This is a genomic window from Streptomyces sp. NPDC127098 (genome assembly GCF_042722465.1).
Lineage (GTDB): Bacteria > Actinomycetota > Actinomycetes > Streptomycetales > Streptomycetaceae > Streptomyces > Streptomyces millisiae.
Map to the genome: position 1 here is coordinate 101,381 of NZ_JBHXFJ010000001.1, position 57,201 is coordinate 158,581.

Genomic DNA, 57,201 nt, shown 5'->3' on the forward strand with positions numbered 1-57,201 from the left:
AACAGCGGCCTGGAACGCCGGCTCCCGGGTCGCACCCCCCACCCCGTGGTGTTTGGGCTCCGTCGGCGGGGGGCGCCCCCCCCCGGGGGGGGGCGGGCCCCCCGACAGGACCGACGGTCAGCCGTCCTCGCCGGGCGGGGTGCCGCAGCTCAGGCCGCCCGGGCCGCCGATCCCCACCGAGCTGAAGAAGTCCCGGTAGGTGGGGAAGAAGTTGCCCTTCCCGGTCGGGCCGGCGGAGGTGACGGCCGTGCAGCCGGTGTAGTTCGCGTCCGACCACAGGTAGATGGTCGAACCGGTCCGGTTCCAGTCCGACTTGGCCCGGTCGTCCATGCCGAGCGCCGCGAGGTCGGGCGTGCTCGCCGTCAGCGCGATCATGTCGCCGGTGCCGTCGAGGCCCGAGAACATGCAGTAGTGGCCGTCAGGACATCGGTCGTACCCCTCGGCCGCCTGCGCCGCGGAGGCCGGCAGCACGACGGCGGCGAGCGCCGCCGCCACCATGAGCAGGGCACGCATCGTGTTCCTCATCCGCATCACTCCTTGACCCGAGTACCTGCGCCCGAACGTTAGCGGGAGTCGGGCGGGCCGGGGAGACCCCGCGCTGCCGTCCTCAGGGCGCCTCTTCGAGCCGCCTTCCCCTGGTCTCGTCGACCACCGTGGCGACGAAGAGCGCGGACAGCAGTGCGAAGCCGGCGTAGAGCGCGTAGGTGGCCGAGAGGTTCCAGTCGGCGAGGCGCGGAAAGCTCTCCGTGACGGCCCAGTTGGCGATCCAGTTGGAGGCCGTCGCGACGGACATGGCGGCCGCGCGGATGCGGAAGGGGAACATCTCGCCGACCATGACCCACAGGATCACGCCCCACGAGACGGCGAAGAAGAAGACGAAGGTGTGGGCGGCCACCAGGGCCACGGCGCCCTGCGTGTCGGGGATCGAGATGTCGTCTCCGGTACCGCGCTTGTAGGAGAAGGCCCACGAGGCCAGTGCCAGGGACACGGCCATGCCGAACGAGCCGACCAGGGCCAGCGGCCTGCGGCCCACCCGGTCGATGAAGAGCATCGCCACGACCGTGCCGACGATGTTGACGATGGAGGTGGAGAGGCTGATCAGCAGCGAGTTGGCCTGGTCGATGCCGACGGACTGCCACAGGATCGACGAGTAGTAGAAGATCACGTTGATGCCGACGAGTTGCTGGAACACGGCCAGCCCGATGCCCGCCCAGACGATCGGCAGCAGGCCCAGGGAGCCGCCGAACAGGTCGCGCAGGCGCGGCCGGTGGGCGTGGCGCAGCCCGTGCTCGATCTCGGCGAGCCGGCCGTCGACGTCGACCTCGGGGCCGTGGGCCCGGATCACCGCCCGGCGCGCGTCCGCGGTCCGCCCCTTGGCCACCAGGTAGTGCGGGGACTCGGGGATGCGCGCGGTGAGGACCAGGTAGAGCAGCGCTGGGACGAGCGCGGCCGCCAGCATCCACTGCCAGACGTCCAGCGGGCCGAGCGGGCTCTCGCTGCGACCGCCGGCGCCCTTGGCGATGACCCAGTTGACGAGCTGTGAGGCGGTGATGCCGAGGACGATCGCGCCCTGCTGGAACGAGGCGAGCCGGCCCCGGTAGGCCGCGGGGGCGATCTCCGCGATGTAGGTGGGTCCGATGACCGAGGCCAGGCCGATCGCGACACCGCCCAGGGCGCGCCAGGCTCCCAGGTCCCAGACGGACAGCGCCAGCGCGGAGCCGACGGCGCTGACGGCGAAGAAGGCCGCGGCCGTGTGCATCACCCGCAACCGCCCCAACCGGTCGGCCAGTCGCCCGGCGACGGCGGCCCCCGCGGCCGAGCCGAGCAGGGCGACGGCGACGACCGTTCCGGTCTGCGCGGAGGAGACGTCGAAGTGGTGCTGGATGCCGATGACCGCGCCGTTGATGACGGCGCTGTCGTATCCGAAGAGGAAACCGCCGATCGCCGCGACGCCCGCGATGAGGACGCCGCGTCGCAGTTCCCCGGGCGCGGGGGCGGCGGCTCCGTCCGTCGGGTTCCGACCCGCGGTCGTGCTCATGCGGAACTCCTCGCCTCGGTTGGGTGTCCCGGTCGGCCGCCGACGTCGCGGGGTGCACCACCGGCTGTCCGGTTCATTGAGTTTCGCGGGGGAAATCCCCCTTCCGCCCACCCTAGATCGCCTGGCGCCGTGGGGGGCGGCCCCGGCGCGGCCCGCCGGGCGCCGCCGGCCCCCGCCCCCCGCCGACCCCCCCCCCACGGCGGGGACGGCGGCCTACCCCGCGTACCTGATGTTCGGCCTCGGCGGCTGGGCCATGCCGCTGCCGAGGTAGTAGTCGGGGTGGTGCGACTGCATGTAGCCCTTGAAGGTCATGGCGTTGCGGTAGGCGGGGTTGTGCGCCAGCGTGTACAGCCTGGTGGTCGACGGCTGGTTCGTCGTGAAGATGATCAGCTCGTCGTAGGCCGCGTTGGTGTACACGGCCTCCTCCCGCCAGTCCCCGAGCAGGTCGCCGACGAGGGTGGGGCCGCCCTGGGCGGCGGTGACCGCGCCGAAGTTCCAGGTGGAGACCAGCCGGGGCAGGCTGCCGGTCGGCGTCGGGTTCGCCGGGTCCCACTGCTCGATCTTGCCGTCGTTGAGCAGCTCCATCGAGAGGTCGCCGTCCCACCACAGGCCGAGCTGCGGCCAGGGCCGCAGCGAGGTGTTCGGCTCGGTGAGCCGGTTGCTGGGGGCGTTGTAGAGGCCGGAGAAGGACCAGACCTCCATGCCGGGGAAGCGCGGGTCGACGTCACCCGCCATGCCGCGGCCCACGTCGGCCGGGCTCCCGAAGTGTTCCCAGATCATGGAGCCGTTCGAGGCGTCGTAGTAGTACTCGAGCAGGCCGCTCGGGTTGCTCTGCTGCACGCCGTAGCCCTCCAGGCCCGGCCGGCTCGGGTCCAGGTCGGCGATGTGGAAGCGGTCGCCGTGGACGACGCCCTCGCCCGCCATCGAGTACTCCAACGTGCCGTCGCCGTCGAGCACGAACCCGATCTCGGCGATCTCGTCCGCCCCGTCGCCGTCGACGTCGAGGGCGCGGGTGTTGTGCCCGTCGGGGGCGTTCTGGTTGCCGCGCAGCCACTTCCACTGCAGGCTCAGGTTCTGGCCGCTCCACCGCCAGGCGGTCATCATCAGGTTGAAGCCCCCGTCGTCCCGGCGGTTCTTCATGTAGGCGACGAGGCTGGGCGTGGCGCCGTCGAGGTACGCCACCCCGAGGCGCGCCGCCATCGGGCCGTCGGCGAGGTAGTCGGTCGGCACCGCCGCCCAGTTGAGCAGCGCCCCGGTCCGCCCGTCGAGGATGGCCATGAACTGGCGGTTGTCGTCGGCGTGGGTCCAGGTCGTGCCGTCGCCGAAGGTGACGCCGTCGGCGATCCGCAACGCGACCTCGGCACGGCCGTCGCTGTTGAAGTCGTAGACGGTGACGCCGTCGTTGTGGCCGACGTCGATGGTGGAGGACCCCGGCTCGATGTTGTCCTGGTTCGTACTGTTCGGCCCCAGGTCGACCTCCCAGAGGAACCGCCCGTCGGAGGTGTAGGCCTCCAGCGTCTGGGGTGAGGTCTGGCGGTCCAGCACGTAGTCGTACTCGCCGTCCCCGTCGAGGTCGCCGGCCCAGACGAACTTCACCGGACCGCCGTCGCGCAACGGCACCCGGACCACCGGCTCCTGGGCGTGGTTGGCCGTCAGGGTGAAGGCGTCGCTCGGCGCCTGCTCCACCCCGTCGACGACCGGGCGCACGTGGTAGCTGTTGGACCGCGTCAGGTCGGCGGTGGTGTCGACGTAGTTGGTGCCGCCGGCCAGGACGGCGGAGTTGACCCTGGTGTAGGCGCCCCCCGCGGTCGACCGGTACACGTTGAAACCGATGCCCTGCGGGTCGAGGCCGAGCAGTCGCCAGGAGACCAGGACCTGGCTGGCGCCGCTGCGCACGGCCACGACCCCGCGGCCGAGGTCCTCCATCGGCCGGGCGGCCAGCGCCGCCTCCGCCCCGTTCGGGAGCGCCGTCGGCGGCGGGCCGGACGACGCGGGGCTCGGGGTGCCGGTGAGCAGCGTCGCGCAGAGCGCGAGGAACACCGTGGCGATGGTGGCCGCCCCGCGACGGGGTACCCACCGTTGTTTGCCGTTCACGCAGACCTCCTCGGCTGCCGGAACGAATGAGTTAAACCGTTTACACAACCCGAGAGAAAAGCAAAGGGTCACGTACACGTCAAGATTCCGCGCACGGCCGGATCCCCCGACTTCAGCGGCTTGACGCACCGCACCGCCTGCTCCACGATCAAGGTTCAACCGGTTACACGCGGAGGGACACAGGGAGGACGGATGCCTCGCCGAGCCACGCCCGAGGACGGTCGCCCCCGCCCCCCGACGATCCGGGACGTGGCCGCCCGCGCCGGCGTCTCGGTCGCCACCGTCTCGCGCATCCTGTCCGGCTCGTACCCCAACGCTCCCGCCACCCGCGGCAGGGTGATGCGCGCCGTGCGCGATCTCGACTACGTGGCCAACCCGCATGCCCGAGGGCTCGCGGGGGCGCGGCCCAGGAGCGTGGCCATCGTGGTCAACTCCGTCACCTCGCCGCACTACGCCCATGTCGCGCAGGGGGTGCAGGAGCAGGCCGCGCGCGCGGGCCGGCTGTGCATCGTCGGCACCACCGGCGGGGATCCCGAGCGGGAGTTGGACATGGTCCACCTGATGCGCGAGGAGCACGTCGAGGCCCTGGTCCTGGTGGGCAACGTGGTCGCGGACGACGCCTACCGGGCACGCATGACGGACTACGCCCGCGCGCTGGCCCTGGTGGGCTCGCGGCTGGTGCTCTGCGGCCGGCCGCCGATGGGCCCCGGGATCCCGGCCATCGTGGTCGAGTACGACAACACCGCCGGCGCCCACGCCGCCACCAGCCACCTGCTCTCGGCCGGCCACCGCCGGGTCCTCTTCCTGGGCCGCCGGCCGGGGCACACCACCCAGGACAGCCGGCTCGCCGGCTACCGCGCGGCGCTCGCGGCGCACCGCCTGCCGCACGATCCGGCGCTCGAGGTCGACGGCACCATGGAGCGGCACGAGGGCCACCGCATGATGCGCGAGCGACTCGACCGGGGGCCCAGGGACTTCACCGCGGTCTTCGCCGTCAACGACCTGATCGCCGCCGGCGCGCGCGAGGCCCTGCGGGCCCGGGGGCTGCGCGTCCCGGAGGACGTCTCCCTGGTCGGGTTCGACGACCTGCCGCCGGCCGCCGACATCGACCTCACCACCGTGCACGTCCCGCACCGCGAACTGGGGCACACCGCGGTACGGCTGGCCCTGGACGACGAGACGCCCGACGCCACCCGGCACGTCGTGCTCGGCACCCACGTCGTCGTCCGCGACTCGGTGCGCCCGGTGCCGCCCGGCTGACCACGAACCGCCTGGTGGGGGCGAGGTACCCAGTGCGAAGGGGACCTCCGTGAGACGCAGAACGCTGTTGGCCGCCACCGGCGCCACCGTGCTCGGCGGCCAACTCGCCACCAGCACCGCCCGGGCGGACGCCACCGTGGTGATCGACCCGGCCGCCGACCAGGGCGCCTGGGAGGGCTGGGGAACGTCCCTGGCCTGGTGGGCGAACGTCTTCGGCGAGCGCGACGACTTCGCCGACGCCTTCACCCTGGGCTCAGCCCTGGAACCAGCACCAGTTCGCCACCTACCTGGCGACCACGGCACGCCGGGCCAGGGACTCCTGGGGCGTGTCCTTCGTCTCCATCGAGCCCTTCAACGAGCCGTCCTCGAACTGGTGGCGCGCGGACGGCACCCGGGAGGGCTGCTTCATCGACGCCGGCGTCCAGGCCCCGTGCTGGGGCACCTGCGCACCGAACTGGACAGGCTCGGCCTCGGCTCCACCACGATCGCCGCCTCGGACGAGACCGGCTACGACCTGGCGCGCACCACGTGGAACTCCTTCTCCTCGACCACCCGCGCCCTCGTCGGCCGGGTCAACGTGCACGGCTACCAGAACGCCGCGGGCCGCCGGGACCTGCTGCAGCGGGACGTGGCCGCTGCCGGCAAGGCGCTGTGGAACTCCGAGACCGGCGACGGCGACGGCGACGCCTCGGGCCTCTCGCTGGCCACCAACCTCCTCCTCGACTTCCGCTGGCTGCGCCCCTCCGCCTGGGTCTACTGGCAGGTGATGGACCGTTGCGTGATTCTCAGCGGTTCTCTCGCTGGGTCTCTTCCTGTTTCATCGACCGCGGCCAACTCCGGAGAGTGAGGTCTTACGTGGTCTCCACGAGGCGTTTTGACTCTCCGGGGAACTTCCCGGCGAGCTGGTTCTCAGAGTTCTTCGAGCATCTTGGCCAGGAGGTTCCCGGCGGCGTTGTCGTCCCGGTCGTGGCAGGTACCGCATCCGGTGCACACCCACACGCGGTCGGCCAGGGCCAGGGCGCGGTTGATCCGGCCGCAGTCTCCGCACGTCCTGGAGGAGGGGAACCAGCGGTCGGCCTTCCATACGGTCGCCCCGTACCAGTTGGCCTTGTACTCCAACTGCCGTACGAACTCGCCGAGCCCGGCGTCGCTGAGCGCCTGTGCGAGTCTGCGGTTTCGCACCATTCCCTTGACGTGCAGGGTTTCCACAGCGATGGCCGACTTGGTTCTCGTCAGCCTGGTGGTGGTCTGGTGCAGGAACTCCCGGCGCCGGTCGGCGACGCGAAGGTAGAGCCGGCTCAGACGCTTACGCGCCTTGGCCCGGTTCTTGGAGTCCTCGGCCGCTCGGGCCAGCTTCTTGTTCGCCCAGCGCAGGGCACGCTGTGCGGCATTGAGCGACTTGGGAGCGTGGATCTCCTCCCGGCTGCCATCACTGTTGCGGATGACGGCGAAGGTCTTCAAGCCGAGGTCGATGCCGCACTTCGGAGCGTCGTCATCGACCTGGTGATGCTTGTTGATGTCGTCGCGGTCCACCTCGATCTGGAAGGAGATCCACCAGCGTCCGGCCTGCTCCTTGATGGTGGCGCCGAGTACGCGCGCCTTGCCGGCGGCCATCCGGTCGGTGAGCCACGACATGTCCTCACGGGTGGCCACGTCGCCGATGGACGGAAGGCGCACCGTGTGCGTGTTGATGGGCTTGGCGCGGTCGGCGTCGTAGCGGAATCGGGAGCCATGCTTGCGCTTGCGCCACTTCGGCCAGCCCATGCGGGCACCGCCACGCTTCCCGGCGCGGGAGTCGAAGTAGTTCTTGATGCCGGCCGCCCGCACCCGGCAGGCTTCCTTCGGGATACGGGAGGACAGCTCGCTCTCGGCGAACCACGGGTAGCGCTCGGGATGAGCAGCGCGCCATTCCTTCTCCAAGGCCGGTGCGGACCAGGGGACCTTGGTCAGCTCGTCTTCGGGGATGCCGTAGGTCTTCTCCGCCTCCTGCTGGGCCTTCTTCTTCCGCACGGTCTCCAGGCAGAAGTTCTCCACCACCCGCGACAGGCCACAGTGACGGCCCATGCGGGCGGCCTGCTCCTCGTCGGGGGCGAGTTCGAACCGAAGCCCATGCTTGTGGCTCACGCGCCCTCCGCCGCGGCCTCAAGGGCCTTCTTCGCCCGGTTACGGGCGGCGCGCTTGCCGTACAGGCGCGCACACATCGACGTCAGTACCTCGGTCATGTCCCGCACCAGGTCATCTGTGGTCTCCTCCGGATCGAGGACGACCAGGCGGCGCCCGGACGCCGACAACACGGCTTCCAGATACTCGACACCGAACCGGGCCAGCCGGTCGCGGTGCTCGACCACAATCACAGCCGCCTGCGGGTCGGACAGCAGGCGATGCAGCTTGCGACGCCGCCCGTTCAGCCCCGAGCCGACCTCGGTCACGACCTCCGCGACCGGCAGGCCCAGACCAGTGGCCCCCTGGACCACCCGCGCCACCTGCCGGTCAAGGTCCGGCTTCTGGTCCGCCGACGAAACCCGGCAGTACGCCACGACACGGCCGGACGCCTCCGAGACGGGCTCGTCGACCAGCCACGTACCGGACGGCGTCTGGCGCACCGGGACCGGCATACGGCCCTCTTTCGCCCACGCCCACGCGGTCTGATAGTGCACGCCTTTACGCGCCGCCCACTCGGAAAGCTTCACACGATCAAGATAAAGGATGAGAAAGACTGAGATTCACTGATGAATCACGCAACGGCTGAAGCCCCACCCCCGGCGCGGGCGCTCGTCGCGTACGACCCGGCGGCGCTGGCGGCCGGCACCGTGGCCGTCCCCTTCACCACCGGGCAGGTGCAGACGCTCCAGATCGACGGGGTGACGGACTGACGGAGTGACGCGACGGCGGCTTCGGCGGCGCCGGGCACCCCACCCGGTGCCGCCGAAGCCGATCGGGCGGTGCGCGGATTGACATGCAGCCGTTTGGCTGCCTATCGTTTTCAGGCAGCCAAACGGCTGCCTGTCGGAGGGCGAAGATGGACGAGGTCTTCAAGGCGCTGGCCGACGCCGGCCGCCGGCGGCTGCTTGACAGCCTGAACACCCGCAACGGGCAGAGCCTGCGCGAGCTGTGCTCCGAGCTGGACATGGCCCGGCAGTCGGTCAGCAAGCACCTGGCCCTCCTGGAGTCGGCCAACCTGATCACCACCGTCCGCCAGGGCCGGGAGAAGCTCCACTACCTCAACGCCGAGCCGATCAACGCCATCGCCGAACGCTGGATCAGCCGCTACGACCGCGAGCGGCTGCGCGCGCTCGCCGACCTCAAGCACGCACTGGAGAACACCGCCATGGACAGCACCGCGTTCGTCTACACCACCTACATCAGGACCACGCCGGAGAAGCTCTGGCAGGCCCTGATCGACCCGGCCTTCACCCGCCGCTACTGGGGCCCGGAGTTCGTCAGCGACTGGCGGACCGGATCGACCATGACCTGGCAGGAGCACGGCGCACGGACCGTCGACCCCGAACAGGTCGTCCTGGAGTCCGCCCCCTACCGGCGGCTCTCCTACACCTGGCACACCTTCACGCCCGCGTGGGCCAGGGCCGCGGGCGTGGACGACGAGACCCTCGCCAGGATCGCCGCCGAGCGGCGCTCCAAGGTCACCTTCGAGATCGAACCCGTCGGCGAGACGGTCAGGCTGACCGTCGTCCACGACGGCTTCGAGCCCGGCAGCACGGTCCGCGAGATGATCCAGCACGGCTGGCCCGCCCTGCTCTCCAGCCTCAAGACCCTGCTGGAGACCGGCGACGCCCTCCCGGAGCCCGAGCCCACCGACGGGAACGGCCGGCACCCCGGGTAAATCGATTGCCCTCGGCCTGCCGCGCGGACACGATCGCGGCATGGCTTCCCCCTCCCCCGCCGACGGCCGCGCGGGCATCGACGCGGCCCTGGTACGGCGCCTGATCGCCGCGCAGTTCCCGCGGTGGAGCGACCTGGCGGTGACGCCGGTGGCGGTCGACGGCTGGGACAACCGCACCTACCGGCTCGGCACGGAACTGACCGTGCGCCTCCCGACGGCCGCCGGCTACGTCCCCGCCGTCGCCAAGGAGGACCGCTGGCTGCCCGAGCTCGCGCCGCTGCTGCCCCTGCCCGTGCCCCCGATCGTGGCCCGGGGGGCGCCGGGCGAGGGCTACCCGTTCGACTGGTCGATCCGCCGCTGGCTCGACGGCGAGGTCGCCCGTCCCGAACGCATCGACGACATGCGGGAGTTCGCCACCTCGCTGGCCGAGTTCCTCCGCGCGCTGCAACGGGTCGACGCCACGGCGGGACCGGCGGCGGGCGCCCACAGCTTCTACCGCGGCGCGCCGCTGACCCACTACGACGACGAGACCCGCCGCACCCTGGCGCTGCTGGCGGGCCGCGTCGACACCGACCGGGCCGCCGCCGTGTGGGCCGCGGCGCTGAAGGCGGACTGGCACGGACGCCCCGTGTGGTTCCACGGCGACATCGCGGCCAACAACCTCCTGGTCAGGGACGGCCGACTGGCCGCCGTCATCGACTTCGGCACCTCGGGCGTCGGCGACCCCGCCTGCGATCTGGTGATCTCCTGGACGATGCTGTCCGGCGCCGGCCGGGAGGCCTTCCACCGCACCATGGACCAGGACGAGCCCATGTGGGCGCGGGCCCGCGGCTGGGCCCTGTGGAAGGCCCTCATCAGCCTGGCCCAGCACATCGACACCGACCCGGAGCAGGCCGCCGAACACCGCCGCGTCCTCGACGAGGTCCTGGCCGACCACGACCGGCTCGGCTGACCCGCCGGGGCGTACCGAACGGCACCGCCCACCGGGCCCCGTCGGGGCCCGGTGGGCGGTTGGAGTCCCACCGGCCGGGGTTCACCGGCCGGTCGGCTCAGGTGAAGTTGACGTCGCTGCAGATGAAGTACGTCTGGTCCAGGTGCGACGCCTGCCAGACGGTGTAGACGATGTGGTGGCCGGTGCGGCCCGGGGCGCTGACGTCGAAGGTGATGTCCTGCGCCGGCGGGTAGCTGCCGGTCTCCGCCACGAGTTCCAGGTCGTCCCAGCCCAGGGCCTCGGTGGTGGGGTCGAAGCCCTGCCTGGTGACGTACACCTCGAAGAAGTCGGCGCCGTGCCTGGCCGTGTCGTACAGGTGGACGCTGAAGTCGTTGTCGACGTCCGTCGTGGTCCACCGGCCCGGCCGGTCGAGCGAGGTGGCCAGACCGCCCTGGGCGTCACCGGCGCTGCACAGCTTCCCGTCGGGGATCGCGCTCCAGTCGCCCGCCAGGTTCTCCCGGAACAGGCTCATCCAGTTCCACATGGTGTTCGGGTTGGCCTGGAACGCCTGCCAGCACATGGGGTCTTCCTGCGCCATGTCCGGGTTGAGGTGGTCGCTGCCCCAACGCTCCCAGCAGCCGTAGCTGCGGGAGGCCGGGTCCACGATCGAGCCGTGGGCGCTGGCCGAGTCGCTCCACGGGCTCATGAACAGGGCCAGCAGGCCGACGACGCCGGCCAGCGTCGATGCCATCAGCCGCGTCGTCCAGCGGCGTGTGGGGGTGTCTGCGTTCATCGTGCGGTCTCCGTCTTCCGGAAGGATGTGGGGGTTCAGCTGCTTTCCGGTCATGGGAGCGCTCCCAAATTCACGGTGACTCCCTACCCGACGACACACCGCCGAAACAGTCCCCCGGAAGGCGCGGGCCCCGGACAGGGCCTAAGCCCGGAAGCGTTCCCGGTACCGGGCCGGGCTGAGGCCGAAGTGCCGGCGGAAGCGGCGGCTCGCGTAGTTGGGGTCCGGCCAGCCCACCCGGCGCCCGACCGCCGCGACCGGCAGGTCCGTCTCGATCAGCAGCGCCGCCGCGCGTTCCGCCCGCAGCCGCCCCAGGTACGCCATGGGCGGCACCCCCATCCGCCGAGTGAACAGCCGGGCCAGTCGTCCCGGGGACAACCCGGCCTCGCCGGCGAGGCGTTCGACCGTCCACCCCGCCGCCACGTCCCGCTCCAGCAGTCGCGCCGCGGCCATGACCGCCGGGTGCGCCCGCGCGGGCGACTCCCCGCCCGGCGGCAGCGCCCCACCCAGCACGCACAGCAGGAGACCCACCCGCACCGCCCGTGGCGCCCCACCCGCGGCCAGCGCCGCCAGGCTCGACTCCGCGAGCGCCAGCCCGGCGCCGGTCAGCGGCGGGAGCACGGCCGAGCCGTGCAGGGCCTCGGCGAACCGGGGATCCGCGCGCAGCCAGGCGAGTTCGTGGTCGAGCACCTCGGACCCGACGTAGACGTTGTGGACCGCGAGACCGGCGCAGGCGTCGTAGCCGTGCCAGTCGCCGGGACGCAGCAGCACCACCGAGCCCCGCTCCAGCCGCCGTTCGCCCGCCATCGACACGTGCGTCGCGCTGCCGCCCGTCACCACGGCGAGTTCGAGGAAGTCGTGGCTGTGCGCGGCGGTGGCCTCGGTCAGCTCGTGGCGCTCGGCCACCACGTGGTGCTCGCCCGGCGGGAAGACGTCCGCTCTGCGCACCCGGTGCATGACGGGATTGTGCTACACGACGAGCGGTTCCGTGCTGTCGAGGTGGGCGGGCGCCCTGCGAGCGTGAGGCGCATGACATCGAGCACCGAGCACCCCCGCACCTCCCCCGGCACGCTCACCGAGGAGCAGGTCGCCCGCTATCGCCACGACGGTTTCGTCCACCTGCCGGGGGTCGTCTCCCGACCGGACGCCGCGCGGTGGGCGAAGGCCGCGCTGGCCGCCCGCGAGCGGCTGGCCGACCACCACTCCGGCGCCACCTTCACCCAGCTGCTCCAGCTGTGGCGGCACGACGAGGAGCTGCGCGAGCTGACGCTCGACCCGGGTCTCGCGGCCATCGCCACCCGGCTGGCCGGCGTCCCGCTGCGGCTCTGGCACGACCAGCTGCTCATCAAGGAGCCGCACAACGGCGCCGCCACCGAGTTCCACCAGGACCAGCCGTACTGGCCGCACGTCGGCTCCCGGCACGCGCTGTCCGCCTGGGTGGCGCTGGTCGACGTGCCGGCGGAACGGGGCTGCATGACGTTCATCCCCGGCAGTCAGCGGCTGACGGGGCTGCGCGCCCAGGACCTGACCGACCAGGACGACCTGCTGAACCTGGCGCCGGAGCTGCGCTTCCGGCCGCGCGTCACCGTGCCGTTGCGGGCCGGCGACTGCACGTTCCACGACTCCCGGCTGGCGCACACCGCGACGCCGAACCACACCGATGACCCGCGCGTCGCGCATGTCGTGATCTACGTGGACGCCGACACCCGCCTCGCCCCCGAGCCGGCCCACCCGGTGACCGAGCCACTCGGCCTGGCGCCGGGCGACCGGCTGCCGGACGCGCACTTCCCGCGGTTCGAGGCGACCCGGCGGTGAACAGGCCCGGGGACGCCGGCCAGGCGAGGGCCGGGCCGGCGTCGACGTGGAAGAGGCGCACGGCGGACCCGATGTGGGTATACGAGGAGCCGTACGCGGCCGTGCGCGCGCTCGCCGGCCGGGTCGTCCGCAACCCGAGCACCTGAAGATCACCGAAGCCTACGTCGACGTACGACCCCACGCGTGGTCGGAGCGGTTCACGCTCGTCGCTCCGTTCCGCTCCGACCGCGCCGCGTCGTCCGACGGGAGAGACGGGAGCAGAGTCGATGCGCGAAGAACTCAGAGAGCAGGAGGCGGAAGCGTATGTGCGTGGCGTGTGCTTCAAGACCGGACCGCCCGAGCGGGTCGGCGTGGAGACCGAGTGGCTGGTCCAGGACCGCAGGGACCCTCGGCTCCCCGTCTCCGACGACCGGCTGATCGCGGCCCTCGCGCCGGTCGCCGCCGCGGACGCGCTCCCCGGGGGAAGCAGGCTCACCCGAGAGCCGGGTGGCCAGGTGGAGCTGAGTTCGCCGCCGGCCCGCTCGCTCGCGGCGTGTGTCGAGGCGACGGCCGCGGATCTCGCCGCGCTGCGCGACGCCGTCGACCGCGCCGGTCTGGCGCTCGTCGGCCAGGGCCTGGACCCGTACCGCGAGCCGCCCCGGGTGCTCGACCATCCTCGCTACCGTGCCATGGAGGGTTTCTTCGACCGCGAGGGCCCCTGGGGCCGCGTGATGATGCGGCGCACCGCCTCCGTGCAGGTCAATCTGGACTCCGGGGACGACTCCGACGGCTTCTCCGGCTACCGCCGCCGCTGGGAACTCGCCCACCGGATCGGTCCCGTCCTCGTCGCCGCCTTCGCCAACTCCCCCCTGCGGGACGGCCGCCCGACCGGATGGCTCTCCACCCGCCAGGCCCTCTGGACCCGGATGGACGCCGGTCGCACCCGGCACCCCCGCCACCACCGGGACCCGCGCGTCGCCTGGAGCCGTTACGCGCTCGACGCGCGGGTGATGTGCGTCCGCGGCGCGGACGACCGTGACTGGTCAGCGCCGCCGGGGCTGACCTTCCGCGCCTGGCTGCGCGGCGTCCCGGGGCTCCGGACCGCCACGCGGGCCGACCTCGACTACCACCTCGGCACGCTCTTCCCACCGGTCAGACCGCGTGGCTGGCTGGAGTTGCGGATGGTCGACGCCCAGCACGGCGACGGTTGGATCGTGCCGACCGTCCTGGCGGCGACCCTCCTCGACGACCCCGCCGCCTGCGACGCCGCCCTGGCGGCGACCGAGCCGCTGTGCCGGGACCGCGAGCCCTTCCCCGTCGACGAGGTCTGGCGACGGGCGGCCCGCGTCGGTCTCGCCGATCCGGACCTCGCGAAGGCGGCTCGTGTCTGCTTCGCCGCGGCCGACGGCGCCCTGGCGCGCCACGGGGCCCCCGCGGCGCTGCGGCGGGCGCTGGCCGTCTTCGCCGAGCGCTATCCGGAACGTGGCCGATGTCCCGCCCATGACCAGTTGGACGCGCTCAGCCGCGCGTGACCCGCCGAAAGGGCAAGCCATGACGTACCAGCACCACGGCACCACCATGTCCGTCGCCGCCCGGGCCGCGTTGGAGACCGCCCGCCGCCGGACCCTGCGCCTCACCGACCCGGTCACCGACGCCGATCTCGTCGCCCAGCACTCGCGGCTGATGTCGCCCCTGGTGTGGGACCTGGCCCACATCGCCAACCAGGAGGACCTGTGGCTGGTGCGCACGGCCGGTCGGCGCGCCGGGCTGCGTCCCGACCTCGACCCGCTCTACGACGCCTTCCGGCACCCACGCGCCGACCGGCCGGCCCTGCCGTTGCTGGGGCCGGCCGCCGCCCGCGACTACCTGACCGCCGTCCGCGCCGCGGCCCTCGAGGTGCTGGACGGCGCCGACACCTCGCCCGACAACCCGGATCCGCTGCTGGCGGACGGTTTCGTCTTCGGCATGCTCGCCCAGCACGAGCAGCAGCACGACGAGACGATGCTCGCCACCCTGCAACTGCGCGAGGGCGCCCCGGTCCTGCACGCGCCGGCGCCGCCGCCCGCGCCCGCCGACGCGGCCACGCTGCCCCGGGAGGTGCTGGTCCCCGGCGGCCCGTTCACGATGGGCACCAGCACCGACCCGTGGGCGCTGGACAACGAACGCCCGCACCACGTGGTGGACGTCCCCGCGTTCTGGCTGGACACGGTGCCCGTCAGCAACGCCGCCTACCAGGAGTTCATCGCGGCCGGCGGCTATCGCGAGCCCCGCTGGTGGACCCCGGAGGGCTGGCGGCACGTGCGGACGGCGGGTCTCGAGGCGCCGCTGTTCTGGCGTCGGGAGGGCGACCGGTGGCTGCGCCGCCGGTTCGGCGTCACCGAGGAGGTCCCGCCCGACGAGCCGGTGCTGCACGTGTGCTGGTACGAGGCCGACGCGTACGCCAGGTGGACGGGACGGCGGCTGCCGACCGAGGCGGAGTGGGAGAAGGCGGCGCGCCACGACCCGGCCACCGGCCGCTCCCGCCGCTACCCCTGGGGTGACGCGGAGCCGGGGCCCGAGCACGCCAACCTCGGCCAGCGCCACCTCCAGCCCGCGCCGGTCGGCGGCTATCCGGCCGGCGCCGCGCCGAGCGGCGCCCGGCAACTGGTCGGCGACGTCTGGGAGTGGACGGCCTCGGACTTCGCCCCCTACCTCGGATTCACCGCCTTCCCCTACAAGGAGTACTCCGAGGTCTTCTTCGGCCCCGACTACAAGGTGCTGCGCGGCGGCGCCTTCTCCGTCGACCCGGTGGCCTGCCGCGGCACCTTCCGCAACTGGGACTTCCCCGTCCGGCGGCAGATCTTCGCCGGCTTCCGCACCGCCAGGGACGCCTCGGGGGAGGGCCGCGCCTGATGTGCCGTCATCTCGCCTACCTGGGGCCGCCGGTGACGCTCGCGCGGTTGCTCACCGAGCCGGCGCGCGGCCTGTACGAGCAGTCCTGGCGGCCCGCGCGGCAGCGGCACGGCACGGTGAACGCCGACGGGTTCGGCATCGGCTGGTACCCGGCCGTGCCGGACGCCGCCGAGGGCGACGCCGGCCTTCCCCGGCCCGCCCGCTACCGCCGCGCGGTGCCGGTCTGGGCCGACGCCAACTTCCCCGAGCTGGCCGGGACGATCAGCAGCCACGCCGTGCTCGCCGCGGTCCGCTCGGCCACCGCAGGCACCACCCAGGACGAGTCGGCGGCGGCGCCCTTCCGGGACGGGCACTGGCTGTTCAGCCACAACGGCGCCGTCCCCGACTGGACCCGGCTGCCCACCGACCTGACCGCCGCGGAGGCGCTCGCGCTCGAGGCGCACAGCGACTCGGCCCTGCTGTGGGCCCTGCTCACCCGCCGGCTGCGGCGGGGCGAACCGCCGGCCGGCGCGCTGGCCGCGGTGGTCCGCCGGGTCGGCGCGGCCCGGCCCACCGCCCGGTTGAACCTCCTCCTCACCGACGGCCGCGTGATCGCCGCGACCGCCTGGGGGGACACCCTCTGGTACCGGGCCGGACCGGCCACGGTCCTGGTCGCCTCGGAACCCGACGACGCGCCGGGCGACTGGCGTGAGGTCCCCGACCACTCGCTGCTGCTGGCCACGACGGCCGGCGTGCGGATCACCCCCCTGCGCCCTCCGCTCCCCCATCCCAAGGAACGACGCCCCATGGCCGACCACGGCTTCACGCTCGACGACCGGCTGCCCGCCGACCACTTCACCACCACCCTCCACGCGGACGTGCGCGAAGGGCTCGGCCGCGCGCCGCGCGGCCTCTCCCCCAAGTGGTTCTACGACGAGCGCGGCAGTGACCTGTTCGAGCGGATCACCCGCCTTCCCGAGTACTACCTGACGCGCGCCGAGCAGGAGATCCTGGTCCGCCGCGCCCCGGAGATCGCCGCGCTGACCCGCGCCACGACCCTGATCGAGCTGGGTTCGGGCTCCTCCCGCAAGACCCGGCTGCTGCTCGATGCGCTGACCGCCGCCGGCACGCTGCGCCGCTACGCACCCCTGGACGTCAGCGCCCCCGCGCTGGAAGCGGCCGGGATCGCGATCCACCGCGACTACCCGGGGCTCGCGGTCTCCGCCACCGTCGCCGACTTCGAGTCCGAGCTCGTGCTGCCCGGGGATCCTGGCCCACGGCTGCTGGCCTTCCTCGGCAGCACCGTCGGCAACTTCGACGAGCCGCAGCGGCACGCCTTCTTCCGGTCCCTGTCGCGCGCGCTCAGCGGCGACGACGTGCTGCTGCTCGGGGCCGACCTGGTCAAGGAGCCCGAGATCCTGGTCCGCGCCTACGACGACGCGGCCGGCGTCACCGCCGAGTTCAACCGGAACGTGCTGCGCGTCCTCAACCGCGAACTGGGCGCCGACTTCGACCCCGACCGCTTCGACCACGTCGCCCTGTGGAACCCGGAGTTCGAACGCGTCGAGATGCGGCTGCGGGCCCGCGCCACCCAGACCGTCAAGATCCCCGACCTGGATCTCACGCTCGAACTCGCCGCGGGCGAGGACCTGCGCACGGAGCTGTCGTGCAAGTTCCGCCGTGCCGCCCTCACCGCCGAGCTCGAACGAGGCGGCCTGACCGTCCGCCGCTGGTGGACCGACCCGGCCGGTCGCTTCGCGCTCCTCATGGCGGTCCCGACGTAGTCTCGGCGCGGAAGGTGGCCGGACGGACCTCGTCCGCCCGGCCACCGGTCAGCGCGGGTACGGTCCTTCGGCGCCGAGCTCAATGTGCCGCCGGGTTGCCCTGGTGGGTGAAGGCGGCCCACAGGTGGATCCGGTCGAGGTCGGCGCGGGCGGCCTCGCGGCGCAGGGGGTCGCCGAGGCCGGGCGGCGGTCGGCGGTCCGGGTCGAGCATCCACAGTTGGGCGGCGCGCAGCGCGTCGGCGGGGGCGAGGCCCCGGCCGGTGAGGAAGTCGTGGAACACGGACATCATCAGCGCGGTCGCGCTGTCCCTGACGGCCCAGCGGGAGCCGACCACGTCGGCCGCGCCCCGGGCGACCAGGGCCGTGGAGAGGGTCAGCGCCTCGTCGTGGTCGCCCGTGCTCAGGTCGGTCTCGCAGGCGCTGAGCACGACCAGCGGGCCGTCCGCACCGGGTGCCGCGGCCTCGGCGTGGTCCAGGATCCGGGCGACGGTCAACTCCCCGTCGGCCAGCGAGAGCGCGGACCGGGTGGGGCTCGGGCCCGCCACGCCGTGGCAGGACACGTGCAGGACCGCTGCCGGCCGGCCGCCGCCCGGCAGCACGGCCAGCAGGTCCTCGCAGCTTCCCGGCGCGTCCGGCACGCCCTCGGCGGCCACGAACTCGCCGTACCGGTGGGCGTCCGGGTAGCAGGCCGCGCGCAGTGCCTCCGTCTCGATCTCCGCCCAGGCCAGGCTGAGTCGCGGGTCGGTGACCAACACCCGGTGCCCGGCGGTGGGCAGCCGGTCGCGGGCGGCGGCCTTCAGGAACTGCGCCCGGAGGGCGCGTAGCTGATCACCGCGTCCTGGCAGGCGTACCGGTCTCCCCCGAGCAGAACGCGCTGGCGCGCCGCGTGCCAGGGGACGACGCCGAGCGGGCCGCAGGGCACGAGCACGAGCCGCGGCGGCCGGCCGAGGGGTTCGAGGGAGTCGAGGACCGGCCCGACGGCGGCGGCCCAGGCCCAGTCGCACAGGTCGCCGAGCGCCGCCTGCCACTCCGCCTCGGCGGCGTCGCGCGCCGCGGGCGACGCGTCCTGGGCAGCGGCCTGGCGGGTGCGCTCGGCGGTGGCGGTGAGGTAGCGCTCCAGCTGGTGGCTGCCGGGGGAGAGCAGCAACGGGAGGGCGAGCACGGTGGGTTCGACGGCCCCGGGGAGCAGCACCAGGGCACGTCCCGGGATGTGCGGGCGGAAGCCCTCGCCGGGGACCAGGTAGACCAGGGCGTCGGCCCCCGAGGCGGCCAGCGCGGCGCTCAGGGTGGCGATGTCGGGGGTGCCGAGCAACTCCCGGGCGCCGGCGCCTTTCCCCACGCCCAGCGCGGCGAGCGCCCTGCGGCGCAGACTGCCGGGCAGGCCGGGTCCCGGGTCCTGCGCCGTCTCCTCCGTGGTGCTCGCCGACCGGAGCGGAGGCCGCGGTGACTGCGCCCGCCATCCCTCGGCCAGGTCGGCGTGCCCCCGATCGGCCAGCAGCCGCGGCACACCGGGGGCGGCGGCGGCCGTCCTGAGCACCAGGGCCCGGCCCAGCTCAAGCGCCTCCACCGCCTCGGCCGGGCGGCGGTCCTCGGCGCACCGCAGGGCCAGCCACAGGGCCTCGCCGGTCGCGGCCCTGGCCACCGAAAGGGCGTGCTCGGCGCCGAGTTGCCGCAGCACGTCGATGGTCATCACCTCGAGCGCCTCGCGGCGGAGGGCACGGCTGGCCTTCCGGTCCTCGCTCGCGTGCCCGCCACCGGTCATCGCGCTCGTCCAGTGAGCCTTGGACAGCTCGATCAGCACCTCGACGTGTAACGGCGGGCCGTGACCCTCGGCGACCAGGGCGCGGGCCTGGCTCAGCTCCGCGATACACGGGTCGAGCAGGCTGAGGTCACTACGGTGAGTGATCGCGCGGAGCATGGCCCGGCCGAGCTCCAACCGCAGCCGGCCCTCCTCGCGGCGGAACATCCTCGCCCCCTCGATCACCGCGTGGACCTCGGCGACGGCGCGGTCCACGACCTCCCGGCGGGGGTCCACCTCAGCCAGCGCGATCATCAACTGGGCCCGGAAGACGGGGTAGTACGGGGCGTACAGGGGCGGGATCGTGGCGGGGTCGATCTCCACCGCCTCCCGCAGGTAGCGGGCGGCGGCGGAACGGTCGGCCGGGTCTCCGGTGCGGCTGGCACGATCCCGGTAGGCATGGCCGAGCCCGCCGGCGATGGTGACGCGGACGCCGGCGTCCGGCGAGGGGGTGGCGTACCAGTCGGTCAGCCGCTCGATCTGTTCCTCCGTCAGGCGGGCCATCGCCGCCTGGTCAAGGCCGCGGCGCGCCACCTGGTCCCCGGCGATGAGGCTCAGTACGGCCACGATGTGGTCGCGTTCGTCGGCGGCGGACAGCCCCTCGGCCATGGTCAGGGCGGCCACGCCGTCCTGGAGGCTGCCTTCGAGCCGGCCGGCGGTGACGAGGCGCTGGGCGAGGAGGTAGGACAGGAACCGTCGGGTGGTCGCGGCCCTTCTCCCCTTCGTGGGAAGGGCGTCGATCGCGTCCCGGAGCCAGGCCACGCTCCGTTCCAGGTGATCGATCTCGCCGTTCGCCCCCCACAGGTTGTCGATCATGATGTTGAGGTACCACTCCGCGCTGACCTCGCCGGGCCAGGCCGCACGTGCCTCGGGGTCCGGTTCCGGCCGGCTCGCCGCCGCGTCCACCTCGGAGAAGTCCAGCGTCTCGGGCATCAGGAGGTTGCCCTGCACGAGCAGGGCCGCGTGCAGCTTGGCGAGGCGGATCCGCTCCGGGGCGTCGACGGGCAGGGCGAGCAGCGTCTCCCTGACGGCCCGCGCGACGCCGCCGACGCGCGCGGCGAGCGCCCGGGGGTCCCGCCCGTCCGACCTGAGCGCTGCGAACAGCTGGCGCAGCGGGGTGAAGACGGGCTGGTCGAGCCCCAGTTCGGCGAGCTCCCGCTCGGCTTCCGGCGCGGTGACCCGGGTGCCGTTCGCCGTGTGGCACAGCCAGACCAGCAGGCGCATGCACCACACCCCGTCCCGGCCCGCCAGGTCCGCCACCTCCCGCACGGCGGCGGCCAGCGCCTCCCCCGAGACCTCGTCGCGGGGCGTCGCGGGGGCCGTGGTCTCCGCCGCCGCCTCGGCTTCGCCGGGCGGCGGCGCCGGCGGGCTGTTCTCCGGCGGGCCCGGGAGGGAGGACAGCTGCGCGGCGACGCGCTCCATGGCCGGCAGCACCGTCTCCCGCATCGCCAGGTCGCCGGCGACGATACGCGCGAGCACGTTCAGGGCCTCCGTCAGCCGCGCCCGCAGGGACTCGACCAGCTCCGGCGGCCCGGAGCCGTCGCGCGCCTCCGAGGGGATCTCGGCCGGGACGAGCAGTCCGGTCAGCTCGGTCCTGGCCCGCATGGCGAGCCGGTCGTTCAACGGCCTGGCGCGGTCGGTCCACCGCAGATGGTCGAGGGCGGCCGCCAGCTCCCCGGGATCGGCCTGCGGCTGGCCCTCGACCCACGCCTTCATCAGCAGCCCGAGCCAGGGCACGACGGTCGCCCGGACCGGGTCCTCCGCCGGTAACAGCCGTTCGACGGTGGCCAGATGCTCGATCCCGAACCGCACCACGGCCATCCGCGGGTTCTTCCGCGCGTGCGGCCACAGCTGTTGCGCCTGACGGACGGCGACGGCCGCCCAGGCGCGGAGCGCCGCGACCTCACCATCGTGCTGCGGGCTCGTCATCGGCCGGAGATCCGCGGGGTGGTGGGGAGGTCGAGATCCAGCCGCATCCGCTCCCGCAGTTCGGGCAGGCCGGCGCTCCACAGGTCGGTGATCCTGGCCTGGGCCGCGTCCGTCGAGTCGGTCGGGCCCGGCGTTCCGTTGGTGAGGCGCATCAGTATCCCGTAGGTGTGGTTGAGCCCGTGGTTCACGGTTCGGGCCGCCGCCAACACAGGGTCGAGCGCGACGAGTTGGCATTCGGCATAGCAGTCGGCGTGGGCGGCGCGGGCCCGGTGGAGCTCGGCGGTGGCCGCCTCGATCCCCGTCCCGAGGCCGAGCGCGTGCAACTGGTCGGTCAGCGCGGCCAGATAGCGCCGGGCGGCGGTGTTCAGTGCGGTGTAGACGGCGCGGTGCACCAGCACGGTGTCGCGCTTCTCCTGCTCCTCCCGGTCGTCGGTGCGCCACCGGTCGAGTCGGTTGAGCTCCTGGCTGAGCGAACGGTTGGCCTGTCGCTGGGTCAACACGGCGGAGATCAGCGTGCCGAGCACCGCGATCCCCGTGACCAGCAGGGATTCCACCGTCCCGTCCACGTCCCCTCCTCCGACGTCCTCCCTGTCCATTCAAACCGCGTTCGGCACGCCGCTCATAGCGCCGGGCTGGGCATAGACAGGTCATTTTCTGTCCGAACGCCCGTTGCCGCCTTCCGCCGTGACCCAGGACCCCCAAGATGAACGGGAGGGCACTGTCCGGAGGAGGGGCCATGGCGGGGGTCGAGGAAGCGCTGCGGAGAGCCGACGGCTTGCTGCCCAGGCTCCCGACGAGGTCGAACGTCGCGGCCGCGTCGGGGGTGCCTCCGGCACCCGGTGCCACCGATCCCGGGATCCTGGATTCGACCATCCGGGAGCTGGCGGAGGCCGAAGCGCGACGGGCGCCGGACGATCCCGAGGCGGCGACGCTCCGGGCTCGGCTCGGCTGCCTGTACGGCAAGCGCTACCTGCGGGGGGCGGACTCGGCCGGGGACCGGGAGGAGGGGATCCGGCTGCTCCGCGCGGTGCGCGGAGCAGCCGGACTCGGGCCCGAGGACCGGTTCCGGGTCCGGCTGACGCTGGCGCTGCTGCTGAGCCCGATGCCCCAGTGGGGACCGAACGGCGAGCGGCCCGGCTTCGACCAGATCATCGACTGGTCGATGCGGAATCCCATGAACGACGCGCGGCTGCTGGCCGAGATGGCCGAGGCGAGGGAAGTACTGGCCGAGCTGCGGGCGACGCTGCCGCCGAGCCCGCTGGATCCCGAACTGTCCCGACTGGAGTCCGTGCTGGCCACGTTCCACCGGCTGGCGACCGGCGGCGACTACCAGGAGATGCTGGGGTTCTTCGAGCAGACCCTGACCGAGCAGCGCGATCGGGTGCCCGACGCCGAGCAGACGCTGGCGCTGCTGCGGACCATGCGCACGATGCTGCCGACACGGGGCACCGGGCCCACGGAACCTCCGCCGGCGCCCGCCGACGAACTGCCCGCGCGGTCCGACCCGGCGAGCGAGGAGAAGGCGAAACGGGAGACGGCGGCCATGTTGCTGGGGGTCGAGACCCAGACGCCGGGACTCATCGGGACGGACCAGCTGGGCCACCTCGTCGAACTCCTCGGCGCCGCGCCCGCGTCACCCACCCAGGGCGCCGACGCCTCGGCGGACGTACTGCTCGGCGGCCTGGGCAAGGCGCTCCTCGCGGTGCGGACGGGACAGGCCGAGCACGCCGTCGACAGCATGGCACAGCTGCGCCGGGGGGCCGAGACCCTGCCGCCCGACCACGAACTCGTGGAGCTGGCCCGGGCGGGAATCGCCGCGTTGCCGATGCTCACCAAGCTCACCAGGGGCGGCAACCTCCAGGACACCGAGGCGGCGCTGCGGAGGTTGGCCGAACTCGCTCCCGGGCCGTCGGACGATGTGGCCGCGCTCCTCGACGCCCCGGCGGGGGAGCTTCTCCTGTCCGCCCGGTTGTCGCACCTCTTCCTCCAGCTGGCCGGGCTGTCCGGCGCCCGGGCGGACGTGGAGAAGATCGACGAGGTGATCCACGAGCTGCTTCCCGTCGTGGAGGAGACGGGGCTGCCGCCTGTGTTGTCCTTCCAGGCCGGCTACCTGCTCGCGCTGGCCCATCTCACCCGGGCCAGTGTGCTCGGCCAGGTCACCGATGTGCGACGCGCCGTCTTCCACCTCGAACGGTTGCTGGAGGGGAACGACGCGTTGCCGCCGACGCTGCGCGCGTTGCCGACGATGATGCTTCTCCCCCTGTTGGCGTTCACGGCGCAGTTGGAGCGTGACCCGAAGCGGCTCGTCGGGGTGATCGAGCGCTTCCGCCCGGGGCTGGACGGCGCGTCGTTGGCGGCGAACCAGCGTGCGGTCGCCCGTGCGCTCCTCGCGCTCGCCCTGTCGTCCGCGTACGAGCTGACCGGTGACCGGGCCCATCTCGACGACATGATCAGTGAGTTGGAAATGGGCAGAGCGGCGCTCGCCGAGGACGGCGACCTGTGGAGCACCGGCCAGGTGCTGTGGCAGTTGGCGGAGGCGTACGGCACCCGCGGCGACCCGACGCTCGACGACCGTCGGAACGCGATCGCCACCGGCCTCGACGCGCTGCGCGTCGTGGGCGAGGACGTGCTGATGCAGCTGGGGGCCGAGCACGGGCTCCAGGTGGCCAGGGACGCCGCCAGCCGGGCGCTGCGCATCGCCGCCTGGGCGGTGGACGAGGGGGACGTCGAGGCGGCGGTCGCGGCGCTGGAGGCCGGCCGCGCGCTGGTGCTGCGGGCCGCGGCCGCCTCGTCGGGGGTCCCGGAGCAGCTGGCCGCCCTCGGCCACCGCGAACTGGCCGAGCAGTGGCGGCGGGCCGTGCCCGAGGGTGGCCCGTGGCCCGGCGGCCCGGCGGGAGCCGAGGGCCCGCAGCACACGGTCAACGCGCTGCTGGCCGATGTCGACGGCAACTCGGCCATCCCCAGCACCCTCCGCCGGCGGGCCCTGGACGCGCTGCGTCAGGGCGGGGACGGCCGGCGTCCGCTGCTGTCCATGCCCGGCGTTCCCGAACTCCTCGCCGGCCTCGCCGACTGCGGCGCCGACGCGCTGGTCTACCTGATCCCCGGCGACGGCGACGCGGACGGCGCCGCGCTGGTGCTGGACCGGACCGGCGGCGACCCGGTGCTTCGGCTGCCCGGGCTGAGCCGGATCGCCCGCGGCCCGCTGGAGGACTACCTGCGCGCCGGTGAGCGCCGCTCCACCCGGCCGGGACCCGACGCCGAGGAGCGGTGGGAGGCCGCCCTCGACGAGCTGTGCTCCTGGGCGGGGCGCGCCGTCGTCGGGCCGCTGCTCGACCGGCTCGGGCCGCGGGACGCGCCGCCCCGCGTCGTGCTCGTGCCCTGCGGCAACCTCGGCGTGGTCCCCTGGCACGGGGCCCGGCTGCCGTCCGGCTTCGCGGTCGGGCGTGCCGTCTTCTCCTACGCGTCCTCGGGCGGCCAGTTCCTCGACGCGGCGCGCCGCGGGCGGCTGCCCCTGCGGGACCGCGTGGTGCTGGTCGCCGACCCGCGACTCGACCTGCTCTGGGCGGCCGAGGAGATCAGCACGTTGCGCCGGACCTGCTACGAAGAGGCGCTGCTGTACGGGGAGTTCCTTGACGAGACGGTGCGGGTGCGGGGCCCCGGCACCCCGGACGAGCTGCTCGGCGTGCTGCCCGGCGCGGCGGGGGACGAAGCGGCCTCCCTGCTGCACATCGCCTCGCACGGCGCGGCGGGCCCCCGGCCGACCGTCTCGGCGCTCGACCTGGCGGAGTCACCGGACGGTCCCGGCACGCTGAGTGTCACCCGCATCCTGGACCGGCCGGGCGGTCCGGGCCCCGGCGAGCGGGGTCCGCTGGTGGTGCTCAGCGCCTGCGAGACCGATCTGAGTCAGCGGGACCACGACGAGGCGCTCACCCTGACCACCGCGTTCGTGGCACGCGGCGCGGCGGACGTGGTCGGTACCCGGTGGAGGACCCGGGATGGGGTGTCGGCGCTGCTGATGGCGGTGTTCCACCACCACCTGACGGCCGGCTCACTGGCACCCGCCGACGCGCTGCGCGCCGCCCAGCTGTGGATGCTGGACCCGGCGCGACAGGCCCCGCCCGGGCTGAGTCCGGAGCTGCGGCGCGAGGTGCGACGGCCGTCGCTCGGCCGGATTCCGGCCTGGGCGGCCTTCATCCACCAGGGCAGCCCACGCCCGTTCGGCCCGACGGAGGGCACGGGGAAGGCACGGGACGGGAGGGCAGAGGGATGAACGCCGACGCGCTGCTCGATCTCATCGACCGGCACGTGCACCGGATCCGTGGCGAGCTGACGGAAGGCCAGTTCGACCAACTCCTCGCGGCGGTGCGGGCGCTGTCCGAGTCCGGCGGGGACGGGACCGCCGCGCGCCGCGCTTTGCTCCTGGTCAGGCGGGCGCTGATGCCGCTGCCCGACGGTGACCCGGTGCGGGAGGCCGCGGTCGACCAGCTCCGGCTGAGCCCGGCCGGGCCCGGCTCCGCGCCGGAGCGGGCCGGGACTCTGTTGCCGCGCCTGCTGGCCTCGCTCGGACACGGGGAGCAGGAAGGCGCCGACCCGGGGGAGGTCATCGCCGCGGTGCGGCGGCGGCTGCTCGCCGCGCCCTCCCGGTCCGCCGCCGAGCTCGATCCCCGCGTCGCCGTGGATCCGCTGGCGGCGGGGTTGATCCGGCTGAACGACCCCGAGCGCGGCCCCCGTTACCCCGACTTCCAGTTCGATCCGGACGACGGCGGCCCGTTCGCCGTCGTCGCCCGGATCAACCGGCTGCTGCTGGCCGACCAGGACCCGTGGGGTGCGGCCGACTGGTGGCTCGCCGGCAACCGCTGGCTCGCGGGCCCGCCGGCCAGCCTCATCGGGCGGGTTCCGGACGAGTTGCTCACGGCCGCGGCCCGGGCGCTGGTGGAGGGGGACTGATGCCTGCCTTCCCGCCCCCGCCCGGACTGATCCCGCACCGGCTGACCCTCGACGCCGACACCGCGCTGTGGCGCTGCCACCGCACCGAGCACCCCGTCACCGGCTTCAACCCGGTGGCCGCTCACCCGCACTTCGGGGGCAGCCGCTTCGACGGGACGGCCGACGACCCGTTCCCCTACCTCTACGTCGCGGAGGAGCCGGCCACCGCGCTGGCCGAGGTCTTCCTGCGCTCCGTGGAGTTCGACCCACTCGCCAACGCCCGGCTGATCCCCCGGGCGCAGGCGGCCCGCTACTCGCTGTCCCGGCTGACCACCTCGGCGCCGCTCGAACTCGTCGCGCTGGTCACCGAGGAGGACCTGGCCGCGGTCTTCCAGGACTCCTGGCTGCTGGAGACGGAGGGCGCCGGCTACGCGCAGACCAGGCACTGGGCGCAGGCGCTGCGCCGGGACGCCGACTGGGCGCAGGGGATGGTCTGGCAGTCACGCCGTCACCGGCCACGCCTGGCGTACGTGTTGTTCGGCGACCGCCGCAGCGAGGCGGCGCTGAAGGCCGATCCCGAGTACTCCTTCGACCTGGGCACCGAGGCCGGCCGGCGGGAGGCCAACCGGCTGCTGGCGGGCCTGCGGGCCGCGATCGCGCCACCCGAGGCGCCGCTCTGAGCCGGCCGGGGCCGGCACGGGGCCGGCCCTGTGCCGCGGCTACTGCGGCGGCCGGTGGAGCCACACGGTGCCGCGCACCCGCCGGCCCAGCGCGAGTTCGTCTCCGCCGCGCAGCGGGTGGCGCCCGGCCGGCTCGACGCGGCGGCCGTTCACCCAGGTGCCGTTGAGGCTGCCGGCGGCCTCCTCGGTCACCCAGGCGGTGCCGTCCCGCTCCACCGTGATCGTGGCGTGCCGGCGGGAGACGCCCGGTGATCCGCCGAGCGGGGCGGCGGTGGCCGGCGCCCACTCCGGGTCGCGCCCGAGCCGCAGCGGCCGCCCCGGCCCGGCCGTCACCCGCAGGCAGGGGGTGTCGAGTCGCAGTTCGAGGTGGGTGCGGGGGCTCAGGCAGGAGGGGCAGTCCGGGGCCCGGCCGGCGACGGGCTCGCCGCAGTTCCAGCAGCGGGCCCCGGCCTCCTCGGCCCGCTCCGGCGGCGGTTCCGACGCCGTCTCGGGCACCGCCGCGGGCTCCGCCCCGGATTCGCCGGCGAACGCGTCGTCGGCGAACGCGTCGTCGCGGCCGCGGTCCAGGTCCGGATCGTCCCAGTCGGCCCAGTCATCGGCGTCGACGGGGTGTTCTTCGGTCACGATCCGGCGCTCCGCTCGGGCTGTCGGGCGATGTCGAGGCCGAGCCGCACGGTGCCGTCCGGCTGCTGCCCCACCGTGTCGACGGTGACCACGGTGTCCTCGGGCAGCGTCCCCTCCTCGAACAGGGCCCGTGCCAGCGGGTTGATCAGCATCGTCTCCAGGGCGTTGCCGATGCCCCGGCCGCCGTTGTCCAGGTCGGCGGTGCAGCGCTCGGCCAGCCACTCGGTGGCTGCCTCGGTCAGCCGCAGGTGCAGCCGCTGGTCCCGCCGCATCAGCGAGCTGATGTTGTCCACCTGGAGGTCGAAGATGGACCGCGCCACCTCGGCGCCGATGAAGTCGAACACCACGATGTTCCCGCCCAGCCGGTTCATCAGCTCGGGCCGGCCCACCACCTCGACGAAGTGCCGCTCCACCTGGGCGCGCACCGTGGCCTCCAGCTCCTGGTAGTCCGTGCCCGGCTCGACCACCCGCCGCTTCAGGCCCGTCGCCGGGTCCTCGGTCATCACCCCGAGGTTGGAGGTGAAGATCAGCACGCACTCGCTGAAGTAGGTGGTGATGCCCTGGCCGTCGGTGAGCCGGCCGTCCTCCAGTACTTGGAGGAACTTGTCGAGCACCCCCTTGTCCGCCTTCTCGATCTCGTCGAAGAGCACCACCCGGAAGGGGTCGGTGCGCACCGCGCTGGTCAGCTCGCCGCCCGCCTCGTAGCCCACGTAGCCGGGCGGCGCGCCCACCAGGCGGTCGGCGGAGTGCGGGGCGGAGAACTCGCTCATGTCGAAGCGGAGATACGCGTCCTCGCGCCCGAAGAGGACGGTGGCCACCGACTTGGCCAACTCGGTCTTGCCGGTGCCGGTGGGCCCGGCGAAGAACAACACGCCGCGTGGCCGGTGTCCGGGGTGCGCGGCCTGGGCACCGGAGAGGCCGAGCGCGGCGCGCTTGAGGATGTCCATGGTCTTGCCGATCGCCGGCGCCTGGCCCCTGACCCGGGCGCGGATGTACGCCTCGCCCTCCCGGATCTGGTGCCTGATGTGGCCCCGGCGCCACGGGTTGTCCTCGACGCCGAGCCGGTAGATGCGGACGGCGTCGGGCATCCTGGCGAACGGCAGTCGACGGTCGGCGGCCAGCCGGACGGCGTCCCGCATGGCGCGCAGTGTGAGCCCGGCGGCGGCCCTGGCGAACTCCCGGGTCTCCCGGTCGGCCTGGTGGGCGGCCGGCGGCGGCTCGCCGTTCTTCAGCAGCGAGAGACCGGTCCCGAGCGGTACCGTCGCCGCGCTCTGGGCGTGTTCGGCGGCCTGCAGGCGGGCCATGCGCCGGCGGTCCTCCATGTCGGGCAGCGGCACGCCTATGGTGCGGATCCGATCGCTGCCGGAGACCAGCCAGGTGGGCAGGTCGCGCTCACCGTCCGCCAGCCAGATGATGGGGTTGAACAGGGTGCGCCCGGTGCGGTGGTGGAGGATCGGCTCCACGTCGTCAGCCAGCTTGAGGCAGCCGAGGAAGAAGTCGCGCTCCCGCTCGCTGAGCCGGTTGACCTCGGTGGGGATGCGCGCCGCGTAGTCGATCAGCAGGGCCAGCCGCTGTGGGCTCTCCTGCTCGACGGGTCCCGCGCCGAACTCCCCCCGGTCCGCGCCCGGTCTGGGCCGCCGCGGAGGTTCGAGCCCGGTGGCGACGGCGCGCAGCAACGGTTCGAGGTCCAGCAGCGCGGGCTGGTCGGCTCGCAGCAGCCGACCGCGGAAGCGACGGCCGACCATGCCCCGGCCGAGCAGTCGTTCGACGTTCGGCAGTGCGTCGGCGGGGTGCACGGTGAAGCCGTCCACGACGTCGTAGCGCACCAGGGCGTCGAAGCCGCGGAGCCGCAGGGTGTGCCAGACCAGGCCGGCCAGGCTGAAGTAGCGGTCCTGGCCATGCCGGCTGACGAGGTAGTCGTCCCTGACGTTGCCGTGCAGTACGTACTGCGCGTGCACGCTCAGGGTGCCGACCAACTCCTGGGCGAAGGCCGGGATCTCCAGGCCCGCGGTCTCCTCGGGGCCCGGCAGGTGCGGGCTCATGGGCGCTGCTCCCCCGGGTGGTGTCGGCGGGCCCGGGGCTCGTGGTCGTCCGGGCGCCGGTCGGCGGCGGGGGCGTGGTCCCGGCCGGTGTCGGCGGTGACCTGGCCCCCGTCGAACACGAGGTCGAGCGAGAGCCCGGCCTCGGCGGCGGCCTCGGCCAGCCGGGCGACGTGCTGACCCGCCTCGTGACAACGCCGCCGGTCCAGCTCCCTGGCCTCCCTGGTGTCCTCGTGCGCGGCCCGGGCCCGGTGCACGGTCTGGACCCGCAGGGTGCTCCCGGTGTCCAGGGCGAAGCGCAGCCAGTGCTCGGTTCCCCAGCCGGGTGGCACCCACTCGATGTGCTCGACGCCGGGCGCGGCCTGCCGCGTCCTCGGCCGCGACCCGGTGGCCAGTGCCGCCAGCTCCCTGCGCAGCAGTTGGGAGACGTAGGCGCGTTGGAGCGCGGCCTCGCGGGCGGCGACCCGGGCGCTGATCTCCGCCCGCTGCCGCGGGTCCGGGGCCTCGCCGGTCGCCAGGATCCGTTCCAGTGCGGCGAGTTCCGGCCCCGGCTCGGGCCGCGGGTCGATGCCCTCGGGCAACGGCTGCCGCAGGAACCGGAGTTGCTGGGCGGCCCACTCGGCGGTCTCCCGCCGGTCGGCCGCCCGCCAGTTGGCGGCGAAGGCCAGCTCGCGGGCCTCGGAGAGATGGCGGGCCGCGGCGGCCGGCCGGGCTCCGGCCAACTCCACGGCGTGCCCGACGGCCCGCTGGATCGCGACGCACTCGGCCACCGGAACCGCCGGGTCGAGGCCGGCGAGCAGCTCGGCGCCCAGCTCCATGGCCCGCTCCTCGCCGAGCGCGCCGGCGTCCGGCAGCGGGGTGGTGTACGCGGGCAGCGCCGCGCCGGCCGCCGTCTCGGTATCGGCCCCGGCGTAGCCGGCCAGGGCGCGCTCGCGGCGCGCCCTGAGCCGGGCCGCCCGGCGGGCGGCCGCCTCGTCCCCGGCGCGCGCGCCCATCGCGGCGGCGGCCGCGGCCATGGTGCGCCGGGCGAGCTCGGCCTCCACCAGCCGGACGGCCCGGTCGGTGTCGCCGAGCCAGCGGTGCACGTCGTCGAGGCGCAGCCCCACCGGGTCGAGGGCGGGCGGCAGTTCCGGCAGCGGTGCCGGGCCCCGGCCGTCGGGCCCCGGGCCGCCGGCCGGCCCGTCGCGGTCGATCCGGGCGCGCAGCGCGTCGATCCTGGCGTTGGCCCGGCAGACCGCGAAGGCGGCGTCCCGCCAGAGGTCCCGGGACGCCCGGGCGCGGCGCAGCTCCTCGCCCCGCAGGCACTGGGCGTCGGCGGCCCGGACCGCCGCGTTGGCCAGCAGCCGGGTGCCGGCCATGGCCGCCCGGGCCGCCAGCAGCGCCCCGCTGAGCGCCCCGAGGCCGAGTACGGCCGTCCCCAGCACGTCCAGCACCTGATCGGTGATCACGTCGGCGGACGGCAGGTCGACGAGGTCGAGGGAGGGCGCCTGGACGGCGGGGAACTGGACGTCGGGGGCGACGAACGTCACGTCGGGAACCGCGTATCCGCTGCTCATGGGATCTCTCCTGTCGGGCTGGCCGGGCGGTTGCCGAGCGTGGGGCCGGCCGGCGCGCCGGGGCGCCTGAGGGGCCACGCCCGGTGTCGCCGCCAGGTCCACCAGGCCACCGCGAGCACGGTCCCCGCCGGCCAGGCCCAGGCGACGAGGACGAGGGTGGCCAGCAGCAGGCCGACCACGGCCGCGACGGCCAGGGTGCCGAGCACCCGGTGCCGGAGCACGGGCCTCGCGGCCCGTCCGGCCTGGCGGATCACCAGCCCGGCCAGCGAGTTCTCCGGGTGGTAGAACAGGTAGCCGACGCGGTAGGCGGCCCAGAGCTCCAGGGCGAACGTCGCCGCCGCGGCGGGCACCGCGTAGCCCCAGGCGGTGACCACCGTGGCCTGGGGGGCCAGGTTCGCGACGTCGGCAAGACCGACCAGGAGGATCCAGGGGAGCGTCACGGCGCCCGCGCCGCCGACCGCCCAGCCCAGCGTGGCGGGCAGCTCCTGGACGCCGAGCCAGGCCGCCGCCGCGTCCATCCGGCGCGCCTCGTGCTCCCTGAGCCGGTCGGCACGGGACCGGTGGGACTCCTCCTCCGCCAGGCCGGCGAGCCGGTCGGCGAGCAGCAGCCGCAGCGGATCCCGCCGGTCGCCGGTCAGCCAGCGGTACCAGTCGACGGGCTCGGGCAGCGACCGCAGACGTCGGGAGACGTGGTCGTCGAGCACGTCCCGGCAGCGCTCGGGGGCCGCGGCGATGTGCAGCAGCTGGGCCGTCAGGCGCCCGTCGCGGGCGGTGAGCTCGGGGTGGTCGCGGATGCGCCGGCGCAGCGCGGGGAACTCCGCGCACAGGGCCTCGACGCCCGGCTGCCAGCGGCGCCGCGCCGCCTGCCAGTCCCGGTGGATCCCGGCCAGCCCCTCGCCGCCGGGGCGGGCGTCGAGCAGCGGCAGGATCTCGTGCCCGGCCAGGTCCTCGACGATGGCGAGCGCCCGCTGGTCGTGCTCGGCGCGGGCGGCCAGGTCGGCGAGGCCGTGGGCCGGGTCGACCGGCTCGCCGCGGAAGGCCGGTTCGAGCGGCGGCGCGAGCCAGGACAGCAGCCGCACCAGGGTGGCCGGTCCCGGCCGGCGCTGGAGCAGCTCGATGAGCGCGGCGAGTTCGTCCCTGGCGGCCTGGTCGTAGCGGGGCGCGGCGAGGAACTGCCGTAGCCAGTCGGTGAACGCGCCACGGCCGCGGCCATGGGCCAGGGCGCGCTCCATCTGCCGCCAGTAGCCGTCGAAGGCCATGCCGAGCGGCACCGGGTCGGTGAACTCCTGTCCCATGAAGGGGAACGCCCGGAGGTCCCGGCCGTCGGGCGCGGCCGGGGACGGCCAGTCGGCCGGGGCGACCGGGGGCGAACCGCCGGCCAGCCACTCCGCGACCTGCGCCGAGCCCCAGCGCCGGTCCGGGTCCCGGGTGAGCAGCCCACGGCAGAGCGACAGCAGCCGGGGGTCGGCGACCAGGGACAGGTCGGGCGGTCCGGAGGACAGTTCGAGGCCCACGTAGCCCGAGTGGCTGTGCCGGATGGGGTGCCGGCCGCCGGCCAGCTCGGCGACGATCATCCCGAGGGCCCACCAGTCGGCCTGTGGGTGGATCACCTGCCGGCGCGCCACGGCCTGCGGGGAGAGGTAGAGCGGCGTGCCCGCCCAGGCGTCCCGGTCGGCGAGCCGCTCCTCGGGGGCGTACTCGGCGATGGAGAAGTCGACGAGGGTCAGTTCGGGGTCCGCCGGGTCGAGGGAGCCGAGCACGATGTTGGCGGGGCTGACGTCGCGGTGCACGATGCCGAGCCGGTGCACGGCGGTCAGGGCGGCGTGCAGCTGGGTGACGACGGCGCGCACCAGCCGCGGGTCGGCGGGCCCCGGATGGTCCCGCAGGTACTGGGCGAGGTCGGTGTCGCCGTAGGACGGGGCCACCTCGTAGGGGTGGCCGCCGATCCGGCCGGTCTCGGTCAGCCGGACGACGTTCGGGAGTCGTCGGCTGCTGAGGATCTCGCGGACCCGGGGGTTGCCCGCCCGGCCGCGGTCGTACCACTTGACGACGTGGCCGCCGGTGTCGTCCAGGACCCGGTAGACGGCGGCCTGGTCGGGTCGTTCCGGGCGGCGCAGCAGTTCCCTGAGCCGGAATCGGGCCCGCAGCGGCGGCGGGAGTCGGGACGTGTCGCCGCGGCCGGCGGCTGCCGGGCCCCCGGTCCCGCTCTCGGTCTCCGCCTCGGTGGCCGGTATGCCCCCGGCTTCCGGCCACGGCTCGTACTCGGTGGGCGGCGGCGGTTCCTGCGGCCGTCCCGGCCCGCGCGATCCGCCGTCCGCCGCCGACCCTTCGGGATCGGTCATGGCGATCACCGTAATTCCCCTCGGAAACAGGCGAGTTGAATTCTAGCGAAACGCGCCGTGCCGCGAATGGGCGAACACGGTCGGCCTCGGGTTCTTTTCCGGGCGGAATCCGTCGGATTTCCGGGTGGGCCCGGATGGAATTCGCGTTGGCCGGGCACCGATTCCGCGATTCGGCAGGGAGGGATCCCGATGGTTGACGAAACGCCCGACCCACCGGGCGAGGTCGGTGCGGCGGCGCGGATCAGCGGCACCCACTTCCCGGTGACGACGCTCGGCCCCGGCCGGCGGCTCGGCATCTGGTTCCAGGGCTGCCCGTTGGCCTGCCCCGGCTGCATGTCCCGGCACACCTGGGACCCGGCGGGCGGGCGGGCGGTCGGCCTGCCGCAACTGCTCGACGAGTGGCGGGCGGCGCTGGCGGCCGGCGCCGACGGTCTCACCGTCAGCGGCGGCGAGCCGCTGGCCCAGCCGGTGGCTCTCGCCCGGCTGCTGGCAGGCGCAGCCGAGCTGCGGCGGGAGGCGGGCGCCGGGGGGCGCCGTGTCGACATCCTCGTCTACACCGGTCTGACCGAGGCCGAGCTGGCGCCCGAGCCGGGGCTGCGGGAGGCCCTGCGGCACGCGGACGCGCTCATCAGCGGCCGCTACGTGGCCGCGGAGCCGACGGACCTGGTGTGGCGCGGCTCGGCCAACCAGCGGCTGCGCCCCCTGACCGAGCTCGGCCGGCAGCGGTACGGGCCGCACCTCGCGCGCACCGCCGCCGGGCCCAGGCTGCAGGTGGCCTGGCCCCCGGCCGGCGGGGTCCTGCTGTACGGGGTGCCGGGGCGCGGCGAGCTCTCCGCGCTGGAGCGGCGGTTGCGCGAGGCCGGTATCCGGCTGAGAGGCCCGAGTTGGCGTCAGTGACCGCCCGGGCGAGGGCGGCCGAGATCGGCTATGGCCTCGGCCGTGGCCCGGTTCTTGACGACCATGTGCACCGTCCAGTCCGGGTCGCGGAGCAGCTCCTCGTGGACCGCCCAGCCGATCCAGCTGGCGCTGACCTCGGGCGCGAGACGGGCGCGCCCGGCGCCCATCAGCGGGAAGCAGATGGAGGACAGCGGCGGGTCGAACGCGTCGCGCTCGGCCCTGGCCAGCGCGAACGCCTCGCGCACGGCCCTGGCGATGTCCCCGGGCGCCACCTCGTAGCCGTCCCGGTCGGCGAACGGCACCGCGACGGCCGCGTGGTAGATCCGGCGGATGCCGTGCGCGCGCATGGCGCCGGACGAGGTGGCCGCGACCGTGCCGGGGCGGACCGGCAGCCCTGGCCGGCCGTGTTCCCGTACCCAGGCGGCGAGTTCGTCGGCGAGCACGTCGTCCACCAGTTGGCCGGCGGCGTCCCGGACGGCGCCGGCCCGGCGCAGCGCGCCGGAGAGCGTGGGCCCGAAGGTCTTGGCCATCTCCAGGTAGACGTTCTCCGAGGAGACCAGGATGTCGATGTTGCGCAGCAGGTCGACCGGGGAGACGTGCAGCACGAACGGCGCGGGCGCGTCCGCCACGGTGGTCTCGATGCGGGTGGGCGGCGCCGGCTCGACCCGCGGCGGGGTGCCGCCCGGGACGGCGGCGGCCGCGTCCCCGGCCGGGCCCGCCGGCCGGCGGGCGGTCTCCCGGCACAGCGCGAGCACGGCCTCGGCGAGCTGGTCGAGGACCTGGCCCTCCTGCCGCTTGCGGAACGTCTCGGTGCTGACTCCGTACACCAGGGCCGCGGCCTTCCGGCGGTCCTGCGCCGCGGCGCCCCGGCCGCCGGGCACCAGGCCGAAGCTGCGGGCCGCGGCGAGCCCGAGGGCGTCGCGCTCGCCGAGTCTCAGGACGGCTTGGCGGAGCAGGGCCTCGACGCCGGCCGGCACGTCGTCGGAGTCGGCGCAGAAGCCGCAGGAGAGCGCGGCCCTCCGCAGGGCCGGCACGGGGACGGTGCGCAGGCCGGCCAGTCCGGGACGGCGTAATGACCGTAAATCTGCCAGGAGTTCGGCGTGAGAGGGCGAGCTCGCCGCGATATCCGCACCCATACGGACAACAGTAGACGTGTCGTCGGCAGGACAGGAGAGGGCGGCGGGCCGCGCCGCGATCGTCGGGCTCCCGCCGACCGCGCGATCCGGTGGCCCGCGGGCGGGTTCCGGGTGAACCCGGGGCGTTTTCCGGGCCCTTCGGGTCTCTTTCCAGCACGACTCTCCCGAGCCTGCTAAGGCTTTCGACAGGAAACGCGTTCTCCCCTTTTTCAACTCCCCGGTCGAATCACGGGGTCGAATCACGGGGTCGAATCACGGGGTCGAATCATGGGGTTCGGAAAACGCGAGACGGGATCGCCACGCGCAGTCGGTCGCGACCTGACCGAAACGGAGGAATGAGCGAGCGTGATCAGAACAGAGAACGTCAATCGTGTCGTCCGACACGCGGCACCACCGCGAACGGCGCTCTGGGCCGCGCGGATCCGGGGCTGGCGGGACGGCCGCGGGGGCCTCCCGCACGTGCCGCCGCCCACCGACATACCGCTGGGTCCTGGCACGGTCGTGACCGCGTTCGTCCGGGAGCAGCGGGCCACCGCGGACCGGGCCGTCGAGCAGTTGCGGTCCCGGATGCTCGACCGGGAGCGGCGGCTGATAACCGGCATCAGATACCAGGCCGTTCACGTGGTGGAGCAGTACGACGGACGGAGCCGGCCGGCGCCCGCCGCGCTGGCGCGGTTCGGCGAGCGGGTGGGCGAGTGGCGCGCCAAGGCCGATGTCTGCCGGTGCCGGGCCGTCGCCGTCACGGAGCGCGCCAACCAGGTGATCTCCTGCTACTGGGACGCGGTACGGCGGTACCACCGCGACGTGCCCGATCCGGCGCCCGCGCACCTGGCGCACTGGGCGCCGGCACGGCTCGAACTCGACGTGTCCTGGCGAGAGTCGGACAGCTGGCTGGTCGAGCCTGCCACCGGCAGGACCTCGGTCACGGCCCGGGCCCTGGAGATCCTGGACACCCGGCCAACGGCCGGGCGCACGAGGGGAGGTCGGTGAGATGGCGGCGCACCACACCGGGCCCGGCGGGCGGGCCCTCGGGGCCACGCTGCCGGCCGTGACACTGGCCGCGGTGCTGATCGCGGCCACCACGGGCTGCGGCGCGATCGGCGAGGCGCTCGGCACCAACGTCGACCGCTACTCGGCCGCCTGCGCCGTGGTGGTCGACGGCTCGGGCTCCGGGGATCCGGCCCCGGAGGGGTTCGACGCGGAGGCCAAGCTGCACTCCACGCTGCCCGACTTCCTGAGCGACCTGGAGTGCCGCACGCTGGCCTTCGCCCCCATCACCAGCGCTTCCCAGTTCTCCTCGTGCCAGGCCGAGGAGGTCGAGCTGGATCCCGAAGGGGATCCCACGCTCGACCGGGAGGGGGTGCGGGCCGCCCAGCGGGCCGTGGCCGAGGGCGTCGCGACGGAGCTCCTCGAATGTGCCAGGACGACCCAGCCGGGCTCCGACGTGCTCGGCGCGCTGAACCGCGTCGCCGGCTCCGCCCCGGGGGACGGCGAGGCGTTCCACATCCTGGTGGTCAGCGACTTCATCCAGTCGGACGTCGGGTCAGGACTGGACGAGCAGGACCTGACGACGCCGGAGTCCCGCGCGGCGGTCATCGACGGACTCGCGGAGCAGGGGCGGCTGCCCCGGCTCGCGGACGCCGTCGTCTACCCGGCCGGCTACGGCATGCGGTTCAGCCGCCAGCCGGCCGACTACGCGGACTTCGACGCGTTCTGGACGGAGCTGTTGGAAGGACGTGCGGACGCGGATGTCGACGACACATACCGGCGCTGACGACGGCGGGCGGCGGACACCGCGGCCGGGCGGCCGGTGGGCCGGCCGACGCGCGCCGGCGCCGGGGCGCGCGCCGCGGCCCGGACGGCGGGGCGGGTCCGCTCGCGAGGACGGGCGGCACGAGGCGCGCTCGGCGCTGCTCGCGCGGTGCCGCAAGGAGGGAAGGAGAGCGGGCCGCCGTCGGGTCTTCGACGCCTGGGTGCTGGCCGGGGACGGCCTGCCGCCCTGGCTCGCCACGCTGGCCGCGGAGCGCGACCGGGTCCGGCACCGGTTGCTGAGGGACGCCGCCGTCGAGCGGGCGGCGGCCGAGCGGGCGGCGGCGGAGGCGCGGGGCGACGCCGAGGCGGCCGAGGCGGCGATGCGGCGCAGCGGTGAGGCCAGGGTGGAGCGCTCGGACCACCTCGACGTCACCCGCGCCCAGTTGGACCGGTTGGCCGAGCAGGCCGCGCGCCGGCGGCAGCTCAGGGACGCGGTGGCCCGCTGGGTCGAGCGGCGTCCCGGTGGGGCCGCCCCGGCGGCGGCGGGCGAGGACCCGTTCCCCGAGCCCACCGCCCGTCCGGCGGCCAATCCGGCGGCCGACGTGGCGCGTTGGGAGGGGCCGAGCACGACGGGCATCTCCCGGCGCGGCACGCTGGCCCTGCTGGGCAGCCTCATGCTGGTCGAACTCCCCATCTACTGGAGTTCCTTCCGGCGTGTCCACGGCACCGGCGACGCCTCCGCCAACCTCCTCACCGCGACCTTCACCCTCGCCGTGGGGATCGTCATGATCAGCGTCCCGCACGTGCTGGGCCGCATGCTGCGGACGTTGCCCGCCACCGGGTCGCCCCGGCTGCTCGCGCTGCCCGCCCTGGTGCTGTTGGGCGCCTGGACTCACGCGTGCTGGGTGCTCGGGGGCCTGCGGGCGAGCCTGCTGGCCGAGGACCGGGACCTGCTCCTCGATCCCGACCAGGCGCGTTACCTGGACCCCGAGGTGCGGGACGCGGGCAGCGTCCTCGACCAGCTCGGCATCGGCGAGCAGACGATGAGCCTGCTGTTCACCGCCCTGCTGCTGCTCTCCGGCGGCGTGGCCTTCCTGCTCGGACTGGGCAGGACGCACCCCTATCTGGCCGCCTACCGGGCCACGTTGCGGGAGCGGGAGCGGCTCGCGGCGGCGGAACAGGCGTCGACCCTGGCCGCGCGGCGGGCCGGCCAGCGGGCCGCCGCCCACCCCGCGGAGGTCCAGGCCGGCAGGGACGCGCTGGACGCGGCGCTGCGCGAGGTCGACGACCGGTACGAGGCGGCGGCCCACGCCTATCTGGACGGCCTGGCCAGCGCCTCGCGCGATCCCGCCGTGACCGAGGCGGCCATGCGGCTGTCCGGCCAGTGGCCCCTGCTGCCCCGCCCCGCCACCGCCTGAGCGCCGGTGCCCTCTCCCCACGGTCGTCGTTCGGCCGGGGGGTGGGGCGCCGGCGCGAGCGGCGTTGACGGTTCCGACGCGTGGTTCTACATTCCGCCCGAAGCCACGAATGGCATTCGACATACCGAACGAAACGCCGGTGGTGAGGACGTCGCGGCCACCCTGGGAGCGAAGGAGTTCGACCATGCGCCGACCACCCTCCTCACCGCGCCGGAGCCGCACCGGGCTCGGGGCGCTGCTCGTCGCGCTCGTCCTGCTGTTCACCTCGTGGTCGGTGACGGCGGCCGACCGCGCCGCGGCCCTTGACCCCTTCACCGGCTACCTCATGGCCCACTTCACCGGTGAGCACGCCAACGGGGAGCAGGTCTACTTCTCCCACAGCCGCGACGGGCTGCGCTGGACCGACCTCAACGACGGCGCCCCCGTGCTGCTCTCCACCGTGGGCACCCGCGGCGTGCGCGACCCGTCGCTCCTCAGGTCGCCCGCGGGGGACCGCTACTGGATCGTCGCCACGGACCTGCGAATCGCCAGCGGCACCTCCTGGGACGACGCCGCCAACCGGGGCAGCACCTCACTCGTCGTCTGGGAGTCCACCGACCTGGTCAACTGGTCGGCGCCCCGGCTGCTCGACGTGGCCGGCGCCATCCCCGGCGCCGGCAACGCCTGGGCCCCGGAGGCCATCCACGACCCCACCACCGGCGACTACGTCGTCTACTGGGCGACCAACGCCCCACGGAACGGCGTGACCAAGCACCGCGTCCACTACGTGCGGACCCGGGACTTCCGCACCTTCACGGCGCCGCAGCTCTACATCGAACGGGCCGGCACCCGCGGCATCATCGACACCCAGATCGTGGAGGTACCGGACGCGACCGGCGGATACCGCTACTACCGGGCCTCCGCGGACGGGCAGATCACCATCGAGGCCGCCAACGCGATCCTCGGCCCCTGGACCACGCTCGGCGACCTCTCGCACATGGGTATCTCCAACGGCGCCACGGGCGGGAACGTCGTGGAGGGGCCGATGTGGATGCCGTTCAACGACCGGGGCGAGTGGGCCCTGTGGCTCGACCAGTTCGCCACCGGCCGCGGGTACATGCCCATCACCTCGACCAACCTGGGCAGCACCCGCAACTTCACCACCCGTGGCGACTACTCCCTCGGCACCAACCGCAAACGCCACGGCTCCATCCTCGCTCTCACCGCCGCCGAGGAGAGCCGGGTGCTGGCCAGGTGGGGCACCAGCACGCCCGTGAACCGCGTCCAGTCCTACAACAACCAGGACCGGTACGTGCGGCACGCGAACTTCGACGTCCGCGTCGACGCGAACGTCAGCCCCGCTCAGGACGCGCAGTTCCGCGTCGTCCGGGGCCTCGCGGGCGGTTCGGGACACGTGTCCTTCCAGTCGGTCAACTTCCCCGGCTACTACCTCAGACACCGGGACTTCGACTTCGTCCTCGAACCGGACGACGGCTCGGCGACCTTCCGCGAGGACGCCACGTTCCTGCCGGTGGCCGGTCTCGCCGCCTCGTCGTGGACCTCCTACCGGTCGTACAACTTTCCCGACCGGTACATCAGGCACTGGGACTACGAGCTGAGGCTCGACCAGATCACCGACGCGACGGGCCGCGCCGACGCCACCTTCCGGCTGACCAGCTGACCCCGCCCCCGCCCCCGCCGGCGGCCGCGCGCCGCGTGGTCACCGGCGGTGGGCTCGCCATTCGGGGGCGAGGACCGCCCAGATCTGCTTGTCGTACCGCTCGCCGCCGTAGCGCCAGAACTGGCGCCGCACGCCTTCCAGCGTCATGCCGAGCCGCTCGGCCACGGCGGCGCTTCGCTCGTTGTCGGCCCGGCAGTGCCACTCGGCGCGGTGCAGGCCCCGGTCGGTGAAGGCCCAGTCGAGCAGGACGCCGCACGCCCTGGTGACCAGCCCCCGCCCCTCGGCGGCCGGCTCCAGCCAGCAGCCGAGCTCGCACCAGCCGGCGGCGGCGTCGAACTCGGTGAACATCACGCCGCCGACGAGCGTGCCGTCGAGCCAGAGGCCGTACAGCCGGGCACCGTCGGCCGCCTGCCGCTCGGCGTAGCGGCGCAGGGTGCCCCGGGCCCCGTCCACGCCCTCGGTCACGAAACCCGGCCCGACCCACGGCCGGATGTGCTCGCGGGCCCGGTCCAGGTGGGTGGCGAACTCCGTCGCGTGCCAGGTCTCGAGCGGCCGGAGGAGAGCGTCGTCCCGGAGCGGGAGGGAGAACATGATGACCCCACATTCGCATAACAAGCGTTATGAATATGTACGGTAGCAGCATGCCACGTACCAAGGGCGACCACGAGGCCCGTCGTCGCGACGTCTCGGAGGCGGTCTGGCGCGTGTTGGCCGCGCACGGCTTCGGCGGCCTGACGCTGCGCGCCGTGGCCGCCGAACTCGGCGCCACCACCGGCCTGCTCACCCACTACTTCCCCGCCAAGCGCGACCTGGTGGCACACGCCCTCGACCTGCTCGCCGAGCGCACCGCCGCCCGCCCCCGGCGCCCCGCGACCCCGGGCCTCGCCGCCGTGCGGGCCGCCCTGCTGGACATCCTGCCGCTGACCGCGGACGCCATGGCGAGCAACCGGATCTGGGTGTCCTCCTGGGACACCGCGCTCGCCGACCCCGCCCTGAGCGACGACTACGCCCGCAAGTACGCCCGGGGCCGCGCCCGGCTGACCGACCTGATCGCCGCCGCCCAGGACCTCGGCGAACTGCCCCCCGGCGACCCGGCCCGCGTCGCGGCCGGCGCCCAGTCCTTCACCCTGGGCCTGGTCGTGCAGGCCCTGTTCGACCCCGCGACCTTCCCGCCCCCTCGCCAGGTCGAACTCCTCGACGACTACCTGGCCTCGCTGACTCCCCCACCCTGACGGCAGGCCCCCGCCCCCGTCCAGCTCACCACGCCACCGGACACCCGCCAGATCTCCTATGCTTCTTCACGAAAGATCCGGAGGGGTTCCCGGGCGCCGCTGTTCGTGGGGAGCGGGCTCGACCAGCCGGCGTTTCAGGGGAGGGGCTGCTGCGCATGAGTCGTCGGTCTGGTGGTCTGGTCGGTGTCTGGGCCGAGGTGCAGCGCCAGCAGCAGCGGCGGATGGAGGCCGAGGCGCGGCAGCGCAGGGAGTGGGAACGGCAGGCCCGAGCGCATCAGCGGCAGGTGGCACAGGGCTATCGGGAGTACCGGCAGGCGGAGGCACGGCGGCGTACCGAGGAGTTGGAGGAGCGGGTCGCCCGCTTACAGGGGCTGCTGGCGACCGGCTGCCAGGCTCCCGCCTTCCGGTCGGCTGCCCTGCTGCGGCCCGAGGAGGTTCCGCCCTTCGACCCGGGGGCGCTCGCGCAGCCCGTGGTGATGCCGGATCCGAACCGGTACCGGGCGCAGGGGGGTTGGACGGCGAGCCGACGTGCCCAGGCGCAGGCCGAGGCGCGGGCGCGGTTCGAGCACGACTGGCAGGCGGCACAGGTGGCGGAGGCCCAGCGTCAGCAGCGGTTGGCGGCGTACCGGCGGGAGTACGACGAGGCCGTCCAGGCGCTGCTGGCGGAGGTGCGTCGGCACAACGCCGGTGTCCTGGACGTGGTCGAGGGCGTCGGCCACCGGGATCCCGAGGCCGTGGTCGAGTACTTCTCGGCCGCGTTGTACGCCTCCTCAGCATGGCCCGAGGGGTTCCCCCGGCAGGTCTCGGCGGCCTACGACGCGGCGGGGCGGCAGTTGGTGCTCGACTGGGAGCTGCCCGGATTCGACGTCGTCCCCGAGGTGAAGTCGGTGCGGTACATGCCGACGGCGGACCAGGACCGGGAGACGCCTCGGCCGGTGGGGCAGCGACGCGCCCTCTACCGGGAGGTGCTGGCGCAGTGCGCCTTGCTGGTGCTGCACGAGCTCTTCGCGGCGGACGAGTTCGGCTCCCTCGACTCGGTGGCGTTGAACGGCTTCGTCGACGGGCACGATCCGGCGACGGGGCGGCGGGGGCGGATCCACCTGGCGACGGTCATGGCCCCGCGGTCCACGTTCGAGGAACTGCACCTGGCGCAGGTGGAAGCCGTCAGCTGCCTGACCGACGGTCTACGAGGGCAGCTCGCCGCGCGGCCGGACCAACTCGTGGCGGTACGGCCGGGGCGCCGGCCGCAGGACGTCGGGAACCGTGTCGTCACCCATGGCGGCGACGAGGAACCGGACCTCCTCACCATGGACCCGATCGCCTTCGAGTCCCTCGTCGAAAGCCTCTTCCGGGCCATGGGGATGGAAGCCGTGACCACCGAGCGCTCGGGCGACGGCGGAGTTGACGTCGCCGCGACGGATCCCACGCCGATCCGGGGCGGCAGCATCGTGGTGCAGGTGAAGCGCTACCGGAACACCGTTCCGCCCACCGCCGTGCGCGACCTGTACGGAACCGTCCAGCACAGGGGCGCCAACAAGGGCGTCCTGGTGACGACCTCGGGGTTCGGACCCGGCTCCTACGAATTCGCCGCCGGCAAGCCGCTGGAGCTGGTCTCGGGCACCGAACTCGTCGACCTGCTGCATCGGCACGGTCTTCGAGGACGCCTGGGCGACGGGCGGTCACCGGCACCGGCACCGGCGCCGACGACCCCCCAACCCGGTTCGCCGGCCGAGGAGTACAACGTGCTCGGCCTGTCCTGGGCCGGCGATGTCCGTCTGGACGTGTGCGCGCTGGTCTGCCGGGGCAACCGGATCCTCGGCGACGACTACTTCGTCTTCTTCAACAACCCCGGCACGCCGGACGGTTCCGTCCGCGCCCTGTCGGCCGCGGCGCCCGACAGGGCAGCCATCCGCGTCGGCTTCGACGCCCTGCCGGCCGGGGCCGACCGCCTGGTCCTGGTGGCCGCCGTCGACCCGGAAGCCGACCCCGCGGCCGACCTCTCGGGGTTCACCGGCGCCCGCGTTCGGCTGCTCGACGCCACGCGGACGGAACTGGGCCGGCTCGACGTCTCCGACGGTCGCCCGGGCGAGACCGCCCTGGTGCTCGGCTCCTTCCGGCGCAGGTCCACCGGCGACTGGGACTTCGTGGCGGGCGGAAAGGGCTATCCGGGCGGACTGGAACCACTGGTAAGGGACTTCGGCATCGACGTGACGTCGTGAGGCGTGGCACGCCGCGCCGTGCGGCCGAACGGCGCGTGGCGACGTCCGAGGCTCAGGCAGCCGTGGCCCCGGCCGCCCGCAGTCGGGAGAGGTCGCCGCTCTCGGCGACGCGTTGGAAGGCGTAGGCGCTCGGCTTCGGCTGGCGCCGGAATCCCGCGGCGTGGTCGACGGCGACGAGGCCGAACTTGGGCCGGTAGCCCTCGGCCCACTCGAAGTTGTCGAAGGCGGACCAGTGCAGGTAGCCGCGCACGTCGATCCCGTCGCCGATGGCGCGCAGCACCGCGCCCAGGTGGCTCTCCAGGTAGTCGATCCGTTCCGCGTCGTCCTCCGTCGCGATGCCGTTCTCCGTCACGTAGAGCGGCAGTCCGGTCCCGGCGGCCAGGACCAGGACCTCGCGCAGGCCCTCCGGGTACACGGCCCAGCCCATCTGGCTGGTCGCGAAGGAGCGCGGCGGCGGCACGAAGATGGTCGGCGACGCGGGGTCGACCCAGTTCTTGCGGTAGTACTGCACCCCCAGCCAGTCGCCGCCGTCGCCCGGCCGAAGGCCGTCGAGGTAGAGGTCGACGATCTCCGCCCGCAGTTCGTCGCGGTACCGCCGGGTCACCGCGTCCTCGCGGGCGGGCGCCAGTACCGGCAGTTGGACGACGAGTCCTGGCGCGGCGTCGGCGTGCGCCCGCGTCGCGGCGACGGCGCGGTGGTGCGCCTCCAGGAGAACGCGCCCGACGCGCTTCCAGTGGCCGGCGTGCGCGATGCCGGGCGGGTGGTACCCCTCCAGGTAGCCGTGGAGCGCGACCATCTGCGGTTCGTTGATCGTGCAGACGAAGTCGGCCAGGTCGCCGAGCGCCGCCACGGCGCGTGCGCAGTACCGTTCGAACACGGTGAGCGCGTCCGGGGCGAGCCATCCGCCCCGGTCGGCGAACCAGGCCGGGAGCGTGAAGTGGTGCAGGGTCACGAACGACCGGAGGCCACGCTCGCGCAGCGCGGCGAGCACGCGCCGGTAGTGGGCCAGCGCCGCGGCACTGAACTCGCCGGGCGCCGGCTCGATGCGCGCCCACTCCACGGAGAGCCGGTGCGCGGTGTGCCCGAGCGAGGCCAGGAGCTCGAAGTCCTCGCGGTAGCGGTGCAGGTGGTCGATGCCGTCGCCGGACGAGACGTGCACCCCCGAGGCCGGCTCGTGCTCGAAGCGCCACCAGTCGGAGTTGACGTTGCCGCCTTCGACCTGGTGCGCCGACGTCGCGGCTCCCCACAGGAAACCGGGAGGGAAGAGGGTGGTCACGGTCCTCCTTCGCCATGCTCCGAACACCGCCAGCCAGCCAAAGTCTGTCAATGACCGGTTTTACGATAGCCCACCGCGCTGTCATGAGCACGGGTCTCGCCGCGATCACCCCGTCAGGCCTGCGGCTAGCATGTCCGCATGGCAGCGCGCAGACCGTACGCGAAGGGCGAAGCCAAACGCGCCGAGATCGTCGACGTCGCGCTCGAGCTGTTCAGCCGCAAGGGCTATGACCGCACTTCCTTCCGCGAGGTCGCTCGCCTCGTGAACCTGAGCCAGGCCGGCCTGCTGCACTACTTCCGAACGAAGGAGGACCTCTTCGTCGAGGTGCTCCGTCGTCGCGACGAACGCAACACCCGCTTCTACGACCAGACGGTCGACCGCGACGTCACCGTCGAGGGCCTGATCGAGATCATCAAGCACAACGCCGTGGAACCCGGTCTCGTGCGGCTGTACGTCGCGATGTCGGCCGAGAGCACGGACGCGGCGAGCTCGGCACGGCAGTTCTTCGTCAGGCGCTACGAGATGCTGCGCGCGAACATCGCGGCGGACATCCGCCGCAAGCAGGCGGCGGGCGAGCTCCCCGACGCGCTGGATCCGCAGACCACGGCCAGCCTGGTCATGGCCGCCGCCGACGGTCTCCAACTGCAGTGGCTGCTCGATCCGGAGCAGGTGGACATGGGCGCCATGCTCGAGGAGCTGGTCACGCTGCTGCGCGGCACGCCGACCTCGCCGAGCCCCGAGGCCTGATCCCCGAGCAGGCGGGCGGCCCATGGCTCGCGCCCCCGGGCCGCCCCGCTCAGTCGCTCAACCGCTCAACCGCTCAGCCCTTGATCGCCCCCTCCGACAGCCCTTGGACGAGGCGCCGTTGCACGAACAGATAGACGATCACGAGGGGGAGACTCGTCAGGACGACGTGCGCGAAGACGAGGTCCCAGCGGAACGCGACGACCTCCGACGAGGCCGAGGCGAACCGGAAGAGACCGAGCGGAAGGGTCGCGCTCTCCTCGCCCCGCAGCAGGAACAGCGCGAACAGGAACTCGTTCCAGATCGTGATGATCAGGATGACGCCGCCGACCAGGAGCACCGGCAGCAGCGACGGCACGATCAGGAGCCGGAAGATCTGCGGCTTCGAGGCCCCGTCGATCGCCGCCGCCTCCTCGATCTCCACCGACATCGCCCGCACGAACCCGGTGGCGAGGAAGACCACGACACCGAGCCGGGTCCCCACCATGACCAGGAAGTAGCCCAGCCTGGTCCCGTCGATCCCCAGCGTCTGCAGCTCGTAGATGGTGGGCAGGACCGCCGGCGGCAGCAGCACCGACAGCACGCAGACGTTGTAGGCGACCTTCATCGAGACGCGCCGCGACCGGGCGAAGGCCCAGGCGGCCATCGACCCGAACAGCAGCACGGACGCGAGGGTCGGCACGGCGATCGCGAGGCTGTTGAGCAGCGCCGTGGGGTAGTCGCCCTCCTCGAAGACGACCGCGAAGTTGTCCCACCGCCACTCCCGCGGCGGGGCGAGGTCGAGCCTGCTCGCCTCGCCGTAGGGCTTCACCGAGTTGACCAGGAGCAGCCACATCGGGATCAGTACCCAGGGCAGCGCGATCGCTGTCAGTACCAGGACGCGCAGCAGTTCCGAGCGCGGCGGCGCCGGCCGGCGCCGCCCGGCGGTCGTTCCGTGGGCCGTCACGCTTCCACCTCCCGTCGACGCAGGAACGCGATCAGGGGCACGCCGAGCACGACCACCAGGATCGTGATCGTGAGGCTGATCGAGCTGGCCATGCCGAAGAACCCGCCGCTGTACTGCCGGTACATGGCGATGTTGAGGACCGACGTCGCGTCTCCTGGACCGCCGCGGGTCGTCGCCTGGACGATGTCGAACGCGTTGAGGGCGCCGAGGAAGCTCACGACGACGCTGAACGTGAACGAGGGCGCGAGCAGCGGGAACTTCACGGACCAGAAGGCCCGCCACGCGTTCGCGCCGTCGATCTTCGCCGCCTCGACCAGCGACCGCGGTATGGCGTTGAGCCCGGCGATGTACACCAGGGTGACGATGCCGCTCCACTTCCAGACGTCGATGAACGCCACGGCGACGAGCGCGGAGGTCCCGTCGCCCAGCCAGGCGTGGTCGAATCCGGGCGCGACGAGCCCGATCGCCTGGTTCAGCGGTCCGCGGGGTTCGAGGATGGCGCTCCAGATGTAGCCCGCCGCGAGCGGTGAGATCAGCACGGGGAGGAAGTAGAGCGCCCGGAAGAAGGAGTTGCCCCGGTTGGAGCGCTGCATGAGCAACGCGAGCCCGACGCTGATGACGTTCTGCATCAGCATCGCGACGACCGCGTAGGTGACGGTGACGCGGATCGCGACCGGCAGCACCCCGGAGTCGACGAGGTTGACGAAGTTGTCGACGCCGTTGACGGAGATCCGCGACGAGAACCCGGTCCACTGGGTGAACGCGAAATAGACGTTGAGGAGGAAGGGCAGCAGGAAGAAGGCCACCGTCAGGACGAGCGTCGGCACGACGAACGGCCACCACCGCCCCCGGGCCCTCCGTCGGGCCGGCTTCGTGTGGTGAGGCATGACGCCGCGACCACCTATTCCCAGCCCGGCAGGCCGGCGGCCCGCGCGGCCTGTTCGAACACCGTCTGCGAGCGGTTCGCGACCGACTCCGGCGTCTCGCTCCCGCTGAGCAGCCCGGTCATGTGGTTCGGGAACTCCGCGTTGAAGCCGGAGAGGTTGCTGTTGAAGGCGAGCGCGGTGCTGTCCTCGTAGGCCGCCCTCAGCTCCTCGCGTACCCCGGTGTAGCCGCCGGCGGGCGGCTCGGCGCCCGCCAGCACCGGGAAGGTGCCCGACTCGTCCACGAAGTCCTGGTAGCCCTCGTCGGTGGCCCACTGGATGAAGGCGAGCGCCGTGCTCTCGCGCTCCGCGTCGCCGGTCCTCGGGACGTACCAGGTGCCGGCCACGTTGGGCGCCCATGCCGAGACGGCTCCCTCCGCGGCGGGGTAGGCGAAGCCGATCGTCTCCGCCGTGCGCGCGTCGTCGCCGCCGAGCTGCTCGGTGAACATGTCCAGCAGGCCCGACGGCAGGGCCACCATCGCCGCCTCCCCCTCGCTGACCGCCACGATGGAGTCCTCGAACCTGGCGGTCGTGGCGTCGGAGTTGAAGCAGCCCGACTCCTGGAGGCCCTGATACGCCTCCAGACCGGCGACGAAGGGGCTGCCCTCGGCGTCGAAGGTCGTCTCCCGGTCGAGCACCCGCCGCGCCCAGTCCTCGGACTGCTGCGCGGACCCCATGTACATGAGGCCGCCCAGGATCTGGGTCGGCCACGCCGACCCGCCGCTCTCGAAGATCGGCGCGATGTCCGGCGCCTCGGCGCGCAGCGTGTCGCAGATGGCGGCCAGGTCGTCGTAGGTCTCGGGTATCGCGAGACCGTACCGGTCGAACACCTCCCGGTTGTAGAACAGCCCGAAGAGCGAGGGCGAGTCGGTGATCGCGGCGTAGACCTTGCCGTTGAAGGTGCCGGCGCTCCGCAGGATCTCCCGTTCCCGTTCGACGTAGGGCATGTCGGAGAGGTCGTAGAGGTTCTGCTCGGGGTTGAGCTGCCAGAACGACGATGTCGCGTGGTACTCGAGAAGGTCCGGCCGTTCGCCGGAGGCCCATCGGGTCTGCACGCCGGACTCGAACGCGTCCGACGGCATCTCGATGATCTCGAACTCGACGCCCGTCTCCTCGGTGAAGCGCTCGTAGACGTTCATGACCGCGTCGGGATCGGACGGATTGACCCACACGGTGAGCTCGTCGGCCTGCACCTCGGCCGTGCCGTCCGCCGGAACGCCACCACCGGAGCTGGCTCCGCCGGGGGTACTGCACGCGGACAGGACGGCCAGGACCGCGACGCACACGCCGATCGACGCTGATCGCTGCATGGAGGACTCCCTCGGCTTCTGAACCGCGGGATCGGCACACCGAGACCGCGATCGCCGGATGCGATGGGCGGCGAGCCTACAAAACCAGTCATTGACAGGCAAGAGTCTCGACATCCAGGTCCGTCGCGCCCACCACCGCCCCCGGACCTGCGCGGTCAGGCGTGCAGCCCGCGCAGCACCTCGTAGAAGGCCGCCTTGCCCTCGAAGCCGATGCCGGGGATGTCGCTGAGACCGACCCGGCTGTTCTCCACGACGGCGTCGTCGGCGAAGCCGCCGGTGGGCTGGAACTCGCCCGGGTAGGACTCGTTGCCGCCGAGCTTGAGCGCGGCCGCGATGTGCAGGGAGAACTGGTGCCCGCCGTGCGGGACGCAGCGGCGGGAGGACCAGCCGTGCTGACGCAGCATGTCCTGGATGCGCAGGTACTCCACCAGGCCGTAGGAGAGCGCCGGGTCGACCTGGACGTAGTCGCGGTCGGGGCGCAGGCCGCCGTAGCGGATCAGGTTGCGGGCGTCCTGGAGCGAGAACAGGTTCTCGCCGGTGGCGATGGGCCCGGGGTAGTGCTCGGCGACGGTGGCGTTGAGTCGGTAGTCGAGCGGGTCGCCGATCTCCTCGTACCAGAACAGGCCGTAGGGCTCGATGGCCCGCCCGTACTCCAGGGCGGTGGCGAGGTCGAAGCGGCCGTTGACGTCCACGGCGAGACGCGACCCGTCACCGCCGAGCACGTCGATGACGGCCTCGATGCGGCGCAGGTCCTCGGCCAGGTCGGCGCCGCCGATCTTCATCTTGACGACGTCGTACCCCAGGTCGAGGAAGCCGCGCATCTCGTCCTGGAGATCGGCGATCGTCTTGCCGGGGGCGTAGTAGCCCCCGGCGGCGTAGACGAAGACCGAGTCGTCGGGGCGGCCGTCACCGTGGCGGTCCGCGAGGTACCGGTAGAGCGGCTGGCCGGCGATCTTGGCCGCGAGGTCGAACAGCGCCATGTCGACGACGCCGACGGCCACCGAGCGTTCGCCGTGGCCGCCTGGCTTCTCGTCGCGCATCATGACGTCCCATGCCTTGGCGGGGTTGAGCTGGCCCCGCTCGTCGAGCAGGCTCTCCGGGTCCGCGGCCAGCAGCCGCGGCAGCACGCGCCGGCGCAGGATCTCGCCGGCGCTGTAGCGGCCGTTGGAGTTGAAGCCGTAGCCCACCAGAGGCCGGCCGTCGCGGACGACGTCGCTGACGATCGCGACGATCGAGCAGTCCATCGCGCTGAAGTCGATCCAGGCGTTGCGGATCGAGGAGCTGATGGGCACGACGCCCTCGTACGCGGCGGTGATCCTCATCGTGGTCCTTCCTGGTCCGTCGAACCGCGCGGCTCAGAGCAGTTCGAGGAGCTTGTCGGTGAACTCGGCCGTGGACGCGGTGCCGCCCAGGTCGGGGGTGCGCAGGTCGGTCCCGGCCAGGATCGCCGCGATGGCGTCGGTGACGTCCCTGGCGGCCTCGGGATGGCCGAGGTGGTCGAGCATCATGGCGGCCGACGAGATCGCGCCCAGCGGGTTGGCGATGCCCCGGCCGGCGATGTCCGGGGCGGAGCCGTGGACCGGCTCGAACATCGAGGGATGGGTGCGTTCGGGGTTGAGGTTGGCGGCCGGCGCGACGCCGATGGAGCCGGCGACCGCGGCGGCCAGGTCGCTGAGGATGTCGCCGAAGAGGTTGGAGGCCACCACCACGTCGAAGCGGGCCGGGTCGAGGACGAACTTGGCGGCCAGCGCGTCGACGTGTTCCTGCTCCCAGACCACCCGGGGGTGGGCGGCTCCCCGCTCGGCGACCAGTTCGTCCCAGAAGGGCATGGTGTGCACGATGCCGTTCGACTTGGTGGCCGAGGTGAGCCGGCCGCCCCGCTTCTCCGCCAGGTCGAAGGCGTAGTCCAGCAGGCGGGTGACCCCGGCCCGGGTGAACACGGCCTCCTGCACCGCCATCTCCTCGGGGAACCCCCGGTTCAACCGGCCGCCGATCTCGCTGTACTCCCCCTCGACGTTCTCCCGCACCACGACGAAGTCGACCGCGCCCGCGGTCGCCCCGCGCACCGGGCTGTCGATCCCCTCGAAGACCCGGATCGGCCGCAGGTTGACGTACTGGCGGAAGCCGCGGCGGATGGGGATCAGCAGGCCCCACAGGGAGACGTGATCGGGCACGCCCGGGTAGCCGACCGCACCGAGCAGGATGGCGTCCTTGTCGCGGAGCTGGTCGAGGCCGTCCTCCGGCATCATCGCGCCCTCGCGGAGATACCGCTCGCAGGACCAGTCGTCGTAGGAGGTGTAGGAGAAGCCGAAGCCGTGGCGGCGCCCGACGGCGTCGAGGACCTGCCGTGCCGGCGGCAGGACCTCGGTGCCGATGCCGTCACCGGGGATCAGCGCGATGCGATGGTCGGTCATGCCGTCGATTGCACCAACCGGCCCGCCCGGCCGTCCAAGACGGAGTGTCGATCTGCCTCATAAGTCGCGCCTATCAGTGCCTCTTTCCCAGGTCCTGGTAAGCATCTGCCCTGGTCGGGACTCGAACGGAGGTGAGTTCAGGCATGCCCCCGCTGGCAAGGGGGGTAGGAATAGGCTTGGTGTCGCGGTCGTCGGGCACGGATCGGCTGCGCCCGTGCTATCGCCATCGACGGGAGCCAGGATGGGCTGTGTGGACGGCATAGATCCACGTCTGAGGAAAGCGTTGGAGCCCTGTCGGGTTTCTCAACGTTGTGTCCGCTCCCTCCTCCGGCCTCGCGCGGCGCAGGGTTGAGTTGTGGTGCGTCAGCGTTTCCAGTCCCGTGGTCCACGAGGTCGCCGGCAGGCTTCCTCACATCAATGAAGCCATCAGCGTGCTCCTCGTCCATCTCCCCGACCGGTACTCCTGAACCAACCACGGGCACCGCGCCATCAAACGGGGGACGACGTCCAGCACGCGGCAGACCAGTGGGTAGTGCCCAGGTCCGTGTCGCGAAAGCTGCGGCGCGCGAACGCGGTGTCGTTTCCTCCTTGGGGCAGTAGGCCCGGAGAGTGGTGATTCCGATGGCCTCTGGGCGACGGGGACGGTCGTCCCCGCCACTGCTGGCGTCGGATTGATCAGTCACATCGCCGACCGCAACGGGATCAGCCGTGGGGGATGTTCGCGGATGTCCGCCGCGATGGCTCCCTACGCGCGCAGGCGCGCGTGGACGGGCGACGCCCCGGACGTGCGGGTGCCCGCCGTCCGTCGGGTGACACGGCACCGGAACGTGCGCCCTGGGTCGGGTCGGCGGACGCGGGCGGGGTTCGGGGCCCGGAACTCTGGCGCGGTTACGGGAATCGTTGGGAAGGGGAAGGGTTAGTAGCCGTACGGGCTGGATGCCGACGGCACACCGACCCCGGCTCGTTGAACGCTCACCAAAAGGGTGCCCAGGTGATCACGAACAGCCAGTCCACGGAACACTTATCCGCGCCCGACCGGTTCGGGTGGTGGCACGACATGACCATGTCGGCCCTGATTCCCACCGCCATGTACACGGATCACCGGAATGATTTCCGCGCCTCGATCACGGTGGCGGACGTCGGTCTGGCCCAGATCTCGGCCATGAGCTATCCGTCGATCTCCAGCGTCCGCCGGACGCCGAAGCTGATTCGCCGCAGCGATCCCGAATACCTGCAACTGTCCCTGACCGTGCGCGGGCACATGGGTCTCGCCCAGTCACGGAACGAGGTCGCCTTCGGCCCCGGCGAACTGGTGCTCTACGACTCGTCCCACCCCTTCGACGGCTTCGCCCTTCCCGAGCGAGAAGGCGTCGTGGGCCATGTCGTCGCCCAACTGCCACGCCGCCTCGTTCGGGTCCGGCCCGACCAGCTCACGCCCCTGATGTCCACCACACTGCCGAGCGACCGGGGCTTCGGCAAGATGCTCAGGCAGTTCCTCGTCCAGGTGACGACGACGCCCGACGAGTTCGGGCCGTCCGACGGGCCGCGTCTGGCCTTTGTATTCATCGACCTCCTCGCCGCGGCCATCGGACAACGCCTCGACGAGCACACCGCGCCGTCGCCGGACAGACGCCCCCACGCGGTCTTCCTCAGCGTCCGGGACTTCATCCACAGGAACCTCACGGAGCCGGGGCTGTCCCCGGACGCCATCGCCTCGGCGCACCACGTCTCCACCCGCTCACTGCACCGGCTCTTCCAACGGCACGGCACCAGCGTGGCCGCGTACGTCCGCCGGCAACGTCTGGAGCGTGCCCGTCGTGACCTCACCGACCCGCTGCTGGCCGAGTTCCCGGTCAGCGCCATCGCGCAGCGGCTCGGCTTCTCTCATCCGGCCGACTTCAGCCGCGCCTTCAAAGCCGCCTATGGCATGCCTCCACGTGCCTACCGGGGCAGGGCCTTGCGGAGCGCGCCGGCGGGGAAGGAGGAGCGGTGATCGAGACCGTCTTCACGGGCGAGGGCATGACTCCGGCCGAGAGGTTCGAGCAGTGGCGGCAGATGGCGATCGACGCCCACAGCCCCTACGAGATCCTTACCGAGCACATCAGCGATTTCCGGGCCACCATGCGTCTGCTCGACCTCGGCCCTGTCGCGGAAGCATCGTTCTCCTGCCCACCTGTGACCTCGGTCCGCACCCCGAAGCTGATCCGCCAGGCGGACCCCGAACTGCTCTATGTCTCGATCCCCCGTCGAGGGCGCATCGACGTCAGCCGTCATGACGGCCAGGAGGTCTCCGCCGCCACGGGTGAGCTGATGATCATGAGCAGCTCGCTCCCCTACCGCGGCAACATCCGGTCCACTCAGCAACCGGCTGTCGTGGACCAGTTCCTGCTGCCACGGTCCCTGTTGACCGACCTGCCACGGGCGGCCAGCCACGCGCTCAACCTGAGCCTCCCAACGGGAGGTGGGCTCGCCGCGCTGCTCACCCAGTTTCTCACCCACCTGGTTGACGAGACGGACCGCTACGACCATACAGACGTGGGCCCCCTGGGTACCATCGCCATCGACCTGGTCGCCGCCCTGCTCACCCGCCACATCGACCGGCCGCAGCCGCCGGAGAGCCGACCCCGGGTTCTGGCCCTGCGCGTCCGGGAGTTCATCCGGCAGAACCTCGACGACCCGGAACTCACCCCGGCGAAGGTCGCCGCCGCCCACCACATCTCCACCCGCTCGCTGCACCGACTGTTCGAGCAGCAGGAGACCACGGTGGCCGCCTTCATCCGACGCCAGCGCCTGGAGCGTGCCCGTCGTGACCTCGCCGACCCCCGCCTGGCGCACCTGACCATCGCCGCCATCGCCCAGCACGCCGGCTTTCGTTACCCCGCCGACTTCACCCGCTCCTTCAAGACCGCCTACGGGGCAACACCTCGCACATACCGGCACGAGATGACGCGTGCTCAGAGCCCCTGAGGCGCACAAGTGCCGCTACAGCCACGACGGCCCCCGCCTCGAATCCCGGCGTGCCGGGCCGCACCCACCCGCAACGGGGGCGCCGCCCCGTTGACCAAGGGGTCACAGGTGACCGGGCTCTGCGCAGCTGCTGTCCGAACGCGGACTGTCACGCGGACAGTTGTACCCCGCCGTCACCAGCCCGGAAGGTTGAAGAACAAGCTCAGGACTCGCGGGTGCCGGCCGGGAGCGCGGTCGACACGAACGCCTCCGCCGCCGGCGACAGCCTGGTGCGGCGGCTGACCAGGCCCACGGTCAGCGCGGTCTCCGGCTCGATGTCCAGCACCCGGGCGCCGGCCCGCCGCGCCAGCCCCCGCCACGACTCCGTGACGACGGTCAGGCCCACGCCGGCCAGCACCAGCGGGATGACGGCCACCCGGTGCTCGGTCTCGGCCGCGACCGAGAACTCGACGCCGCGCTCCCGCAGCTCCTCCACATAGGCGCGCATCCCCGTGCCCCGCTGCCCCACGATCAGCCGCTGGCCGGCCAACTCCTCGCACCGCACGGAACTCCGGTCGGCGAACGGCCCGCCGGGCGGCGCCACCAGGACGAAACGCTGGCGGCCGACCGGACGGGAGACCACCTCCTTCTCCGGCAACGCGCCGGCGGTGGCCAGCAGGCCGAGTTCGACGGCGCCCGTCCGGACCAGCTCGACGACGTCCGGCGCGGTGAAGGCGGCCCTGACGGCCACCGACACGCCGGGATAGCGGCCGCTGAAGGCCCCGATCATCGTGGTCAGCGGCTCCACCGCCTGCGACGGCATGGCGGCGACATCGAGCCGCCCCTCCCGCAGCTCCCGCACGGCGGCGACGCTCGCCCGGGCCGTCTCCAGACCGCGTACGGCCTCCCGGGCCGGTTCGATCAACGCCTCACCGGCCGCGCTCAGCACCGCCCGACGACCGACGCGGTGGAACAGCTCACTGCCCAGGTCGCGCTCCAGGCCCCGGATCGCCTGGGGACAACGACGGCTGCGACACGTACAGCGCCGACGCCGCGCGCCCGAACCCGCCGTGGTCCACGATCGCGAGGAAGTACTGCAGCTGCCGGACGTCCATACCGGGATTCTCGCCCCACCGGCCCCACCGGCCCCGGCAACCGGGGCGCCCCGTCACGTCGTCCTCGCGCATGGGGCCACCTCGGCCACGCTGCTAGTCTCCAGCCCGGCATGGCGCACCGACGGGAACGAGGATCCATGGACGAGTTGACGGACGAGCGGACCGTGCCCGGGACCTCGCTGCGCGCGACGCCGGTGAGCATCGGCACCTCCTTCCTCGGCGACCCGCCGCAGCCGGACGGCACGCCGGCCGTGGCGGCCGACGCCCTGGCGCGGGCGATGCTCGCGGGCCCCTTCGCCGTGATCGACACCTCGAACAACTACGCCAGGGGCCGCAGCGAGACCGTCCTCGGGGTCGCCGTCCGCCGCGAGGGGCTCCCGCCGGGCAAGACGATCGTCACCAAGGTCGACGCGGACCCGGCCACCGGAGCGCTGGACCGGGACCGGGTCTGGCGGTCGTTCGAGGAGAGCGTCGGGCGCCTGGGGATCGACCGGCTGCCGCTGCTCCACCTGCACGACCCGTACACCGTCGACGTCGAGGAGGCGTTCGCGCCCGGCGGGGCCGTGCAGGGGCTGACCGAGCTGCGCGAGCAGGGTCTCGTCGGGGCCCTCGGCATCGCCGCGGGCCCCGTCTCCCTGATGCGCCGGTATGCCGAGAGCGGGGCCTTCCAGGTCCTGCTGACCCACAACCGCTACACGCTCGTGGACCGCCGCGCGGAGGAGCTGATCGACCTGGCGGTCGACCGCGGCATCGGCGTCTTCAACGCCGCCCCCTTCGGCGGGGGGATACTCGCCGGCTCCGGCGAGACGTACGCCTACCGGCAGGCGAGCCCCGAACTCCTCGCCTGGGTGGCCCGCGCCCGCGAGCTGTGCGGGCGGTGGGACGTCCCGCTCCAGGCCGTGGCGCTGCGGTTCTCGCTGCGCCACCCTGGCATCGCCTCGACGATCGTGGGTGTCGGCCGCCCCGAGCGGCTGGCGCAGCTGACGCGGCTGCAGGCCACCGCGATCCCCGAGGAGTTCTGGCCGGAGCTCGCCGCGCTGGGCACGCCGCCGTCGACGTTGGAGGACTGACGCCGCGCCGACCCGTCCAGCCAGGTGCCCCACTCCGCGCGACGACACTCGGGGCCACGCTACTTACCCTTTGACAAGGAACAGATGCCTTGTGAAAGTTTCCCCTTATGTCGATCAGTCTTGAGGGCGTGCCCGCCGAGGAGCGCCGCCAGCGGATCGCGGCCGCCGTCGAGGACCGCGGCTTCGTCCACGTCGGCCAGTTGTCCGAGGCGTTCGGCATCTCGCGCGTCACCGTGCGCGCGGATCTCGACAGCCTGGAGAAGCAGGGCCGGCTGCGCCGGGTGCGCGGCGGCGCGCTGGCGACCCACCGGGGCGGCGGCATGCCGGCGAGCCGGGCGGGCGGGGCCATCGAGTCCCCGTTCGAGGAGGCGATGGGGGCCGCGGAGGCGGAGAAGGCCGCGATCGGCCGCCGCGCGGCGCGGCTGGTGGGCCCGGGCGAGAGCGTGATCCTCGACGCCGGCACGACGACGATGGCCGTGGCGCGCGCGCTGGTCGAGCGAGCCGACCTGCGGGACGTCGTGATCCTCACCAACGGGCTCTCGATCGCCCTGGAGTTGGAGCGCGCCGTCCCCAGGTTCACCGTCATCGTGACCGGCGGCACGCTGCGGCCGCTCCAGCACTCCCTGGTCAACCCGCTCGGCGCCGGCATCCTGGAGCGGATCAACGCCGACACCGTCTTCCTCGGCTGCAACGGCGTGCACCCGCGCCGTGGTCTCACCAACCTCAACCTGCCCGAGGCCGAGCTCAAGCAGGCGATGCTCCGCTCCTCGGCCCGGTGCGTCGTCGTCGCCGACGGCTCGAAGGTGGGGCGGGTCGAGTTGGCCCCCATCTGCCCCGTCGACCAGGC

At 73.3% G+C, this 57,201-nt stretch carries 45 protein-coding genes and 3 pseudogenes (1 of these 48 running past the window's edge); 25 read left to right on the plus strand and 23 right to left on the minus strand.

The window, feature by feature from the left end; translation table 11 throughout:
• Positions 1-117: 117 nt before the first annotated feature.
• The 3 genes from ACFWI8_RS00475 to ACFWI8_RS00485 form a co-directional block, all read right to left on the minus strand.
• Entirely contained in the window at positions 118-525 is a 408-nt protein-coding gene (locus ACFWI8_RS00475) for a peptidase inhibitor family I36 protein (RefSeq protein ID WP_387083938.1), read from the minus strand.
• Positions 526-607: 82 nt separating this feature from the next.
• Positions 608-2,038, minus strand: a complete 1,431-nt coding sequence (locus ACFWI8_RS00480) for a sugar porter family MFS transporter (protein ID WP_387083940.1) — start codon at positions 2,036-2,038, stop codon at positions 608-610.
• 213 nt (positions 2,039-2,251) lie between these two features.
• Positions 2,252-4,132, minus strand: coding sequence for a hypothetical protein (locus ACFWI8_RS00485; RefSeq protein WP_387083942.1), 1,881 nt, complete (start codon positions 4,130-4,132; stop codon positions 2,252-2,254).
• 192 nt (positions 4,133-4,324) lie between these two features.
• Between ACFWI8_RS00485 and ACFWI8_RS00490 the strand changes: the two genes are divergently transcribed.
• Together ACFWI8_RS00490 and ACFWI8_RS00495 are read left to right on the plus strand one after the other, a co-directional pair.
• Positions 4,325-5,392 carry a LacI family DNA-binding transcriptional regulator gene (locus ACFWI8_RS00490; RefSeq protein ID WP_387083944.1) on the plus strand — a complete coding sequence of 356 codons (1,068 nt, stop codon included), beginning with the start codon at positions 4,325-4,327 and terminating at the stop codon, positions 5,390-5,392.
• Between the two features lie 49 nt (positions 5,393-5,441).
• Positions 5,442-6,164: pseudogene (locus ACFWI8_RS00495) on the plus strand (hypothetical protein); the annotation flags it as partial.
• A 137-nt stretch (positions 6,165-6,301) separates the two neighbouring features.
• Here the strand turns inward: ACFWI8_RS00495 and ACFWI8_RS00500 are convergent.
• A complete protein-coding gene (locus ACFWI8_RS00500) occupies positions 6,302-7,516 on the minus strand; it encodes an RNA-guided endonuclease InsQ/TnpB family protein (protein ID WP_387083946.1) in 1,215 nt (404 codons plus the stop codon).
• Entirely contained in the window at positions 7,513-8,082 is a 570-nt protein-coding gene (locus tag ACFWI8_RS00505) for an IS607 family transposase (protein ID WP_387083948.1), read from the minus strand. The genes ACFWI8_RS00500 and ACFWI8_RS00505 overlap by 4 nt, the downstream gene beginning before the upstream one ends.
• Positions 8,083-8,121: 39 nt before the next feature.
• On the opposite strand from ACFWI8_RS00505, the gene ACFWI8_RS00510 reads away from it, so the two are divergent.
• From ACFWI8_RS00510 to ACFWI8_RS00520, 3 genes are all read left to right on the plus strand, one after another.
• Positions 8,122-8,265, plus strand: coding sequence for a hypothetical protein (locus ACFWI8_RS00510; protein ID WP_387083950.1), 144 nt, complete (start codon positions 8,122-8,124; stop codon positions 8,263-8,265).
• A 146-nt stretch (positions 8,266-8,411) separates the two neighbouring features.
• Entirely contained in the window at positions 8,412-9,233 is an 822-nt protein-coding gene (locus ACFWI8_RS00515; RefSeq protein WP_387083952.1) for an ArsR/SmtB family transcription factor, read from the plus strand.
• A gap of 40 nt (positions 9,234-9,273) precedes the next feature.
• Entirely contained in the window at positions 9,274-10,185 is a 912-nt protein-coding gene (locus ACFWI8_RS00520; RefSeq protein WP_387083954.1) for an aminoglycoside phosphotransferase family protein, read from the plus strand.
• Between the two features lie 97 nt (positions 10,186-10,282).
• On the opposite strand, the gene ACFWI8_RS00525 is transcribed toward ACFWI8_RS00520, so the two are convergent.
• A complete protein-coding gene (locus tag ACFWI8_RS00525) occupies positions 10,283-10,957 on the minus strand; it encodes a lytic polysaccharide monooxygenase (RefSeq protein ID WP_387083956.1) in 675 nt (224 codons plus the stop codon).
• Between the two features lie 141 nt (positions 10,958-11,098).
• Entirely contained in the window at positions 11,099-11,911 is an 813-nt protein-coding gene (locus ACFWI8_RS00530; RefSeq protein ID WP_387083958.1) for an AraC family transcriptional regulator, read from the minus strand.
• A gap of 72 nt (positions 11,912-11,983) precedes the next feature.
• Here ACFWI8_RS00530 and ACFWI8_RS00535 point away from each other — a divergent pair, with 72 nt between their 5' ends.
• From ACFWI8_RS00535 to egtD, 5 genes and pseudogenes are all read left to right on the plus strand, one after another.
• Positions 11,984-12,769, plus strand: coding sequence for a phytanoyl-CoA dioxygenase family protein (locus ACFWI8_RS00535; RefSeq protein ID WP_387083960.1), 786 nt, complete (start codon positions 11,984-11,986; stop codon positions 12,767-12,769).
• A 266-nt stretch (positions 12,770-13,035) separates the two neighbouring features.
• On the plus strand, positions 13,036-14,280 hold the full coding sequence (gene egtA, locus ACFWI8_RS00540) for an ergothioneine biosynthesis glutamate--cysteine ligase EgtA (protein ID WP_387083962.1): 1,245 nt from the start codon (positions 13,036-13,038) through the stop codon (positions 14,278-14,280).
• Positions 14,281-14,299: 19 nt separating this feature from the next.
• Entirely contained in the window at positions 14,300-15,640 is a 1,341-nt protein-coding gene (gene egtB, locus ACFWI8_RS00545; protein ID WP_387083964.1) for an ergothioneine biosynthesis protein EgtB, read from the plus strand.
• Positions 15,640-16,377 (plus strand): annotated as a pseudogene (egtC, locus tag ACFWI8_RS00550) (ergothioneine biosynthesis protein EgtC); the annotation flags it as partial. The gene egtB and the pseudogene egtC, both read left to right, overlap by 1 nt.
• A gap of 48 nt (positions 16,378-16,425) precedes the next feature.
• Entirely contained in the window at positions 16,426-17,403 is a 978-nt protein-coding gene (egtD, locus tag ACFWI8_RS00555) for an L-histidine N(alpha)-methyltransferase (RefSeq protein WP_387084295.1), read from the plus strand.
• A gap of 79 nt (positions 17,404-17,482) precedes the next feature.
• Here egtD and ACFWI8_RS00560 read toward each other — a convergent pair whose 3' ends face one another.
• From ACFWI8_RS00560 to ACFWI8_RS00570, 3 genes are read right to left on the minus strand one after another with little or no spacing between them, the layout of a single operon-like run.
• Positions 17,483-18,157 carry a CHAT domain-containing protein gene (locus ACFWI8_RS00560; protein WP_387083966.1) on the minus strand — a complete coding sequence of 225 codons (675 nt, stop codon included), beginning with the start codon at positions 18,155-18,157 and terminating at the stop codon, positions 17,483-17,485.
• A gap of 41 nt (positions 18,158-18,198) precedes the next feature.
• Complete coding sequence (locus tag ACFWI8_RS00565) at positions 18,199-21,129, minus strand: CHAT domain-containing protein (protein WP_387083967.1); 2,931 nt, start codon at positions 21,127-21,129, stop codon at positions 18,199-18,201.
• A complete protein-coding gene (locus ACFWI8_RS00570) occupies positions 21,126-21,695 on the minus strand; it encodes a hypothetical protein (RefSeq protein ID WP_387083969.1) in 570 nt (189 codons plus the stop codon). The genes ACFWI8_RS00565 and ACFWI8_RS00570 overlap by 4 nt, the downstream gene beginning before the upstream one ends.
• A 170-nt stretch (positions 21,696-21,865) precedes the next feature.
• Here ACFWI8_RS00570 and ACFWI8_RS00575 point away from each other — a divergent pair, with 170 nt between their 5' ends.
• The 3 genes from ACFWI8_RS00575 to ACFWI8_RS00585 are packed head-to-tail and all read left to right on the plus strand — an operon-like array spanning position 21,866 to position 26,735.
• On the plus strand, positions 21,866-25,399 hold the full coding sequence (locus ACFWI8_RS00575; protein WP_387083971.1) for a CHAT domain-containing protein: 3,534 nt from the start codon (positions 21,866-21,868) through the stop codon (positions 25,397-25,399).
• The gene (locus ACFWI8_RS00580) at positions 25,396-26,076 is read left to right on the plus strand and encodes a hypothetical protein (protein WP_387083973.1); all 681 of its coding nucleotides are present in this window, start codon (positions 25,396-25,398) and stop codon (positions 26,074-26,076) included. The genes ACFWI8_RS00575 and ACFWI8_RS00580 overlap by 4 nt, the downstream gene beginning before the upstream one ends.
• The gene (locus ACFWI8_RS00585; RefSeq protein WP_387083975.1) at positions 26,076-26,735 is read left to right on the plus strand and encodes an RES family NAD+ phosphorylase; all 660 of its coding nucleotides are present in this window, start codon (positions 26,076-26,078) and stop codon (positions 26,733-26,735) included. The genes ACFWI8_RS00580 and ACFWI8_RS00585 overlap by 1 nt, the downstream gene beginning before the upstream one ends.
• A gap of 39 nt (positions 26,736-26,774) precedes the next feature.
• Here the strand turns inward: ACFWI8_RS00585 and ACFWI8_RS00590 are convergent, their stop codons facing one another.
• The 4 genes from ACFWI8_RS00590 to ACFWI8_RS00605 are packed head-to-tail and all read right to left on the minus strand — an operon-like array spanning position 26,775 to position 33,296.
• A complete protein-coding gene (locus tag ACFWI8_RS00590) occupies positions 26,775-27,359 on the minus strand; it encodes an FHA domain-containing protein (protein ID WP_387083977.1) in 585 nt (194 codons plus the stop codon).
• On the minus strand, positions 27,356-29,401 hold the full coding sequence (locus tag ACFWI8_RS00595; protein WP_387083979.1) for an AAA family ATPase: 2,046 nt from the start codon (positions 29,399-29,401) through the stop codon (positions 27,356-27,358). Before ACFWI8_RS00595 ends, ACFWI8_RS00590 begins: the two co-directional genes overlap by 4 nt.
• Positions 29,398-30,954, minus strand: coding sequence for a hypothetical protein (locus ACFWI8_RS00600; RefSeq protein ID WP_387083981.1), 1,557 nt, complete (start codon positions 30,952-30,954; stop codon positions 29,398-29,400). Before ACFWI8_RS00600 ends, ACFWI8_RS00595 begins: the two co-directional genes overlap by 4 nt.
• Positions 30,951-33,296 carry a protein kinase gene (locus tag ACFWI8_RS00605; protein WP_387083983.1) on the minus strand — a complete coding sequence of 782 codons (2,346 nt, stop codon included), beginning with the start codon at positions 33,294-33,296 and terminating at the stop codon, positions 30,951-30,953. The genes ACFWI8_RS00600 and ACFWI8_RS00605 overlap by 4 nt, the downstream gene beginning before the upstream one ends.
• A 189-nt stretch (positions 33,297-33,485) precedes the next feature.
• Between ACFWI8_RS00605 and ACFWI8_RS00610 the strand changes: the two genes are divergently transcribed.
• Positions 33,486-34,193 (plus strand): 4Fe-4S single cluster domain-containing protein, encoded by a 708-nt coding sequence (locus ACFWI8_RS00610; RefSeq protein ID WP_387083985.1) that lies wholly within the window; start codon positions 33,486-33,488, stop codon positions 34,191-34,193.
• Here ACFWI8_RS00610 and ACFWI8_RS00615 read toward each other — a convergent pair.
• Complete coding sequence (locus ACFWI8_RS00615) at positions 34,187-35,329, minus strand: Appr-1-p processing protein (RefSeq protein WP_387083987.1); 1,143 nt, start codon at positions 35,327-35,329, stop codon at positions 34,187-34,189. The two genes, ACFWI8_RS00610 and ACFWI8_RS00615, sit on opposite strands and share 7 nt — an antisense overlap.
• A 345-nt stretch (positions 35,330-35,674) precedes the next feature.
• Here ACFWI8_RS00615 and ACFWI8_RS00620 point away from each other — a divergent pair, with 345 nt between their 5' ends.
• From ACFWI8_RS00620 to ACFWI8_RS00635, 4 genes are all read left to right on the plus strand, one after another.
• Positions 35,675-36,319 carry a hypothetical protein gene (locus ACFWI8_RS00620; protein WP_387083989.1) on the plus strand — a complete coding sequence of 215 codons (645 nt, stop codon included), beginning with the start codon at positions 35,675-35,677 and terminating at the stop codon, positions 36,317-36,319.
• A gap of 1 nt (position 36,320) precedes the next feature.
• Positions 36,321-37,103 (plus strand): hypothetical protein, encoded by a 783-nt coding sequence (locus ACFWI8_RS00625; RefSeq protein WP_387083991.1) that lies wholly within the window; start codon positions 36,321-36,323, stop codon positions 37,101-37,103.
• Positions 37,078-38,499 carry a hypothetical protein gene (locus ACFWI8_RS00630; RefSeq protein WP_387083993.1) on the plus strand — a complete coding sequence of 474 codons (1,422 nt, stop codon included), beginning with the start codon at positions 37,078-37,080 and terminating at the stop codon, positions 38,497-38,499. The genes ACFWI8_RS00625 and ACFWI8_RS00630 overlap by 26 nt, the downstream gene beginning before the upstream one ends.
• 184 nt (positions 38,500-38,683) lie before the next feature.
• Entirely contained in the window at positions 38,684-40,159 is a 1,476-nt protein-coding gene (locus tag ACFWI8_RS00635; RefSeq protein ID WP_387083995.1) for a glycoside hydrolase family 43 protein, read from the plus strand.
• Between the two features lie 39 nt (positions 40,160-40,198).
• On the opposite strand, the gene ACFWI8_RS00640 is transcribed toward ACFWI8_RS00635, so the two are convergent.
• Positions 40,199-40,750 (minus strand): GNAT family N-acetyltransferase, encoded by a 552-nt coding sequence (locus tag ACFWI8_RS00640; protein ID WP_387083997.1) that lies wholly within the window; start codon positions 40,748-40,750, stop codon positions 40,199-40,201.
• A gap of 50 nt (positions 40,751-40,800) precedes the next feature.
• Between ACFWI8_RS00640 and ACFWI8_RS00645 the strand changes: the two genes are divergently transcribed.
• Both ACFWI8_RS00645 and ACFWI8_RS00650 read left to right on the plus strand, forming a co-directional pair.
• Positions 40,801-41,391 carry a TetR/AcrR family transcriptional regulator gene (locus tag ACFWI8_RS00645; protein WP_387083999.1) on the plus strand — a complete coding sequence of 197 codons (591 nt, stop codon included), beginning with the start codon at positions 40,801-40,803 and terminating at the stop codon, positions 41,389-41,391.
• A 155-nt stretch (positions 41,392-41,546) separates the two neighbouring features.
• Complete coding sequence (locus tag ACFWI8_RS00650; protein ID WP_387084001.1) at positions 41,547-43,610, plus strand: restriction endonuclease; 2,064 nt, start codon at positions 41,547-41,549, stop codon at positions 43,608-43,610.
• A gap of 52 nt (positions 43,611-43,662) precedes the next feature.
• Here the strand turns inward: ACFWI8_RS00650 and ACFWI8_RS00655 are convergent, their stop codons facing one another.
• A complete protein-coding gene (locus ACFWI8_RS00655; protein WP_387084003.1) occupies positions 43,663-44,886 on the minus strand; it encodes a glycoside hydrolase family 1 protein in 1,224 nt (407 codons plus the stop codon).
• Between the two features lie 138 nt (positions 44,887-45,024).
• Between ACFWI8_RS00655 and ACFWI8_RS00660 the strand changes: the two genes are divergently transcribed.
• The gene (locus tag ACFWI8_RS00660) at positions 45,025-45,633 is read left to right on the plus strand and encodes a TetR/AcrR family transcriptional regulator (protein WP_387084005.1); all 609 of its coding nucleotides are present in this window, start codon (positions 45,025-45,027) and stop codon (positions 45,631-45,633) included.
• A 73-nt stretch (positions 45,634-45,706) separates the two neighbouring features.
• Here ACFWI8_RS00660 and ACFWI8_RS00665 read toward each other — a convergent pair whose 3' ends face one another.
• From ACFWI8_RS00665 to ACFWI8_RS00685, 5 genes are all read right to left on the minus strand, one after another.
• Complete coding sequence (locus ACFWI8_RS00665) at positions 45,707-46,576, minus strand: carbohydrate ABC transporter permease (protein WP_387084007.1); 870 nt, start codon at positions 46,574-46,576, stop codon at positions 45,707-45,709.
• Positions 46,573-47,403 (minus strand): carbohydrate ABC transporter permease, encoded by an 831-nt coding sequence (locus ACFWI8_RS00670; protein ID WP_387084009.1) that lies wholly within the window; start codon positions 47,401-47,403, stop codon positions 46,573-46,575. The genes ACFWI8_RS00665 and ACFWI8_RS00670 overlap by 4 nt, the downstream gene beginning before the upstream one ends.
• Positions 47,404-47,477: 74 nt before the next feature.
• On the minus strand, positions 47,478-48,809 hold the full coding sequence (locus ACFWI8_RS00675) for an ABC transporter substrate-binding protein (RefSeq protein WP_387084011.1): 1,332 nt from the start codon (positions 48,807-48,809) through the stop codon (positions 47,478-47,480).
• A gap of 155 nt (positions 48,810-48,964) precedes the next feature.
• Positions 48,965-50,131 (minus strand): mandelate racemase/muconate lactonizing enzyme family protein, encoded by a 1,167-nt coding sequence (locus tag ACFWI8_RS00680; RefSeq protein WP_387084013.1) that lies wholly within the window; start codon positions 50,129-50,131, stop codon positions 48,965-48,967.
• 33 nt (positions 50,132-50,164) lie between these two features.
• Positions 50,165-51,223, minus strand: coding sequence for a tartrate dehydrogenase (locus ACFWI8_RS00685; protein ID WP_387084015.1), 1,059 nt, complete (start codon positions 51,221-51,223; stop codon positions 50,165-50,167).
• Positions 51,224-52,214: 991 nt separating this feature from the next.
• On the opposite strand from ACFWI8_RS00685, the gene ACFWI8_RS00690 reads away from it, so the two are divergent.
• Both ACFWI8_RS00690 and ACFWI8_RS00695 read left to right on the plus strand, forming a co-directional pair.
• Positions 52,215-53,216 carry a helix-turn-helix domain-containing protein gene (locus tag ACFWI8_RS00690; protein ID WP_387084017.1) on the plus strand — a complete coding sequence of 334 codons (1,002 nt, stop codon included), beginning with the start codon at positions 52,215-52,217 and terminating at the stop codon, positions 53,214-53,216.
• On the plus strand, positions 53,213-54,190 hold the full coding sequence (locus ACFWI8_RS00695) for a helix-turn-helix domain-containing protein (protein WP_387084019.1): 978 nt from the start codon (positions 53,213-53,215) through the stop codon (positions 54,188-54,190). Before ACFWI8_RS00690 ends, ACFWI8_RS00695 begins: the two co-directional genes overlap by 4 nt.
• Positions 54,191-54,392: 202 nt before the next feature.
• Here ACFWI8_RS00695 and ACFWI8_RS00700 read toward each other — a convergent pair.
• Positions 54,393-55,284, minus strand: a pseudogene (locus ACFWI8_RS00700) (LysR family transcriptional regulator).
• 137 nt (positions 55,285-55,421) lie between these two features.
• Here ACFWI8_RS00700 and ACFWI8_RS00705 point away from each other — a divergent pair.
• Both ACFWI8_RS00705 and ACFWI8_RS00710 read left to right on the plus strand, forming a co-directional pair.
• On the plus strand, positions 55,422-56,354 hold the full coding sequence (locus ACFWI8_RS00705; RefSeq protein WP_387084021.1) for an aldo/keto reductase: 933 nt from the start codon (positions 55,422-55,424) through the stop codon (positions 56,352-56,354).
• Between the two features lie 107 nt (positions 56,355-56,461).
• Positions 56,462-57,201: the 5' portion of a DeoR/GlpR family DNA-binding transcription regulator gene (locus tag ACFWI8_RS00710; RefSeq protein ID WP_387084023.1), read on the plus strand. The gene runs 97 nt beyond the window's last position; the window shows 740 of its 837 coding nt (coding positions 1-740); it begins with the start codon at positions 56,462-56,464; the stop codon falls past the right edge of the window.

Coding starts and splice junctions, on each gene's coding strand:
- ACFWI8_RS00475 (WP_387083938.1), bottom strand. CDS start 525: ATGAGGAACACGATGCGTGCCCTGCTCATGGTGGCGGCGGCGCTCGCC.
- ACFWI8_RS00480 (WP_387083940.1), bottom strand. CDS start 2,038: ATGAGCACGACCGCGGGTCGGAACCCGACGGACGGAGCCGCCGCCCCC.
- ACFWI8_RS00490 (WP_387083944.1), top strand. CDS start 4,325: ATGCCTCGCCGAGCCACGCCCGAGGACGGTCGCCCCCGCCCCCCGACG.
- ACFWI8_RS00510 (WP_387083950.1), top strand. CDS start 8,122: ATGAATCACGCAACGGCTGAAGCCCCACCCCCGGCGCGGGCGCTCGTC.
- ACFWI8_RS00515 (WP_387083952.1), top strand. CDS start 8,412: ATGGACGAGGTCTTCAAGGCGCTGGCCGACGCCGGCCGCCGGCGGCTG.
- ACFWI8_RS00520 (WP_387083954.1), top strand. CDS start 9,274: ATGGCTTCCCCCTCCCCCGCCGACGGCCGCGCGGGCATCGACGCGGCC.
- ACFWI8_RS00525 (WP_387083956.1), bottom strand. CDS start 10,957: ATGAACGCAGACACCCCCACACGCCGCTGGACGACGCGGCTGATGGCA.
- ACFWI8_RS00530 (WP_387083958.1), bottom strand. CDS start 11,911: ATGCACCGGGTGCGCAGAGCGGACGTCTTCCCGCCGGGCGAGCACCAC.
- ACFWI8_RS00535 (WP_387083960.1), top strand. CDS start 11,984: ATGACATCGAGCACCGAGCACCCCCGCACCTCCCCCGGCACGCTCACC.
- egtA (WP_387083962.1), top strand. CDS start 13,036: ATGCGCGAAGAACTCAGAGAGCAGGAGGCGGAAGCGTATGTGCGTGGC.
- egtB (WP_387083964.1), top strand. CDS start 14,300: ATGACGTACCAGCACCACGGCACCACCATGTCCGTCGCCGCCCGGGCC.
- egtD (WP_387084295.1), top strand. CDS start 16,426: ATGGCCGACCACGGCTTCACGCTCGACGACCGGCTGCCCGCCGACCAC.
- ACFWI8_RS00565 (WP_387083967.1), bottom strand. CDS start 21,129: ATGACGAGCCCGCAGCACGATGGTGAGGTCGCGGCGCTCCGCGCCTGG.
- ACFWI8_RS00575 (WP_387083971.1), top strand. CDS start 21,866: ATGGCGGGGGTCGAGGAAGCGCTGCGGAGAGCCGACGGCTTGCTGCCC.
- ACFWI8_RS00580 (WP_387083973.1), top strand. CDS start 25,396: ATGAACGCCGACGCGCTGCTCGATCTCATCGACCGGCACGTGCACCGG.
- ACFWI8_RS00585 (WP_387083975.1), top strand. CDS start 26,076: ATGCCTGCCTTCCCGCCCCCGCCCGGACTGATCCCGCACCGGCTGACC.
- ACFWI8_RS00595 (WP_387083979.1), bottom strand. CDS start 29,401: ATGAGCCCGCACCTGCCGGGCCCCGAGGAGACCGCGGGCCTGGAGATC.
- ACFWI8_RS00600 (WP_387083981.1), bottom strand. CDS start 30,954: ATGAGCAGCGGATACGCGGTTCCCGACGTGACGTTCGTCGCCCCCGAC.
- ACFWI8_RS00605 (WP_387083983.1), bottom strand. CDS start 33,296: ATGACCGATCCCGAAGGGTCGGCGGCGGACGGCGGATCGCGCGGGCCG.
- ACFWI8_RS00610 (WP_387083985.1), top strand. CDS start 33,486: ATGGTTGACGAAACGCCCGACCCACCGGGCGAGGTCGGTGCGGCGGCG.
- ACFWI8_RS00615 (WP_387083987.1), bottom strand. CDS start 35,329: ATGGGTGCGGATATCGCGGCGAGCTCGCCCTCTCACGCCGAACTCCTG.
- ACFWI8_RS00625 (WP_387083991.1), top strand. CDS start 36,321: ATGGCGGCGCACCACACCGGGCCCGGCGGGCGGGCCCTCGGGGCCACG.
- ACFWI8_RS00630 (WP_387083993.1), top strand. CDS start 37,078: ATGTCGACGACACATACCGGCGCTGACGACGGCGGGCGGCGGACACCG.
- ACFWI8_RS00635 (WP_387083995.1), top strand. CDS start 38,684: ATGCGCCGACCACCCTCCTCACCGCGCCGGAGCCGCACCGGGCTCGGG.
- ACFWI8_RS00640 (WP_387083997.1), bottom strand. CDS start 40,750: ATGTTCTCCCTCCCGCTCCGGGACGACGCTCTCCTCCGGCCGCTCGAG.
- ACFWI8_RS00645 (WP_387083999.1), top strand. CDS start 40,801: ATGCCACGTACCAAGGGCGACCACGAGGCCCGTCGTCGCGACGTCTCG.
- ACFWI8_RS00650 (WP_387084001.1), top strand. CDS start 41,547: ATGAGTCGTCGGTCTGGTGGTCTGGTCGGTGTCTGGGCCGAGGTGCAG.
- ACFWI8_RS00660 (WP_387084005.1), top strand. CDS start 45,025: ATGGCAGCGCGCAGACCGTACGCGAAGGGCGAAGCCAAACGCGCCGAG.
- ACFWI8_RS00675 (WP_387084011.1), bottom strand. CDS start 48,809: ATGCAGCGATCAGCGTCGATCGGCGTGTGCGTCGCGGTCCTGGCCGTC.
- ACFWI8_RS00680 (WP_387084013.1), bottom strand. CDS start 50,131: ATGAGGATCACCGCCGCGTACGAGGGCGTCGTGCCCATCAGCTCCTCG.
- ACFWI8_RS00685 (WP_387084015.1), bottom strand. CDS start 51,223: ATGACCGACCATCGCATCGCGCTGATCCCCGGTGACGGCATCGGCACC.
- ACFWI8_RS00705 (WP_387084021.1), top strand. CDS start 55,422: ATGGACGAGTTGACGGACGAGCGGACCGTGCCCGGGACCTCGCTGCGC.